Origin of the sequence: Achromobacter marplatensis (assembly GCF_049060505.1) — a bacterium.
Classification (GTDB): Bacteria; Pseudomonadota; Gammaproteobacteria; order Burkholderiales; family Burkholderiaceae_B; genus Achromobacter; species Achromobacter marplatensis_A.
The window spans coordinates 1-55994 of the sequence record NZ_JBMGRB010000017.1; the positions used below are offsets into that span (position 1 = coordinate 1).

Consider the following 55994-nt stretch of genomic DNA (forward strand, 5'->3'; position numbering starts at 1 on the left):
AAACGGCCATACCGTGATGCTAGAAGTGTTACCTATGTCTCCGAACACCTGTTACCCATGTCCCCGGTCCGTACACGGGCGGTAGGTCAGCATGGGTTGCGCGCGTGGTAGGTCAGCATTCTTCTTCGGATGATCGCGCGCTCCACCCATCCTACAACTCAACGCTATCGCTCCACCCATCCAACTCAACGCGGCGAGCTCGTAGGATGGGTGGAGCGCGAGACTTTTCCGGCCAGCACGCCGATATCAAGCGCGCGCAACCCATCAAGCCCCCATTCTGCCGCGCTCACGCTCGCATGACGTTCAGCGCGTCCGCGTCGAAACGCCTCAGGTTGGGAAACACCAGGCCCAATTCGTCGCGGCTGGCGCCGAACCAGGCGCCCAGCGATGCGCCCAACTGGTCCACCGCCAGCGTCGGCAACAATCGTCCGTTGTCGACAAACCCGGGACCGTCCAACGCGATCTCGGGATGGCTGCCGTAATAGCGGCCCCCGTTGACCGCGCCGCCCAGCACCAGATGATGCGAGCCCCAACCGTGGTCCGAGCCGTTGCCGTTGGAACCCAGCGTGCGGCCGAACTCGGATGCCGTGAACGTCGTCACCTGGTCCGCCACGCCCAGCGATGACAGCGCCTGTTGGAACACCGCCAACGACTGCCCCAGTTCGCGCAGCAGGGCGGGGTGCGTGTCGTTCAGTCCCGTATGGTTGTCGTAGCCATTCTGGGACACGAAGAACACCTGGCGGCGAGCCCCCAGCGCCTGCCTTGCCCCGATGACGCGCGCCACGATCTTCAATTGCTGCGCCAACGGCGAATTGAAATCCCCCGGCACCGCCACATCGGCCAGCGCGGCGCGCAATTGCGTGTCGGCGTTGATCGACTGCGCGGCGATGCGCGACAGCTCGCGCTCCATCAGATGCTCGCGCGGTTGCGTGATCAGCCGGCGCAACAGGGCGGTGCACGCGCTGGAGCCGTACATGTCGCGGTACAGCAGCTCGATCGGCGTCGATCCGTTGATGCCCACCCGATAGCCCGCGACCTTGCGGCCGGCCAGCAGCACGGTGCTGCCGCCGGCCGTGATGCCGGTGAACGTGCGCTGCGCATTGGCGCCGGCGAACAGATCCGTCAAGCGGCCGCCCCAACCCGATGCCGCGCCTTCGGGCGCCAGCGCCTGCCAATACGACTGCTGGTCATTATGAGAGAACAGCTTGGGCGGCAGCGGCACGCGGGCGCCGACGTAATCCGCCTTGGTCGTCGGCGCCATCAGCGGGCCCACGTTCAGCACGATCGCCATCCGGCCGTCTTCATACAGCGGTGCCAACGGCGCCAAGGCGGGCGCCAGGGCAAATTGGGCGCCGCCCGCGGCGGGCGTCTTGCCGCGCAGGGCCGTGGCGCGCAGGGCGTCGCGAGGCAGGGCGATATCCCCTCGGGCAGCGGCATAGGCGCGATACGCGGCGGTGTCGAAGGGCACCACCGTGTTGTAGGGGTCGTTGCCGCCGTACAGGAACACGCAGACCAGCGCCTTGTACGAGGGGGGCGCCGATTGCGCGGCGGCCGCGCCCAGCGCCGCCAGATTCAAGGCCAGCGGCGCGGCGGCGCCCGTGGCGCCCAGCGCGCAGGCGCGCAATAGAAAGGCTCGGCGGTCGGCATCGTGGGATCGCGTCATTTCTGCACCAGATATTCAGGGGTGGCGGCAACAAGCAGGATGGCGGCCCGCACCCGGTCGCGCGGACGGCTGGCGGGCAGGGTGGCCACCGCCTGCGCGATGGCGTCGGCCGTTTGCGCGCTGAATGCGTCGCCCGCCAGCAGCAGCGTCACGCGTGCGACCAGCGCCCGCGGATCATGCGCCAGCGCGATTTCCGGCGCGTATGTGGTCTGCAGGTCTTCCCAGCCGCGGTCGGCATAAATGGCTAGAAAATTCAGGTAGCCCGCGATGCTGGTCTCATCCGTGATTTGCAGCTCTGGCGCCACCAGGTGCCGGCGGGCCAGCTCGGTCACGGGCGGCGTATATCGAGGGCGGAAGAAGTTGAAGACGGTGGCGGACCGCATGGGGCTCTGCGCCAGCCGTATCGTGTTGTCCGTCGTGTCCGGCATGGCCCAGGCGCCGTTGGTGGACGTGGCGCCAAAGGCCCGCGCCCATCCGGAAAAGCGCAAGATGGGTTCGCGCACCTTGCCCCATCCCGGATCGTCCAGGTCGGGGTTCCGCGCTTCAGGGTCCAGCAGGATGGCGCGCACCACCGCTTTCAAGTTGCCCCGCACCCCTTGGCCATCGTCGTCGAATGCGGCGGACACGCGGCGGACATAGGCGGGGCTGGGGTTGCTGGTCACCAGCCGCTGGATCAGCTGCATGCCGATGAAGGGCCCCACGTTCGGATGCGCGCAAATGACGTCCATGGCGCGTTTTAACGACAGGTGCCCGTCGGTGCCCGGCGGGATCACCGTGCCCAAAAATCGTTTTTCCGCCATCGAGTGCAGCGCGTTGTTCAGCGCCATCGGCCGCCGGTGGAATTCCACATCGGTTTCCGGCCCATTGATGTCCCATCCCGTGAACACCTTGGCCAGCCCCTGCACGTCGGCGTTGGTGTACGTTTCGACCGGCGCGCCGTTTACCTGCCGGACCGTGCCGTCCGGCTCAAGTTGCAGCAGGCCGATGCTGAACAGCTGCATGACTTCGCGCGCGTAGTTCTCGTCGGGATGGCGTCCGGTCTTGGGGTCTTCCTTGCGATTGCCGCGATAGGTCAGCATGCAGCCCATCGACAGGTTCTTGGTGACGGCGGTCAGCAGGGCTTGATAATTGCCCAGTGCATGCTCGGCCAACAGGTCCATGAAGCCGGCGGCGCCGAACAGCGGCCAGGACGCCGTGATGGACTGCACCCCCACGACGAAGATCTCGGACAGCGCGAAAGCGACGCGCGTGCGCACCTGGTCTTCGGCGCTGATGAACTTGCGCCACAGCGTCGATTCCAGGGGCGCGTTGATGCCGTTGCCCTTGAAGGCGTCGGTGTTCTTTCGTTGTTGCAGCAACCAATCGAAATGGGTCTGCGAAGGCGGCATCGCCAATTGCGCGTCCAGCCACGCCGCGTACCCGTCGCGCACCACGGCGTCGATCTGGGGCGGCGTGGGCCCGAAGGTGGCTTGCGCAAGGAAGCGCGACGCCTGGCCTGGAGTAACCGTCATCGCAAGCCTCTCGTCCAATGCGAAAACCTACGGTACTAAAAGCGCCGGGCGGGCTTCAATACCGTCATTCGGACGAGAGGCTTAGTCCAAAAGCATGAGGCTCAGACCGAGCGCGTGATGCCCCCGTCGATGCGGATGTTCTGGCCGGTGATGTAGGACGACGCGTCGGACGCCAGGAAGGCGATCAGGTCCGCCACTTCTTCAGCGGTGCCGTAGCGGCCCATGGGGATGCGCACGCGGCGGTCATCCTTTTCGGGCAGGCTGTCGATAAAGCCGGGCAGCACGTTGTTCATCCGCACGTTGTGTTCGGCGTACTCGTCCGAGAACACCTTGGTGAAGGCCGCCAGGCCGGCGCGGAACACCCCGGACGTCGGAAACAGCGCTTCCGGCTCGAAGGTGGCGTAAGTGGAAATGTTGACGATGGCGCCCGACTTCTGCTGCTTCATCACCGGCGCGACCAGGCGCGTGATGCGCACCACGTTCAGCAGGTAGAACTCCATGCCCAGGTGCCAGTCGTCGTCGCTGATCTCCAGCAGGGGGCCTTTCGGGCCGTGGCCGGCGCTGTTGACCACGGCGTCCACGCGGCCCCATTTCTGCAGGGTGGTTTCCACCAGGCGGGCCAGGTCTTCAGGAGAACGGTTGGATCCGGTGACGCCCAGTCCGCCCAATTCCTGCGCCAGGGCCTCGCCCTTGCCCGATGAAGACAAGATGGCCACGCGATAGCCGTCGTCCGAAAGTTTGCGCGCCGCCGCCGCGCCCATGCCGCTGCCGCCCGCCGTCACGATCGCTACCTTTTCCGTGCTCATGCCCGCTCCTTTGCGTTGTCGAGGATGGGCCATTGTAGGAGGGAGGATGGCGGCGCGGGCAGGTTCCCGCGTTGGCCGCAGGGGCGTGGAGCCCGTGCAGGCAAGCGGCGGCATGCCGCCCCACAGGGGGTCAGTCGACCAGCTTCAGCGTGCCCTTCATCAGCGCGAAATGGCCGGGGAACGAGCAGAAGTAGGTGTAGTCGGTGCCAGCGGCAAGCTTGCTGACGTCGAACGTGACGGAATCCGTCTGGCCGCCGCCGATGACCTTGGTGTGGGCGATGACGCGGGCGTCGCCTTTCTTGACGTAATCGTTGTCCAGCCCGGCGGCCATGCCGTCGTTCACGGCGCCCTGCATGTCGGCCGTGGTGGTCAGGACCCAGTTATGGCCCATGACGTTCTTGGCCAGGGTGCCGGGGTGCTTAAGATTCACGGTGAACTGCTTGCAGCTCTTGCTGACCGTGATTTCCTTCTTGTCGAACTGCATCTGGTCATTGCCAGCGATATCGATCGAGCACTCGGCGGCCAGGACCGGGGCGGATGCGACAGCGAGGACCGCCGCGACGCAGAGTTTCTTGAACACCATATTCATGCCTCCAATATTTCGAGGGGAGCGGAAATTTCCGGGCCAGCGCAGCGCGCGGGAACCGGCGATACGACATTCTGGCCCTACTGTACGCCAGAATGCGCGGCGTCACTCGCGGCGGGTTTGACCGAACGCAAGCGGCGTCCATTGCGTTGCGCCGCCTGCCGAAAAACGTCACGGTTTGGGGCTGATGCGCCAGATCACATTGCCCACGTCGTCGGCCACCAACAGGTCGCCCTGGCCGTCCACGGCGACGCCCACGGGACGGCCTTGCGCCTGCCCACTTTCATTCAGGAAGCCCGTCAGCACGTCGCGTGCCTCGCCGTCGGGCGCGCCGCCCGAGAACGGCACGAAGATGACCTTGTAGCCGCTGCGCGGGTCGCGGTTCCATGAGCCATGCTGGCCCACGAACATGCCGCCCGCGTAGGGCGCGGGCAGCCTGGCATGGCCCGACCAGGCCAGCCCCAGCGACGCGGTGTGCGGGCCCAGGGCATAGTCGGGCACGATGGCGCGTGCCACCAGGTCGGGCCGGGGCGGCGTGACGCGCGTGTCGACGTGCTGTCCGAAGTAGCTGTACGGCCAACCATAGAAGCCGCCGTCGCGCACGGACGTCATGTAGTCGGGCACCAGATCGCTGCCCAGTTCGTCACGTTCATTCACGGCGGTCCACAGGGTCTTGCCGTCGGGCGCCCAGGCCATGCCGACCGGGTTGCGCAGGCCGGTGGCGTACAGGCGCTTGGCGCCGCTTGCCACGTCGATTTCCCAGATGGCGGCGCGACCCTCTTCGATCTCCATGCCGCTTTCCGCGACGTTGCTGTTGGACCCCACGGACACGTACAGCTTGCGGCCGTCGGGGCTGGCGATCAGGTTCTTGGTCCAGTGGTGATTGATGCCGGCAGGCAAGTCCGTGACTTTCACGCCCGGCGCCTGGATTTGCATTTGCCCGGATTCGTAAGGAAAGCGCAGGACGGCGTCGGCGTTGGCGACGTATAGCTGATTGCCCACCAACGCCATGCCGAAGGGCGAGTTCAAGCCCTGCAGCAACACGCTGCGGGTCTCCGCGATGCCATCGTGGTCGGCGTCGCGCAGCAAGGTGATGCGGCTGGCGCTGGGCGTGCGGGCGCCGGCGCGTTTCATGACGATGCCGGCGGCCCACGCTTTCAGTCCGCCGGAAGCGCCTTCGGGTTTGGGCGGCGCGTTGGTCTCGGCGACCAGTACGTCACCATTGGGCAGCACATGCAGCCAGCGGGGATGGTCCAGCCCGCTGGCAAACGCGTTGACCGCCAGGCCGGCCGCCGCCACGGGCTGCGCGCCCGCGATCCAGCCGACGGCCTTCGCCGTGTTGACGGTGGGGATCACGGTGGTGTTGGGAGGGGGCAGCTTCGGCGTCGGCCCCATGCCCGCTTCGACGGGCAGGGTGGCGATTTCGCCGCAGGCGCTCAAGGCGGCCAGCGTCAAGGTCAGGCTGGCTGCCGCCAGGATACGCGGGACGGGCATGGTGCGGCTCCAGGGCTATCTACGCGTTCCATCATACCCATACCGCCTGCCCGCCGCGCGCATTCAGTCGTCGAAGCGGCTGCGCGTGACGGCGCCCGATTGCGGATCGACATACAGTTTCACGCGCTGGCCTTGCGGGTCATACGCCTTGACCTCGTAGCCGTGCTTGCTGGAGCGCTCGATCTCGGAAATATTGCGGTAGCCGGCCGCTTCCATCTTGTCGTAGACCTGGCGGATCGTCAGCATCGGCGCGGCGGGCGAGACTGCGGCCGGCGCGGTGGCCGCCGGCGTTGCGGCGGGCGCGGCCTGAGCGTGGGCCGTGGTGCCCGCGACCAGGGCGGATGCGCCGATTGCCAGGGCAGCCAGGGTGTTTTGAATACGCGTCATGATGAATAACTCCTGATTTGAACGGGGGGAATGAAGCGAAAATGCAGGCCGTTGTTGCGACCTTGGGATCATTATTCGGGTTGGCGCATGAACCTTTTCTGAAGCCGCTGTTCATGCCCGGTTCATGCTCGACGCGGTATAAAAGGCGATCCATCCCCCTATTTTTTCAAGAGGCCCGGCATTGCGGCAGTTCTTTTCAACCAAGCCCAAACGCAGCGGCATCCTGTTGTCCAGCGGCGTGCTGGCGCTTGCGCTGATTGCCGGGCCGGTCAGCGGACTGGCCAGCGATAACGATCACGAGCGCGCCCGCCAGGCATTGGAAGCCGGCAAGGTATTGCCGTTGGGCGCGGTGCTGGATATTGTCGAACGCGATTTCCCCGGGCAGGTCGTCAAGGTCGAGTTCGACGAGGACGACGACGAATTCATCTACGAGATCCGGGTGCTGCAAAGCGGCGGAGGCATCCTGAAGCTGAAGATCGACGCGCGCGACGGCGCACTGCTGGCCGTGAAGGGCCGAGACATCAAATTCAAGGACAAGGACTGATGCGCATACTCGTGGTGGAAGACGAACCCACGCTGGCCGGTCAACTGGCCGATGCGCTGCGCGGGGCAGGCTATACCGTGGACCTGTCCGGCGACGGGGAGTCAGCGCGTTTCCTGGGCGACGTGGAAGCGTTCGACGCCGTGGTGCTGGACCTGGGGCTGCCCATCATGGACGGGCTGACCGTGCTTAAGCTGTGGCGCGCCGCCCAGCGCAACATGCCGGTGCTGATCCTGACGGCGCGCGACAACTGGCACGAGAAAGTGGCCGGTATCGACGCCGGCGCGGACGACTACCTGACCAAACCCTTCCACATGGAAGAACTGCTGGCGCGGGTGCGCGCGCTGTTGCGGCGCAGTACGGCGCATGCCAGCGCGCAGTGGCGTTGCGGTCCGCTGATGCTGGACACGCGTCAGGCCAAGGTCACGATCGACGGCCAAGCCCTGACCTTGACCAGCCACGAATTCAAGGTGCTGTCGGTGCTGATGCAGCGCGCGGGCAACGTCGTGTCGCGCACCGAGCTGGTTGAGCACATCTACGCGCAGGATTTCGACCGTGACTCCAACACCATCGATGTATTCATCGGACGCTTGCGCAAGAAGCTGCCGCCCGACACCATCGAAACCGTGCGCGGGCTGGGCTACCGGCTGGCGGCGCAGGGATGAAGGCGGCGCGCGCGGGCATGCTGGGTTCGCTGCGGCTGCGGCTGCTGGCCGGCACCCTGGCCTGGATCCTCGTGTCCGTGGCCTTGGCCGGCTGGGGGCTGGCCAGCCTGTTCCGCCAGCACATCACCCAGCAGCTGCAGGCCGAGCTGACCTTGCACCTGAATCAGCTGACGGCGGCGGTCAACCCCGGCGTGGATGGCCGTCCGCGGGTGGATCCGCCGCCGAACGATCCGCGGCTGGAGCAGCCGCTGTCCGGCCTGTATTGGCAAGTCGACCGGTTGGCCGACGCCGGCCGGCCGGCGCTGATCGGCGCGGCGCGCTCACGCTCGTTGTGGGACCAGACGCTCGAAACGCCGGCGGCTTTGGAACACGCCGCCACGGCCGGCGACCAGGCCTACGACATCGACGGGCCTGCCGGACGTCCGCTCCAGGCGGTGGCGCGGATCCTGAAACCCGCCGAAGAGGACGCGGCGCCGCTGCGCCTGGTGGTGGCGGCCGACCGCCGCGTGCTGGCCGAACCCATCGGCCGTTTCAACCACATGCTGGCCGTTGCCCTGGGCGCGCTTGCGGCCGGTTTGACGGCGGCCGCGGTGGTCCAGGTCGTGGTCGGCTTGCGGCCGCTGGCGCGCTTGCGGCGCCAGCTGGCAAAGCAAAACGCCGGCGGCAGCAGTCATATCGAAGGCCGTTTCCCCAGTGAAATCCAACCGCTGGTCGATGACTTCAACAAGGCGCTGGCGATGAACGCCCAGATCGTGCAGCGCGCCCGGACGCAGGCCGGCAATCTGGCCCATGCGGTCAAGACGCCCCTGACCATCCTGGCCAACGCGGCCGCCCACGAGGGCACCGTGCCGGCGGGTTTGGTAGAAGAACAGGTGGGAATGGCGAACCGGCAGATCGACTATCACCTGGCCCGTGCGCGGGCGGCGGCGGCGTCGGGCGCCGCCGACGGCCGTGCGCCGTTGCAAGACGCGGTGCAGGGGCTGGTGCGCGTCATGCAGCGCTTGTACGCGGACCGTGGACTGCGCATCGGGATCGTGGGAATTTCCCCGGACCTGGTTTTCCGGGGCCAGCAGCAAGACCTGCAAGAGATCCTGGGCAACCTGCTGGACAACGCCTGCAAATGGGCGGCAGGCGAAGTACGCATCACCGCCGAACCGGCAGAGTCGGGGCGTTTGCTGCTGCATATCGACGACGATGGCCCGGGCATCGAGGACCACGAGCGCGAACGCATTTTCCTGCGCGGCGTGCGCATGGACGAGCAATTGCCCGGTTCGGGCCTGGGCCTGGATATCGTGCGCGACCTGGCCGGCACCTACGGCGGCGAGGTCCGCGCCGGACGCTCGCCGCTGGGCGGGCTGCGGGTGTCGTTATGGCTGCCCGCCGCCTGAGCGCCGCCCTGGCGCTTTACTTCACCAGCGTGACCGGCACCTCCGCCAACTGCAGCACCTGATTGGCGACCGAGCCAATCAGGATGTTGGCCAGGGTGCCGTTGCCGCGCGTGCCCATCACGATGCGGGCGCAGCCGTGATCGCGGGCATAGCCGGCGATTTCGGTGGCGGCGTGGCCGAATGCGACATGGCTGGTGTAGTCCACGCCAGCCGCGTCCAGAAGCTGGCGCGCTTCGCTGGCGGCTTCTTGGCCTTCGCGTGCGTAGAACTCGTTGATCATGTCTTGCGTGATCAGGCGCGACAGGCCCGCGCGCCCTTGCGTGGGCGTCTGGACGTTGATCAGGTGGATGCGCGCGGCGTTGGCGCCTGCGGCGAGTTGGCGGGCGTGCAGCACGGCGCGGTTGGCATTGTCGGAGCCGTCGACGGGGACCAGGATGTTCAGCATGGATGCTCCTTGATGCGTTACTTGACCAACGTGACGGGCAATTCCGTCAGGTGCAGGACGCGGGTGGCGACGGACCCCATGAACAGCGACGACACCGAACCCAGCCCGCGTGAACCCATGTAGATTTCGTCGGCGCCGGTTTCGTCGGCGATGCGGGCGATGGTGTCGGCGGCAGCGCCGATTTCGACGCGGGCTTCGAAGGGCACGCCAGCCTTTGACAGCAAGCCGCTGGCTTCCTGCAATGCGGCGCGGCCCTCGTCCTGGTAATACGCGTCAATCTCGGCCTGCGACAGGCCACGGCCGATCTTGCCGGATTTCAGCGGAATCTGGACGCTTAGCAGATCGACCCGTTCGACCGGGTCGTAGGCGCGGGCGGCCAACATGGCTTGTACGGCATGGATGGCGGGTTGCGAGCCGTCTACGGGGATCAGGATGCGCTTCATTGTCGTCTCCTTATTGTGTGCGAGCCGCGAAAGGCGGATTGCCCTACTGTATTCCAATTATTCGCCCGTATTGGCGTCTGCGCGATGCGCGGGATCAAGCCGGTCGCGCGCGATTGCCGCGCGTGGCCGGCCAGCTGGTCAGCGCCAGCGTTCCGGCGTGGATCCCGCATCCATCGGCGCGCCCAGCAAGCGGCTGGCCAGCGTCGCCAGCGCCGGGGCGCTACCAGTGGTCTCCAGGCGTATTTCGCCCGCGCTTGCCCCGCGTAGCAGGCCGCGCTCTTGCAATTGGTGCCGAAGCCAGCGGGCCACGGGCGATCCGGTTTCCAACAGCGGCACGCCGGGGCCGGCCGCCGCCTGGATCGCGTCGCGCAGGAACGGAAAGTGGGTGCAGCCCAGCACCAGCACGTCGGCGCCGGCGGCACGCAATTCGGCCACGGGCGCGCGCACGGCGGCATCGACGCGCGGGCCGCTAAGTTCGCCTTGTTCCACCAGCCCGACCCATTCCGGGCAGGGCCGCAACAGGATGCGCACTTCGGGGGCTTCGCGCTGGACCAGCGCGGCGAACTTGGGGCTGGCCAGCGTGCCGGTGGTGGCGAACACGCCCACGACGCCGCTGTGCGTCAGGTGGGCGGCGGGCTTGATGGCGGGCTCGACGCCGATGATGATTAGGTCGGGATGGCGGCGCCGCAACTGGGCGATGGCCGCAGCGGTGGCGGTATTGCAGGCCACCACCACGGCTTTCGCCTGGCGTGAGACGAAGTAGTCCGTCAGCGCATGCGCGCGCTGTTCGACGAACGCTTGCGTCTTTTCGCCATAGGGCACATGGGCGGAGTCGGCCACGTACAGCAGCGATTCATGGGGCAAGACGTCGCGAATCGCGCGCAACACGCTCAGGCCGCCAACGCCGGAGTCATACACGCCGATAGGGGATTCGGGAAACATGGTCGAAATACGGGCGGGCTGTTTGGGTGGGCAGGGAAGTCGGAATGGACGTCGGGTACGGGCGTCGGACAACGACGTCGGGCAGTGTAGCGCCGCGCCATGGCGCCAGAGCGGGTTACGAGGCTAGCGGGGCCGCTTCGGCGCGGTGGCGGCGCACTTCCTCGATCAGCTTGCGGGTGGCGCCGGACTGGGGCGCGTCGCGCCAGATCAGGTTCAGCGGGGCACGCAGTTCAACCGGCTCTTTCACGCTGACGTACACCACGCCTTCGATGTTCACGCGGCGCAGCGAGGCGGGCACCAGCGACACGCCCAGCCCGGCCGCCACCAGGCTCAGCGTGGACAGCATGCGCGGCGCCTCCTGCGCGATGCGGGGGCTGAAGCCCGACGCGCTGCACGCCGTGATGATGGCGTCGTACAGCCCGGGGCCGCTGTGACGCCGATACAGGATCAGCGATTCCTCGGCCAGTTCGGATAGCGCGATGTGACGGCGCGTGCGGCCCTTGACCGCCGGGTGGTCGGCCGGAAACGCCGCCAGCATGGTTTCTTCCAGCACGGTTTCCTCGATCACGCCGGGGCCGGGGCCATACGCGCCCCGGATGAACGCCACGTCCACGCGGCCTTCGCTGACGGCTTCGCGCAGTTCGCCCGTGCTGCTTTCCTCAAGCACCAATCGGACGTTCGGCGCGCTTTCGCGAAAGCGCCGGATGACCGATGGCACGAAGGGATGGAACGCCGCCGATCCGGTGAAGCCGACCGTCAGCCGGCCGGCTTCGCCTTGGGATACACGGCGCACCCCGTCCACGGCCTGGTCCACCAGCGCGATGATGTTGCGCGCATCGTCGACCAGGGCGCGGCCGCTTTCGGTCAGCTCCATGCCGCGCGGCAAGCGGTGGAACAGCGTCACGCCCAACTCTTGCTCCAGCACGCGGATCTGCTGGCTAAGCGGCGGTTGGCGGATGCCCAGCCGGGCGGCGGCCTTGGTCAGGTGGGATTCCTCGGCCACGGCCAGGAAGTAGCGCAGAAGACGCAGATCGACTGATGCCATATGCAGTGAATATGATTGGTTAGGTAGTCATATATTAGACATTATCTGACGCGAAGAGTAGGCTGACATCTCGTTATTCCTCTATGGGCGCAGCGACGCGCCAGCCTTCGTCCACCGGTCGTTGACCGGCCACAACAACATGAATGCAGCACTTTCCACCCCCGAGGCCGCTGTTGCGCCTCCGCCCACTTGCGGGCAACTGTTCTACGGTTTTCTCATGCTGGGCCTGACGGCATTCGGCGGCGCGTTGCCCCTGGCGCGCCGCATGGTCGTTGAAAAGCACCGCTGGCTAAGCGGCCCGGAATTCACCGATCTGCTGGGCCTGTGCCAATTTCTGCCCGGCGGCAACATCATCAATCTGTCGGTCGCGCTGGGCATGAAGTTCCGCGGCCCGCGCGGTGCGTTCGCGGCGCTGATGGGCTTGATCCTGGCGCCGTCCGCCATCGTCATCCTGCTGGGCATGGTGTACGACCGGTTTCAGGCCGACCCGCACATTCAGCATTTGTTCGCCGGCCTGGCCGCCGCAGCGGCGGGGCTGCTGATTTCGATGGCGGTGAAGATCGGCGTGCCGGTGGTCAAGCGCCGCGACTGGCTGGCAGGCGTGGTGGCCACGGTCTGTTTCGTGGCGATCGCGGTGCTGCGCATCCCGCTGTTGCCCACGATGGCCGTCCTGACGCCATTGAGCATCCTGCTGGTCTGGAGGCAACGTCGATGATCCAGACCCTGATCTCGCTGGCCCTGATCTTCTCGCAGCTGTCCGTGCTGGCGTTCGGCGGTGGAAACACCATCCTGCCCGAAATGCAGCGTCAGGTCGTGGACGTGCACGGCTGGATGACGGCGGCTGATTTTTCCGCGCTGTTCGCTCTGGGCCAGGCGGCGCCCGGCCCCAACCTGATGGTGGTCACGCTGGTCGGCTGGCATGTGGCGGGCGGGTGGGGCGTGCTTGTCACCACCATCGCCAAGTTCGGTCCGTCCTCGCTGATCACCATCCTGGCGCTGGGCTTGTGGGAACGCTTCAAAGACCGCCCGTGGCGCGGTGTGATCCAGGCGGGCATCTTCCCGATGACCGTGGGCCTGGTCGCCGCCAGCGCCGCGCTGATCACCGAGGCCTCGGTGCACACCTGGCTGCTGGGGGCGATTACCGCCGTGGTGGCGTTGTTGGCCAGCACCACGCGCATTCATCCGCTGTGGCTGCTGTTTGGCGGCGCGCTGGTGGGTTTGCTGGCGATCGGGTAGCGCTGCGGCGCTAGCCCATCGCCGCGCGGGCGCCACTGCTGTGACGACCCGCGCGTTGCCCTTGCCGAAGATCAGGCGGCGGCGCCCAATCTCCACAAAGACGTGACTTCCTTCGAGCGCGCTGCGTACAGCGGGTCGCTCGGGTCCTTGGCGCGGGCGTGCGTCGGGCGCGTGTCGATGCGTTCAATGACGCGCAAGCCGGCGGCCTGGATCATTTCCATCAGCTGTTCACGGGTGCGCAGGCCCAGGTGTTCCGCCAAGTCCGACAGGATCAGCCAGCCTTCGCCGTTGGGCGTCAGGTGTTCGGTCAGGCCGTTGAGAAACCCGCGCAGCATGCGGCTGTCGGGGTCGTACACGGCATGCTCGACGGGCGAGCTGGGGCGGGCGGGCAGCCAGGGCGGATTGCAGACGATCAGCGACACGCGGCCTTCGGGGAACAGGTCGGCCTCGACGATATCGACCTGTTTCGCCAGGCCCAGCCGTTCCAGGTTTTCGCGGGCGCAAGCCAGGGCGCGCGGGTCCTGGTCGGTGCCGATGACGCGCTTGCCGCCACGGCGCGCGATCACGGCGGCCAGGACGCCGGTGCCGGTGCCGATATCGAAGGCGACGCCGCCACGTGGCATCGGCGTATTCGCCACCAGTTCAACATATTCGCCGCGCAGCGGCGAAAACACGCCGTAGTGCGGGTGGATGCGGTTGTTCAGGGCGGGAATCTCAACGCCCTTCTTGCGCCATTCAAAGGCGCCGATCAGGCCCAGCAATTCGCGCAGCGACGCCACGTAGGGCTCGTCGGCCGGCCCGTGGACTTCTTCGCAGGCTTGCCGGGCGTCGGGCGCGCGGCGCAGCGAAATACCGTGGCCGGCGTCGAACGGGATCAGCAGCATGCCCAGGATGCGGGCGCGCTGCGACTGGATCTGGCGGTGCTGGTTGAAGGCTTCCAGCAAGGTTTCCACGGGTTTGCGCGGACGCTTGTCCACGCGCCGGGTCATCGCTTGCAGCAGCAGGCGGGCGTTCTGGAAGTCGCCGCGCCACAACAGGCCCACGCCTTCGCAGGCCTGGCGGTACGCCATGTCCGCGGTCAGGGTGTCATCCACCACCACCACGCGCTTGGGCGGCGTCGCGCCGGTTTCAGAGCGCCAGCGGGCGGAATGGGGGACACTATTTTCTTCCCAGTGCAATTCAGGGGCGGTCAACGCGGCGCTCCGGTAGAGACGGGGGGACGGGGCAGGATCATGGGGCAGGAGATAAAAAGAAAGGGCGCGGGCTGCCAATGTAGCAGTTTCGCGCCCTGTGACGTTGCCCGGCGCCCTGGGTGGCCCAGGGCGCCGGGCGGCCGGACCGCCTTCTACTGGAACAGCACGACCGCTTTCTGCAGCGTGATCCAGATGCCCCAGGCCAGCGGGATGCCCACGCAGGCCCAGGCGAACATCACCAGCGCCGCGGGGGTGCGGAACGTGGAGGTGCCCACGCCATGGGTTTCGGCGGCAACGGCGCGTTCATGCGCCAAGGCCTTCTCATGCGCCAGTTCGGCGTCCGTCATGAAGTACTTGGGGTTGACCGGGCGGATCGCCAGGTTGCACAGGAAGCCCAGCACCAGCATGCCTGCCAGGATGTACATGGTGATGTCGTAGACCTGCGCGCGCGGCACGCCGATCGACAACTGGTATTCACGGATGTAGTTAACCAGCACCGGCCCGAAGATGCCCGCCGCCGACCACGCCGTCAGCAGGCGGCCATGGATGGCGCCCACCATCTGCGTGCCGAACAGGTCGGCCAGGTAGGCCGGCACCGTGGCAAAACCGCCTCCGTACATGGACAGGATCACGCAGAAGGCCGCCACGAACAGGGCCAATGCGCCGATATGCGCGGTCCAGGGGATGGCGGAATACAGGACGAAGCCCAGCACCAGGAAGATCAGATAGGTTGTCTTGCGGCCTAGTTTGTCGGACAGGCTGGCCCAGAAGAAGCGGCCACCGATGTTGAACAGGCTGAGCAAGCCGGTAAAGCCTGCCGCGATGGCGGCGATGGCGGCCAGCTGATCCTTGTCCAATTGGCCAAAGCCCAGTTCCGGCTTGTTGATCAGACCCCCGCCGAAGACTTCTTGCAGCAAGGGCGAGGCCATGCCCAGGATGCCGATGCCCGCCGTCACGTTTAAGCACAGAACCAGCCACACCAGCCAGAACTGCGGCACGCCCCAGACGCGCTTCACGTGGACGTGGCCCTTGGTGATCATGGCATTGTTGGCCTGCTTGGCGGGGGCGCTCCAGCCTTCGGGCTTCCAGCCCGTCGGCGGCACGCGGTAGCCCAGCGCGCCGGACATCATGAAGATGAAATACACCGCCGCCATGGTCAGGAAGGTTTGCCAGACACCCGGCGAGGTCGGCGTGGCGAAATGGCGCATCAGCAGGTCGGCCAGCGGCGCGCCGATCATCGCGCCGCCGCCGAAGCCCATGATGGCCATGCCGGTGGCCATGCCGCGGCGGTCCGGAAACCATTTGATGAGCGTGCTGACGGGCGAGATATAACCCAGCCCCAGCCCGATGCCGCCGATGACGCCGGACCCCAGCCACAGCATCCACATCTGGTGCAGGTATACGCCGATGGCCGAAATCACCAGGCCGCCGCACCAGCACAAGGCCGACACCACGCCCGCCTTGCGCGGGCCGGCGCGTTCAAGCCAGCCGCCCCATAGCGCGGCGGAACATCCCAGCAGCACGAAGAACAGGGTGTACATCCAGCCCATCGTGGAAATCTTCCAGTCGCAGCTGGTCGTGAACAGCTCGGCGGCCAGGCTCATATCGGCCGGGCAGGCCAGCGGTTTGGTCCCGCCCACCATCTTGGACAAGGGGATCCAGAACACCGAGAAGCCATAGGCCATGCCGATGCACAGGTGGATGGCCAAGGCGGCCGGCGGGACCAGCCAGCGCGAGAATCCCGGTCCGGCGATGGTGCGTTCTTTATCAAAAAACCCCGGCCTTGCGCCAGGCAGGTCCAGTGTGGCGGTGCTTTCCATGTTGTCTCCTCAGGGGTGCGGCTTTATCGAGCACGCCGACCGGAAATACAACGGTGGCGCGGCTTCTTTTTGAATCCGTCACTGCAGTACTGACTGCGGTAAAGCGGTTGCGCGCGCCTATCCCACGCGGGGCGCCGGCGTCAGGCGCTGGCGGTTCTGCGTGACCGCGTCCAGCACCAGGGGATGCAGCTGTTCTTCGCCGGCATTGCCGTCGGGGCGTTGCGCCAAAAAGCCCAGCAGCTCGTTGCGCATGCGGGGTTCCCAGAACTTGTGGATATGGTTGGCCACGCCTTCCAGCCCTTCGTGCCGGTCCGGCATGGCGTCGAAGAATTGGCCGATGCGGTTGGCCATGCGGATGAGGTTGCCGATTTCCATTGCGTGTCGGGGTCCGGTTCAGGGGATGAGGCGGTCGGGGTGGGAATAAAGCGTGGCGTCGTCGTTGCGCAGGAAGCCCACCAGGCTGACGTTGGCATCCTGCGCCAGCTGGATGGCCAAGGCGGTGGGGGCGGATACGGCTGCCAGCACGGCCACGCCGGCCGCGGCCGTTTTCTGCACCATTTCGAAGCTGGCCCGGCTGGATACCAGCACGATGCCGTCGCCGGCATTCATGGCCTGGCGCGCCAGCGCGCCCACCAGCTTGTCCAGCGCGTTGTGGCGGCCCACGTCCTCGCGCACCAGCGCGACCACGCCGTCGGCGCCCGCCCAGCCCGCCGCATGGGTCGCGCCGGTGATGTCGTGCAGTGCCTGGCGGGCGCGCATGTCGCGCATGGCCGCCAGCACGGATCGGATGCGCACGGGCGACCCGTTGGTGACCGGCGCCACCGGGCGCAGCACCTCGGGCAGCGTCTCCACGCCGCACAAGCCGCAGCCCGTGCGTCCGGCCATGGCGCGTCGCCGCGATTTCAGCCGCACTTCACAGGCGCTGGAGATCTCCAGCTGGATCACGATGCCGTCGCATTGCGGCAGCAGGTCGATGCCGCGCACGTCGCTGACGCTGTCGATGATGCCTTCGGACAGGGCGAAGCCCACGGCGAAGTCTTCCAGGTCTGCCGGCGTGGCCAGCATGGTCGCGTGGCTGATACCGTTGAATTCCAGCGCCACCGGGGTTTCCTCGGCGACGAAGTCGGTTTCGGCGGCGGCGGCGATGGCGCCGCCCCGCACGCGTTTGACCTGGGTCTGCGTGCAGTCGGGGCGGGAAGGCGGGGGCGTGGTCATGGCATCCAGGGCGGTCGTGGCCGGCAGGGGTTACTTCCCGGTCAGCGCCGCTTCGCTTTCGCGCGATCGCTCGCGCAGCAGTTTTTGCTGAATGTCGGCAAAGCGCGACCATTGGCGCTGCCATTCCGAAGGCTGGGACACACGCGTGACCTGCACGGCCGTGACCTTGTATTCGGGGCAGTTGGTCGCCCAGTCGGAGGCGTCGGTCGTGACGACGTTGGCGCCGGATTCGGGAAAGTGGAACGTGGTGTATACCACGCCCGGCTGCACCCGGTCGGTCAGCGTGGCGCGCAGCACGGTTTCGCCCGCGCGGCTTTGGATGCCGACCCAATCGCCTTCGGCCACGCCACGGTCCTCGGCGTCTTGCGGGTGCAATTCCAGCACGTCCTCGCCATGCCACATCACGTTGGGCGTGCGCCGTGTCTGCGCGCCCACGTTGTATTGGGACAGGATGCGTCCCGTCGTCAGCAGCAGCGGGAAGCGCCGCGTGCTGCGTTCATCGGTGGGCACGTACTTGGTGATCATGAACTTGCCCTTGCCGCGCACGAAGGCGTCGATGTGCATGATGGGCGTGCCTTCAGGCGCGTCGTCGTTGCACGGCCACTGCAGGCTGCCCAGCTTGTCCAGCTTGTCGTAGCTGACGCCCGAGAACGTCGGCGTCAGCCGGGCGATCTCTTCCATGATCTCGCGCGGGTGCTTGTAGTTCATGGGGTAGCCCAGGGCGTTCGATAGCGCCACCGTCACCTCCCAGTCCGACTTGCCGTTCTTGGGCTCCATCACTTTGCGCACGCGGGAAATGCGGCGTTCGGCATTGGTGAAGGTGCCGTCCTTTTCCAGGAAGGACGAACCGGGCAGGAACACGTGCGCGTACTTGGCGGTTTCGTTCAGGAACAGGTCCTGCACCACGATGCACTCCATCGCCGCCAGCGACGCCGCCACGTGCTGCGTGTTGGGGTCGGACTGCACGATGTCTTCGCCCTGGCAATACAGGCCCTTGAACGAGCCGGCCAGCGCCGCTTCGAACATGTTCGGAATGCGCAGGCCGGGTTCGGGCTGCAGCGTCACGCCCCAGTCCTTTTCGAACTGCGCGCGCACGACGTTGTCCGAAATGTGCCGGTAGCCGGGCAGTTCGTGCGGGAACGAGCCCATGTCGCACGAGCCCTGCACGTTGTTCTGGCCGCGCAGCGGATTCACGCCCACGCCCTCGCGGCCGATGTTGCCGGTGGCCATCGCCAGATTGGCGATGCCCATCACGGTGGTGGAGCCCTGGCTGTGCTCGGTCACGCCCAGGCCGTAATAGATGGAGCCGTTGCCGCCGGTGGCAAACAGGCGCGCCGCGCCACGCACGGCCTGCGCCGGCACGCCGGTGATCTCTTCCATGGCTTCCGGCGAATTCTCGGGCAGCGACACAAAGTCGCGCCATTCGTTGAACGCCTTCGTTTCGCAGCGCTCGGCCACGAAGGCTTCGTCGATCAGCCCTTCGGTGGCGATCACGTGGGCCAGCGAGGACAGCAGCGCCGTGTTGGTGCCGGGCCGCACCTGCAGATGGAAGTCGGCCTTGATGTGCGGCGAACTCACCAGTTCGATGCGGCGGGGATCGATCACGATCAGGCGCGCGCCCTGGCGCAGCCGGCGCTTCAGCCGTGAGGCGAACACCGGGTGGCCGCTGCTGGGGTTGGCGCCCATCACGATGACGACGTCGGTGTGCATGACCGAGTCGAAGGTCTGCGTGCCGGCGGATTCGCCCAGCGTTTGCTTCAGGCCGTAGCCGGTGGGCGAATGGCACACCCGCGCGCACGTATCCACGTTATTGGTGCCGAACGCCGCGCGCACCAGCTTCTGCACCAGCCAGGTCTCTTCGTTGGTGCAGCGCGACGACGTAATGCCGCCGGCCGCATCGCGGCCGTATTGGCTTTGGATGCGGCGGAATTCGGACGCGGCGTAATTGATGGCCTCGTCCCAGGACACTTCCTTCCAGGAGTCGGTGATGTGCTTGCGGATCATGGGCTTGAGCACGCGTTCCTTGTGCGTGGCGTAGCCCCAGGCGAACCGCCCCTTCACGCAGGAATGCCCGCGGTTGGCCTGGCCATCTTTCCAGGGCACCATGCGCACGACTTCCTGGCCTTTCATTTCGGCCTTGAACCCGCAGCCCACGCCGCAGTATGCGCACGTGGTCACGACCGAGTGCTCGGCCTGGCCCATCATGATGACGGTCTTTTCCTGCAGGGTAGAGGTCGGACAGGCCTGCACGCAGGCGCCGCAGGACACGCACTCGCTTTCCAGGAACGATTGGTCCTGCCCCGGCGACACGCGGGAATCGAAGCCCTTGCCCGAGATCGTCAGCGCAAAGGTGCCCTGCGTTTCTTCGCAGGCGCGCACGCAGCGGTTGCAGACGATGCACTTGGACGCGTCGTAGCTGAAGTACGGGTTGGAATCGTCGGTCTTGGCTTTCAGGTGGTTGGCGCCGTCATAGCCGTAACGCACGTTGCGCAGGCCCACCACGCCCGCCATGTCTTGCAGTTCGCAATCGCCGTTGGCGGGGCAGGTCAGGCAGTCCAGCGGGTGGTCCGAGATGTACAGCTCCATGACGCCGCGGCGCAGGTCGTGCAGCTTGGGCGTCTCGGTGTAGACGACCATGCCGTTTTCGGCCGGCGTGGTGCAAGACGCGGGATAACCGCGGCGGCCTTCGATCTGCACCAGGCAAAGCCGGCACGAGCCGAAGGGCTCGAGGCTGTCGGTGGCGCACAGCTTGGGGATGTTGATGCCGGCCTCGGCGGCGGCGCGCATCAGGGATGTGCCCTCGGCGACGCTGATTTCCTGGCCGTCGATGGTCAGGGTGACGGTTTTTTCCGAGACGCGTTCGGGCGTGCCCAGGTCGCGCTCGCGCTTGATGACGGTTTCTAGCATGTCGGTCTCTCGGGTTCAGGCCGCGTGCGCGGCAGACTGGGAGGACTCGATGCCGAAGTCCTGCGGAAAGTGGTTCAGCGCGGACAGCACCGGGTAGGGTGCCATGCCCCCCAGCGCGCACAGCGAACCGCCCATCATCGTGTCGCACAGGTCGCGCAGCAGGTGCACCTGCTGTTCGCGCTGCGACGCGTCGCCGGTTGCGATCTTGTCCAGAGTTTCGACGCCGCGCGTGGAGCCGATGCGGCAAGGCGTGCATTTGCCGCAGGATTCGATGGCACAGAATTCCATCGCGTAGCGCGCCATGCGGGCCATGTCGACGGTGTCGTCGAAGGCCACCAGTCCGCCGTGGCCGATCATGGCCGAAATCTGAATATAGGCCTCGTAGTCCAGCGGCACGTCCCATTGCGATTCCGGCAGGTAAGCGCCCAGCGGGCCGCCCACCTGCACGGCGCGCAACGGACGCCCCGAGGCGCTGCCGCCGCCGAATTCATAAAGCAGGTCGCGCAGGCTCAGGCCGAAAGCCTTTTCAACCAGGCCTCCCTGTTTCAGGTTGCCGGCCAGTTGGAACGGCAACGTGCCGTGCGAGCGGCCCACGCCGTAGTCGCGGTAGTAGGCCGCGCCCTTGGCCAGGATGATGGGCACCGTGGCCAGCGAGATCACGTTGTTGATGACGGTGGGCTTGCCGAACAGGCCGGATATCGCCGGCAGCGGCGGCTTGGCGCGCACCACGCCGCGCTTGCCCTCCAGGCTTTCAAGCAGGGAGGTTTCTTCGCCGCAGATATAGGCGCCCGCGCCCTTGCGCACTTCCAGGTCGAACACGCGGCCACTGCCGTGCACGTCGCTGCCCAGCCAGCCCACGCTGCGCGCCCGCGCAATGGCGGCTTCCAGCGTGGCGATGGCGTGCGGGTATTCGGAACGCACGTAGATGTAGCCGTAGGTCGCGCCCACCGCCAGCCCGGCGATGGTCATGCCCTCGATCAGTACATAGGGGTCGCCTTCCATCAGCAGGCGGTCGGCGAACGTGCCCGAATCGCCTTCGTCGGCGTTGCACACGATGTACTTTTGGTCGCTGGGCGACCCGGCCACCGTCTTCCATTTGATCCCGGTCGGAAAGGCCGCCCCGCCGCGGCCGCGCAGGCCCGAGGTGACCATTTCGTCGACGATCTGCGCCGGCTCCATTGCCAGCGCGCGCTTCAGGCCGGCCAGGCCGCCGTGCGCGGCGTAGTCTTGCAGGGACAGCGGGTCGATGACGCCGACGCGGGCAAACGTCAGCCGTTCCTGGTGTTTCAGGTACGGGATGTCTTCGGTCAGGCCCAGCCGCAGCGGGTGCACCCCGCCCGTCAGCCAGCCGGCGTCGAACAGCGCGGCCACGTCGTCCGGGGCGACCGGTCCATACGCCACCCGGCCGTCGGGCGTGGCGACTTCCACCAGGGGTTCCAGCCACAGCAGCCCGCGCGACCCGTTGCGCACCACTTGCACGGACAGGCCGCGTTCGTCGGCGGCGCGTTCGATGCCGCGCGCCACCGCGTCGGCGTCCATGGCCAGCGCCGCGGCGTCGCGCGGCACGTAGATGACGACGGGGGCGGTCATGACGAGGCCTCCAGCGTGCGGGTCAGCAGGCGGTCAAGCTTGTCGGGCGTAACCCGGGCATGCGGCTGGCCGTCGATCATCACGGCCGGCGACTGGGCGCACAGGCCCAGGCAATACACCGGTTCCAGCGTGAAGTTGCCGTCCGCCGTGCTGGCGTGAAAATCGCAGCCCAGCGCGGTGCGTGCGTGGGCGGCCAGATGCTCGCCGCCCATCGCCTGGCAGGATTCGGCGCGGCACACTTCCAGCGTGTGGCGCGCGGCCGGCTCGCTGCGGAAGTGGGGATAGAAGGTGATGACGCCATGGACTTCGGCGCGGGACAGGTTGAGGGCCTCGGCGATGGTCTGCACCGCGTCGGCCGGAATACAGCCCAGCTCGTGCTGCACCTCGTGCAGGACGGGAAGCAAGGGGCCGGGCAGGTCTTTCAGCCGGGCGACGATGCGTGCGGTGGCCGCGATGGCCGGGGTGGGGGACGCCTGGGCCGCGTCCAGGGCCAGTTTGCCGCCCCGGGCGCCGCCGCTGGACGCCAAGTCGGATTTTGCCTCGCGCTGATGCACGGTGGTCTCCTCCTGTGTTGCTGGGCCCCGCTGTCGGGGGCGTGGTATCGGGTGGGATCTTGGGATATTTAATATGTTTTTTAAAACATAAAAAAATCCCTTCCACCGCATTATTTGTGTACTCTAGCCCCGTAATTCATTGCCTTCAATAAGAAATAAATGACATATAAGTTCCGTATCGGCTTGCGGGCGCAATGGACCCTGGGCGGCGACGACAATTCCGATCCCGTGCCGCTGCAAGACATGCTGGCCCTGTTGGCCGCCATCGACGCCACGGGCAACATCGCGGGCGCTTGCCGGGCCTGCGGCCTGTCGTACCGGCACGCCTGGGGCGTGCTGCGCCGTTTTGAAGGCATCTTCGGCACGCAGCTATTGATCACCAACCGGCGCCAAGGCACGCAGCTGGCGCCGTTCGCGCAGCGGCTGCTGTGGGCCAACCGCCGCATCGAGGCACGGTTGATGCCCACGCTGGACAGCATGGCGTCCGAGCTGCAAGAAGAACTGGAGCGGCTGCTGCCCGAAAGCGGCCCGCACCTGCGGCTGCACGCCAGCCATGGTTTCGCGGTGGAATCGCTGATGCAGCACATGAGCGCCCGCAAGCCAGGCCTTGAATTGCGCTACCGCACGGCGATCGAAGCGCTGGCCTCGCTAGAGCGCCATGAATGCGACCTGGCGGGATTCCAGGTGCCGCTGGGCGATTTCGAATCGCCCATCATGGAGCGTTATGCGCAGTGGCTGCATGCGGACGAATACGTGCTGATCCATCTGGCCGTGCGCAACACGGGCCTGTTCGTCACCGCCGGCAACCCCAAGCAGATCCGCGGCATGGCCGACCTGGCGCGACCCGATGTGCGCTTCGTGAACCGGCAGATCGGGTCCAGCACGCGCTATCTGGTTAGCCTGATGTTGCAGCGCGCCGGCGTGTCCATCGGCGAAGTCCTGGGCTACGAAACCAACGAATTCACCCATATGGCCATCGCCGCGCACATTGCCAGCGGCATGGCGGACACGGGCGTGGGCGTCGAGACGGCCGCGTGCCGCTTCGGCCTGGATTTCATTCCTTTGGTGCGCGAGCGCTATTTCTTCGCCATCCGCAAGTCGTCGCTGGAGACGCCCGCCATGCAAGACCTGCTGTCCATCATGCGCAGCCCCGATTACGTGGGCTACGTCGGACAACTGGTCGGCTACGACGCCCGGGACACCGGGCGGTTACAAACCTTGGAAGAGGCGTTCGCGTAGGCGTGTCTTGCCTGCGCCGGTATGCCTCGCGCCGGGATATGATGGCCCCATGAGCAAAGTGATTTTCCTTGCCGACCGCCGGTCCGACCGTTCGGCCTGGCCCACGCCCGGCGAACTGCCGCCGGCAGGGCAGCCCGCGCGGGACGCGCGCGCACGCCCGTTGCGCGACCTGCGCATCTCGGTCACTGACCGCTGCAATTTCCGCTGCACGTATTGCATGCCGCGCGAAGTGTTCGACAGCAGCTATACCTTCATGCCGCATTCGGACCTGCTGTCCTTCGAAGAGATCAGCCGGCTGGCCGGCATCTTCACGCAATTGGGTGTAGAGAAGATCCGCCTGACCGGCGGCGAACCGCTGCTGCGCAAGCACATTGAAAATCTGGTGGGCCAGTTGGCCGAATTGCGCACGCCGGCCGGCCATCCGCTGGACCTGACCCTGACGACCAATGGCAGCGTGCTGGCCCGCAAGGCCGCCGCGCTGAAGGCCGCAGGACTCACGCGCGTCACCGTCAGCCTTGACGCGCTGGACGCGGCCATGTTCCAGGACATGAGCGACAGCGGCTTCACGCCCGACGACGTGCTGCGCGGCATCGACGCGGCCGCCAGCGCGGGCCTGGCGCCCGTGAAGGTCAACATGGTGGTGCGGCGCGGCTTGAATGACGGGCAGATCCTGCCCATGGCTGAACGCTTCCGCAACAGCGGCCATATCCTGCGCTTCATTGAATACATGGACGTCGGCAACAGCAACGGCTGGAATCTTGCCGAAGTGGTGCCCAGCCAGGAAGTGCTGGACCGCATTGGCGCGGTCCATCCCCTGGAACCCGTGCAAAGCAGCGAAATGGGCCGCGTGGCCGAACGCTGGCGCTACCAGGACGGCGGCGGCGAAATCGGCGTCATCTCCAGCGTCACGCACGCGTTCTGCGGCGGCTGTACGCGCGCGCGCCTGTCGCCCGAGGGCAAGCTCTTCCTGTGCCTGTTCGCGCACGAAGGGTACGATCTGCGCGCACCGCTGCGCGATGGCGCCACCGACGCCGAGCTGGCGGCCATCCTGTCGGGCATCTGGGGCGCCCGCAACGACCACTATTCAGAACTGCGCGGCCGCAACGCGGCGGCTCCCACGCCGGACCCGGGGCGCAAAGTCGAAATGAGCTATATCGGTGGCTGACACCGCATTGCCGCGCGCGCGCATCGCCGGCCTGATCCTGGCGGGCGGGCAGGGCTCCCGCATGAACCAGCAAGACAAAGGTCTGGTGCTGCTGCGCGGCCAACCGCTGGTGGCGCACGTGGCTAACCGTTTGGCGCCGCAGGTTGATCGCCTGATCGTCAGCGCCAATCGCCATCAGGATCGCTACGCGCAGTACGGGCGGGTGGTCGAAGACGGTGAACCGGCGCTGGGCGCATTCCAGGGACCCTTGCTGGGCATCGCGGCGGGGCTTGCCGCCGCCGCGCAAGAAGACTGGCTGGTGGTGGCGCCTTGCGACACGCCTTTCCTGCCCGCCGATCTGGCCGCGCGGCTGATCCATACGGCCCAATCGGCCCAGGCGCCGCTGGCCTATGCCGCGGCCAACGGCCAGCGCCATTCCGCCTGCATGGCGGTGCGCACGTCGCTGCTGCCGGATCTGCGCGCCTACCTGCTGGGGGGCGACCGCAAGGTGGGCCTGTGGCAGGCCCGCGCGGGCGGCGTCGAAACCTGTTTCGACGACACGCCCGACGCCTTCATGAACGTCAATACGCCGGAAGAACTGGCCGCGGCCGAACGCTACGCCAGCCAGTGACGAAGGTCGTAGTACGGCACGCGGTCCATGTCGTTGATCTGCACGTCGGCCGGCAGGCGCGCCAGGCCCGTCGCCCACGGCATCGAACTGATCACGCCCGACCCCTGATGGCCGTAGGCCACCAGTTCGCCGCTGCCATCCTCGGCCGCGCGGCGCTGGACGCGCAGGAATTCCTCGCGGCTGTCCCGGCGCGGGCGTTCAGTGCGCAAGGGCAACAGACTGACCGGCGGAAAGATCTCTTCGCGGCCCTGCATGCGCCGCACCAGCGGCGACACCAGCATCGCGAACACGGCATAGGCCGACACCGGATTGCCGGGCAGGCTGACGACAGGTTTGCCGCCGATCTGCGCCAATGCCACGGGCTTGCCCGGTTTCATGCGCACCTTCCATAGCGACAACTCACCGCCCAGCGTGGCCAGCGCGGGCTTGACCAGGTCGCGTTCGCCGACGGACACGCCGCCCACGCTCAACACCAGGTCGCAGTCGGCCAGCAGCGTCTTGAACGCAGCCAGCAGATCGGCTTCGGTATCGCGGGCATGCAGCACATGTACGGGCAGTGCGCCCAGGCCGCGCACCAGCGCGGCCAGCATTGGGCCATTCGAGTTGTAGATCTGTTCGGGCGCGCGGGGCATGCCGGGCGGCACCAGTTCGTCGCCGGTGGTCAGGATGCCGACGCGCAACTGGGCCACGACCGACACGCGGGCCAGGCCTTGCGACGCCAGCAATGCCACATGAGCAGCCTGCAGCACCGTGCCGGCGGGCAGCAGCGGCGCGCCGGTCATCGTGTCTTCGCCACGGCGGCGAATATGCTGGTTGGGTGCGGGCTGGCGCGTGATCTCCACAAGGTTGTCGGCTTCGACGGTGTCTTCCTGCATGACCACCGTGTCGGCGCCATCGGGAACCAGGCTGCCGGTGAACAGGCGGATCGCGTGACCGGGCTTGAGCGGTTCGGGCACGTCGCCCGCATAGCACCGCTGTTGAATGGGCAGGCGGCCGCCCGCGCGCCAATCGGCCACGCGCAAGGCGTAACCGTCCATGGCGCTGTTGTCGGCCGGGGGAATGTCCACGGTGGCGGTCAGGTCGGCCGCCAGCACGCGGCCTGCTGCGTCGTTCAGGCCGACGTCTTCATGGCGTTGCAGCGGCCCTGCGGCATTGGCCAGCAGGGTCTGGGCTTGATCGAAATCCAGCATGGGTCAGTTGTCTTCTTGTTGAGGCTTGAAATGCGAAGCGAAGTTGCAGGGCCGGTGGCTGCTGTCGAGCTGTTCGCGCAGGATCTGCGCCCAGGCGGTTTCGCAGGCATTGTTGGAGCCGGGCAGGCAGAAGATCAGCGTGTTATTGGCTGACCCGGCAAACGCGCGCGACTGGATGGTCGAGCTGCCGATCTCGGTGTAGGAAATCTGGCGGAACAGTTCGCCGAACCCGGGAATCTCGCGGTCCAGCAGCGGCAGGATGGCCTGCGGCGTGTGGTCGCGATGCGAGAAGCCCGTACCACCCGTTGTCAGGATGATCTGCACCTCGGGGTCGGCGATCCAGTCGCTGATGACGCGGCGGATCTGATAGATGTCGTCGCGCACGATGTCGCGGCGCACGCATTGGTGGCCGGCGTGCGCCAGGCTATGGGCAAGCAGGTTGCCAGAGGTGTCGTCGCCTGCGCTGCGGGTGTCGCTGACGGTCAGCACGGCGCAGGCCAGCGACACGGGGACGGGGCTTTCTTCGCTCATGGGTGTTCCTTCTTCTTGGAAGCGGAGTCTTCATCCCAGGCATCCGTGCGGTCCTGGTCGGATTGGCGTTGTTCGACCCAGAAGCTGCTGCCGCCCGAGAGCGTTTCGCGCTTCCAGAAAGGCGCGCGCGTCTTGAGCGCGTCGATGATGTATTCGCAGCCGCGGAAGGCGTCGCCCCGGTGCGCGCTGGCCGCCGCCACGAACACGATCTGGGCGTTGCGGGGCAGGGCGCCCACCCGGTGCACGATCACGGTGCCGTCCAGGTTCCAGCGCGCGCGGGCGGTTTCGGCGATGGTCTCAAGCTCGCGTTCGCACATGCCGGGGTAATGCTCGAGAAAGAGCGTGTCGGTGGGCGAATCGGGCGCGTAGTCGCGCACGTAGCCCACGAAAGTGACGATGCCGCCTACGCCCGACCCCGCGCCTTCCCGCAGCGCGGCGGTCAGCGCGGCGCCGTCGAAATCGGCTTCCTGGACGCTGATCATGGCCTTCACCCTCCGGTGACGGGTTCGAACACCGCGACCTCGTCGCCGGGCCGGATCGGCGCCGTCGGCTTGGAATGGGTCTGGTTGATGGCCAGCTTCAGGCGGCCGGCGGGCGCCAGCTGGGGATAGCGTTCGCCCAGCGCGGCCAGCAACTGCGCGCCCGTGGATTCGCCGTCCAGGGGCCAGCTTTCGCCGCGCTTGCCAACCAGTTCGGCCACGCGGGCGAAGTACAGGAGATCAATCGTTGCGCCATTCACCGCTTTTTCCTCCCGCCTTGTATTTAAGGCGTACTTGTTCGACCACGATGCCTTTGTCCGCGGCCTTGCACATGTCATAGATGGTCAGCGCGGCCACGCTGCACGCCATCATGGCTTCCATTTCAACGCCCGTCTTGTAGCTGGTGCGGCACGTGGCCAGGATGTCGATGCGGTGCGCGGCGTCGTCCAGCGAGAAATCGACGCCGACAAACGCCAGCGGCAGGCTGTGGCACAGCGGGATCAGCTCGGCGCAGCGCTTGGCGGCCAGGACGGCGGCCACGCGCGCGGTATTGAGCACTTCGCCCTTGCCCTGGCCGGGTTGCGTCAAGAGGCCGTAGGCCACGGCGTTCATGCGCACGCTGGCGGTGGCGATGGCGACGCGCTCGGAATCCGTCTTGGCGATAACGTCGACCATGCGGACCTGGCCGGCGTCATCCAGGTGGCTCAAGGTGGGGGTGGATGATGGCATGGGAATCGGGATCGAGAATTGTTAATGTTTGAAAAGAGCGGCCCCGGCTGGCCGGGGAAGGCCGCTGTTACGCCTATGATAGACGAGCGCTAACCGGGGCGCGATAATCGCCTTCAACTCGTATCAGGAGACTCGCGATGCCCTTGCGGAGCCTTAAGCTTCGGTTTACCCGGCGCGCCGGCAAGATTCTTATAGGCATCGTGGCGGTCGTGCTGGTCCTTTGCGGCATCGCCGCGTGGCAAGTCCCCAAAGTCCTGCAAAACGTCCTGACCGGCGACGTCTCCAAGATGATCGGCCGCGAGATTTCCGTCGGCAAGATCAGCTTCAATCCGTTCACCCTGACCGTGCGCGCCCATGACCTGGCGGTGGCCCAGCCCGGGTCGCAAACGCCATTGTTGTCGTTGGCCGAACTGGATGTCAGCGCCGCCTGGAGCTCTCTGTTCTGGTTCGCGCCGGTCGTCGATCGTCTGACGCTGCGGCAGCCTAACATCGCCATCGTGCGCGAAGACGTCACGCGGTTCAATTTCTCTGATATACAGCAACGAGTGGCCGAAATGACGGCCGCCAAACCCGACGAGCCGCCCAAGCCGGACGAGGGGCTGCCGCGTTTTTCCCTGAACAACATGGTGATCGAGGGCGGGTCCATCACGCTGGACGATAAAGTCACCGGCCGCAAGCAAGTGGTGGACGAACTGGGCGTCGGCGTGCCGTTCATCTCGACCTTCGGCTACGCCACCGACATCGACGTGCAGCCCCGGCTGCACCTGCGCATCAACGGCAGCCCGTTCGACCTGACCGGCGTGGCCCGCCCGTTCGACAAGGTGCCCTCGTCAACGCTGCGCGTCGCGTTCAACGGCCTGCAGCTTGAAAAGTGGGCCGACGTCTGGCCGATGCCGTTGCCGTTCAAGCTGGACAGCGCGCTGCTGGATTCCAATCTGCAAGTCGTGTTCGAGCAGCCCAAGGACGCCCCGCCAAAGATCCGCGTGGTGGGCGACCTGGGCTTGCGCCGCTTCGACCTGCGCGACACCGCGGGCGACCGCCTGGCCGCCTGGAGCGCCCTGACCGTCACCCGGCTGGAACTGGAGCCCATCGCGCGCACCGTGTACGTGGGCGAAGTCGGCCTGTGGGCGCCGCAGATTCACGTGCGCCGCTATGCCAACGAGCATCTGAACTGGCAGGATGTTGTCGCCAAGTTGAAGGCGCTGGGCGGCGTGGCGCCGGACGCGACGCCGGTGGCTGACCAGTTGAAGCGCGACATCGGCCTGAAGGTGGCGCCGAAGACGGAAGCCGCCAAGGCCGATACTCCCAAGGCCGACACTGCCAAAGCCGACACTGCCAAAGCCGACCCGCCCAAAGCCGATTCGGCCAGCCCCGGCGTTTCCTCGCCTGGCGCCGCTGCCCCGGCCGCCGCCTCGCCGCCGCCGCCGCTGGCGGCCCCGGCGGAATGGAAGGTCACCCTTGATGCCTTCAATCTGCACGAAGGCGAACTCTACGTCACCGACGCGATCAGCAAGCTGGATTACGTCATGACCGGCATGGCCGTGACTGTCGAAGGCGTCGCGATACCTGAAGTGAAGGATCAGCCCGTCAACCTGTGGCTGACCGTGGATAACAGTACTGACGGGGGCTGGATCCGCGCCAAGGGGCCGCTGGTCCTGAAGCCGTTGTCGTTGGAACTGGGCGTGCGCATGGGCAATGTGGCTTTGGCGCCCTTGGCGCCGGCTGTTCGCAGCGTGGCGCCGATTGTGCTGCTGGATGGCCGTCTGGGCGCGACCGCGCAAATCCACGTCCGGGAAAAGAATGGCGCCGTGGACGCTTCCGCCACCGCCGTCCAGGCCGACCTGACCCAGTTCAAGGCGCGGGACGAATCGCTCAAGCCCGCGCTGGACATCGCCCTGCAAACCCTGCGCGTCACCGCCGACCGGCTGGCGATGGGACCGGGCCAGAGCCAGTTCACCCTGGCGGCCGCGGGTATACAGGGCAACGGCAAGCTGGACCTGAAAGGCATGTTCACCCCACAACCGCTGACGTTGAAATCGTCGGTGGATCTGTCCGAGCTGAACGTCGCGTCCTTTGCGCCCTACGCCGCCTCAAGCCTGAACGCCACCGTGCGCGCCATTACGCTGGGCGCCAAGGGCGACGTGGATTTCACCGCCGCGGCGGGCAATGCGCCGATGAAGGTCAACTGGAAGGGCGGCGTCGAAATCACGGGCGTGGACCTGCAGGACCGCGTCAACAACGATGACTTCCTGAATTGGAAGCGGCTGGGCTTCTCGGGCATGGATATTTCGGTGGCGGGCGACAAGATCGGCGCCAAGCTGGGTGACATCGCGCTGGAAGACTTCTACGGCCGTATCCTGCTGAACGCACAGGGCCGCCTGAACGTCATGGACCTGATCGCAGCGCCGGGCCAGGCTGGGGGCTCGATCACGCAGGATACGCAGACGCCGGGCAGGCAAGCCGCGCCGCCGGCGCCGACACCCGCCGCCGCCCAGCGCGGCGCAAGCGCGGGCATGCCGGATATCTCGGTCAACAGTGTCACGCTGTCGCGGGGCCGCATGACGTTCACCGACCGCTTCGTCAAACCCAATTACGTGGCTGAAGTGTCCGCTATCGATGGCGCGATCACGGCGGTCTCGTCCACCAATCCGCAGCCCGCCAAGGTCAAGGTGACGGGCCGCGTCTACACCACCGCCCCGTTGTCCATCAGCGGCATCGTGCAGCCGTTCGCCAAGTTCCTGACACTGGATCTCAAGGTCTCGGCCAAGGGCGTCGACCTGCCGCGCTTCAATACCTATTCCGCCAAGTACGTGGGCTACCCGATCAAGCGGGGCAAGCTGTCGGTGGACCTGGAATACAAGATCAAGGACCGCGCGCTGCAGGCGTCCAACCACGTGGTGCTGAACCAGCTGACCTTCGGCGACAAGACCAACAGCCCGGACGCGACCAAGCTGCCGGTGTTGCTGGCCGTGGCGTTGCTGAAGGACTCGCGCGGCAATATCGACATCAACCTGCCGATTTCGGGGTCGCTGGACGACCCGGAATTCTCGGTGGGCGGCATCGTGGTCCGCGTGGTGATGAACCTGGTGGTCAAGGCCGTGACGTCGCCGTTCAGCCTGCTGGCTTCGGCCTTTGGCGGGGGCGAAGAGCTGTCCTACGTGGAATTCACGCCGGGCAGCGCCGTGCTGACGGAAGATTCGCAGCAGCGTATCGATACGCTGATCAAGGCACTGACGGACCGGCCGGCGCTGAAGATGGACATCAGCGGCCGCGCCGATCCCAAGACCGACATGGAAGGCCTGCGCCAGGCCTGGGTCGACGGCCAGATCCGCGCCGCCAAGGCCGCCGACACGGCGCCGCGCGGCAAGAAGCCGAACCCGGCCGGGGTACAGGTGTCGGCCGCCGAACGCACCAAGTATCTGGAAGAGGTCTACGACGACGCCGACATCAAGGACAAGCCGCGCAATTTCATCGGCATGGCCAAGTCGGTGCCGACGGATGAGATGGAAGCCATGTTGCGCGGCGTGGCGCCGGTGGGCGACGAGCAGCTACGCCAACTGGCCGATGCGCGCGCGCAAGCGGTTTATGAGAAGTTGCTAGCCCAGGAAGGACTCGCGGACCGTGTATTCATCGTTGCGCCGCAGCTGGACGCGGACGGCATCAAGGACGAGGGGCAACCCTCGCGCGTGGACTTCTCCCTGAAGTGAACCCAGCCGGCCATCAGGGGTACGCCTGCCGTCCCCGGCCGCGCTTTTGCCAGGAGATTCTTCATGAAAGACCAGGACGCGCACTTCGACAGCCTGCTACCGCCTCTGCGGCTGGATCGGCGGGGCTTCATCGCCACGACGGTGGCCGCGGGCTTTTCCCTGGCTGCGGGGCCAGCGGTGGCCCAGACGGCCATCGCTACCGACACCAAGGGGCTGACGGCGGGCAAGATCGATATCCCGACGACGGACGGCAAGATGCCCGCCTATCGCGCGGCGCCGCAAGGCAAGAAGAATCTGCCGACCGTGATCGTGGTGTCCGAGATATTCGGCGTGCACGAGTACATCCAGGACGTCTGCCGCCGGTTGGCCCATCTGGGCTATCTGGCGATCGCGCCTGAACTGTTCGCGCGTCAGGGCGACCCGTCCAAGTACACCGAGATCCCCAAGCTGCAAGCCGAGATTATTGGCAAAGTGCCGGACGCACAGGTCCAGCGCGACCTGGACGCGACGGCGAAGTGGGCGGCGGCCAATGGCGGCGACGCGGATAAGCTGGGTATCGTCGGCTTCTGCTGGGGCGGGCGCCAAGTCTGGCTGTACGCCGCCCACAATCCGAAGCTGAAGGCGGGCGCGGCGTTCTATGGCCAATTGGCGGGCGAACCCAGCGAGCTGAAACCGAAGTCGGTGCTGAGCCTGGTGAACGAACTGAAGGCGCCGGTGCTTGGCGCCTATGGCGGCAAGGATGCCGGCATTCCGCAGACGGACGTGGACCGGATGCGGATCGAACTGGCGAAGGGCCCGGCGGCAGCGAAAGCCTCCCGGATCGACGTGTATCCGGACGCGCCGCACGCGTTCCATGCGGATTACCGGCCGTCTTATCGGAAGGCAGAAGCCGAGCAAGCGTGGACGCGGATGCTGGATTGGTTCAAGCAAAACGGCTTGGGGTAACGGGTAGCGTCCGGGCGGCGCGCATTCGGCATGCGTGGAGAAAGCTATTGCGCCTTTTCTCCAGGCAATCCGTCGCTGACCTCGGCCAGCGCGTTCTTCATGTCCTTGTAACTGATCGCGCGTTCGTTCTGGAAGCTGCCCAGTACGCCACGGCATCCGTCCACGCCGGACCGTTTCATGTCTTCCATCATGGACTTGCCTTCCCCCAGTCCCTTCTGAAAGAGCGCCTCGTAGCTGTTCGAGGCAAACCCGTATTCCTGGGCGTACTGCATCAGGTTCTTCTTGGCGGTGGCCTGGTGCTGGGCCAGATCGGGTTCCGAGGCGCCGCAGGCGCGGGCGGCGCCGTTGGAGGCGCCGGCGGCGATCACGAAAGAGTCGTATTGGGCCTGTTCGCTGGCGTCCGGGGCGGCCCAGGCCGGGGCGGCGGCGGCGGCCAGCGTCCAGGCCAGGCCAGTCAAGATCTTGCGCATCGGTGAATCTCCGCTGGGTGCCTGCCGGCCGGTCAACACGGGCGCGGCGGGCGTGGATCACTACTGCATTATGGCAAGCAGCCGTTTCCATGCGGTGAGGCGGGGGTGTGGAGTCGTTTCAGACTGTGCGGTTTTTTTTCCCGGACGCGCACGCGCAGCAGGCTCGTCGCGCAGGAACTATGATGGAGGCCGTGAGGCGCTCCTGCCTCAATGCAACACCCCCAACATCCTGGAGATCTACATGACGATCAAAGTCGGCGACCGCGTGCCGGATGGCACCCTGACCGAATTCATCGAAACCGAAACCGCCGGCTGCTCGCTGGGCCCCAACGCGTTCCAGGTTGCCGACCTGACCCGCGGCAAGACCATTGCGCTCTTCGCGGTTCCGGGCGCCTTCACCCCCACCTGCTCGGCCAAGCATCTGCCGGGCTACGTCGAGCAAGCCGCCGCGCTGAAGGCCAAGGGCGTGGATGAAATCTGGTGCGTGTCCGTCAACGACGCGTTCGTCATGGGCGCCTGGGGCCGCGAGCAAAAGACCGACGGCAAGGTCCGCATGCTGGCGGACGGCTCGGCGCTGTGGACCAAGGAACTTGGCCTGGAACTGGACCTGATCGCACGCGGCATGGGCGTGCGTTCGCAACGCTATTCGGCCCTGATCGTCGACGGCGTGGTCAAGCAACTGAACGTGGAAGCGCCTGGCAAGTTCGAAGTCAGCGATGCCGCCACGATGTTGTCGCAAGCCTGATCTAACGTAGTTCCTGTTTTACCGCTCAACGCGGCGGGCCGCCTTTGCAGCCCGCCGTGCTAATGCCAGCAGCGGTTGCCAACGCCATGCTCGCCACCCTCTCTTCTTTCTCGTCGCTCTACTTCGCGACCTTGCTGATGCTTATCGGCACGGGTCTGTTCAACACCTACATGGGCTTGCGCCTGACCGCGCAGTCGGTCAGCGAGGTGTGGATCGGCGTGCTGATCGCCGGCTACTACCTGGGGCTGGTATGCGGCGCGCGGCTGGGGCACCGGCTTATTATCCGCGTGGGCCATATCCGGGCGTTCGTCGCCTGTGCGGCCATTGCCACCAGCATGATCCTGGCGCAGACGCTGGTCGACTCCATGCCGCTGTGGCTCGTGTTCCGCATTATCTCCGGCGTGGTGATGGTGACCGAATTCATGGTCATCGAAAGCTGGCTGAACGAGCAAACTGAAAACCATCAGCGCGGCCGGGTATTTTCGGTCTATATGGTGGTGTCCGGGCTGGGTACGGTGTTGGGGCAATTGGCGCTGACCGCCTACGCCACGCTGGACTTGCGTCCGCTGACGCTGGTTGCGATGTGCCTGGTGCTGTGCCTGGTGCCTATCGCCGTCACGGCGCGTTCGCACCCGCCCACGCCGTTGCCTGCGCCGCTGGACATCCGTTTCTTCATGCGCCGCGTGCCGCTGTCGATGACGGTGTTGTTCGTGGCCGGCAACCTGTCCGGAGCCTTCTATGGCCTGGCTGCCGTCTACGGCGCCAAGCACGGGTTGTCCACCTCCCAGGCTGCGATTTTCGTGGCGGCCGCCGTCACCGCCGGCCTGTTGTCGCAATGGCCGATGGGCTGGCTGTCCGACCGCATCAACCGCGCGGGCTTGATCCGCTTCAATGCCTTGCTGCTGGTGGTGCTGCCCACGGTGATGTGGGGATGGCTGGTATTGCCCTACTGGGCGATGGTGGCGTTGTCGTGCGTCTTTGGCGTGTTGCAATTCACGCTGTATCCGCTGGGCGCCGCGTTCGCTAACGACCACGTGGAATCCGAGCGCCGCGTCAGCCTGTCCGCCGTGCTGCTGATGACCTATGGCGTGGGCGCGTGCATCGGCCCCATGGTCGCCGGCTTGCTGATGTCGCTGGCCGGACCCAGCATGTACTACGTCTTCATTTCGGCCTGCGCCTTGATCCTGGTGTGGCAGGTACGCCCCACGCGCGTGACCGGCGCGCACCAGGTGGACGAAGCGCCCACGCACTTCGTGCCCATGCCCGACACGCTGCAAAGCTCGCCCGCGGCGGCGGTGCTGGATCCCCGCGTGGATCCCGAAAACGATATCGCGATGGAGATGGTGCAACCGGACCCGTCGGCCGCGCCCACGCCGGCGGTCGTTGAACCGTCCGCGGCGGATACCGCGGCAGCCGGTGCTGCGGCAGCCGGTGCTGCGGCAGCCGGTGCTGCGGCAGCCGACGCTGCGGCGGTCGATACCGCGGCGGTCGATACCCCAGCAGCCGACCCCTCGGCGGCCAGCACCCCGGCGCCTGGCGCGTCGCCCGCCGATGTCTCTTCGCCAGCCGAAGACGCCGACAAACGCGAGCGCCGCACCGGAACCTGAACCGGCGCGGCTACCAGGGCGCCATCAGCACGATGGCGGCCAGTGCCAGGGCGATGCCCGAGAGGTTCAAGCGTGTCAGCGGTTCGCGGAAGGCCAGTGCGCCGACCAGCGTGCCCAGCGTGATCACGCCCATGTTCATCGACGCGAACACCAGCGCCGGATGCTCGGGCAGCGACTGGTGCGCCCGTATGTAGGTCAGGATATTGCCGAAGTTGGCCAAGCCCAGGGCGACGCCCGCGGCCAGATGGCGGCGTTCCCAACGCACCCGCCGGCATAGCAGATACGCCAGCATCAGCGCGCCCGCCAGCATAAAGGCCAGCAGCAAGCCGCCCGCGAAGGCAGTGCCGGCGCGCGCCACTTGCTTGAACAGGATGTCGATCACCCCGTAGCCCGCCCACACCGCCAAGGGCCAGAGCCAGGCGGCGCGGCTGTCGGCAGGCATCCGCGCGGCGGCGGGGCGGCGCAACAGGCAGGCCAGCGCGCTGAACGCCAGCAGGATCGCTGCCAGCTTGCGGCCGCTGACGGGTTCGCCGAACAGCACGAACGCCGCCAGCAACGGAATCAAAAGCGACAGGCGCTGCGCGGCGTCGCTGCGCACGATGCCTGCGTGGCGCACCGCCGCGGCCATCGCCAGGAATACGCTGGGCAACAGCAGGCCCAGCGCCGCCAGGACGGTCCAGGGCGTCTGCGGTGTCACCAGCGTGGACGGATCCGGGCGCAGCACCGCCCAGCAGAGCAGGGCGGCCACCGCGTAATTCACGGTGATGGCTTGACGCACATCCACGTCGTACCGGCGGGCCAGCTTCAACAGCACCGCGACGGTGACGCTGCACGCGACGCTGGCCAGCAGATACAGGACGCCAGGCGTCAGCGGCACGTTGCGCCTTCGGCGTGCTGATGGTGCTGCTGCGACGCGTCGACCCGCATCCCCAAGCGTTGCAGCAGACGCTGGTCGGCCTCCATCTGCGGGTTGGCGGTGGTCAGCAGCGCGTCGCCGTAGAACATGGAGTTGGCGCCCGCCATGAAGCACAGCGCCTGCAACGCATCGTCCATGGTTTCGCGGCCCGCCGACAGGCGCACGGCGGCATTTGGCATGGTGATGCGGGCGACGGCGATGGTGCGGACGAATTCGAACGGATCCAGGGCTTCGACGTTGGCCAGTGGCGTGCCCTCGACCTGCACCAGGTTGTTGATCGGCACGGATTCGGGGTAAGGCTCCATGCTGGCCAACTGCGCGATCAAGCCGGCGCGTTCTTGCCGCGATTCGCCCATGCCCACAATGCCGCCGCAACACACGTTGATGCCGGCATCGCGCACGCGGTCCAGCGTGTCCAGGCGGTCCTGGTAGGTTCGGGTGGAAATGATCTTGCCGTAGAACTCGGGCGACGTGTCCAGATTGTGGTTGTAGTAGTCCAGGCCGGCCTCTTTCAGCTGTTCGGCCTGGCCGTCGCGCAGCATGCCCAGCGTCACGCAGGTTTCCAGGCCCAACGCCTTCACGGCGGTCACCATCTCGGCCACGGCTTCAAGGTGATGCGGCTTCGGGCTGCGCCATGCGGCGCCCATGCAAAAGCGCTGAGCGCCGCCCGCCTGGGCTGCGCGGGCGGCCGCGACGACGTCTGCCAGAGGCATCAGCTTGTCGGCGTCCAGGCCGGTGTCGTAATGCGAGGACTGCGGGCAATAGGCGCAGTCTTCAGGACAGCCGCCGGTCTTGATCGACAGCAGGCTGGACAGCTGGATGGTGTTCGGATCGAAGTGGGCGCGGTGGACTTGCTGGGCGCGGTGCACCAGGTCCATGAAGGGCAGCTCGTAAAGCGCCATGACGTCGGCGGCGCTCCAGGCGGGCGCGGGCAAGTGCTTGGACGTCGTCGGGACGGGGATGTAGGCGGTCTGCATGGACGGGGCTCCTGTCGGTCTTACGGAAATCGCGCCTGCCGGAAAGCAAGGACGGGATCGGCGGATCGTAAGAACCTGCGCAGGGTTTGCGCAATGCAGGCCGCACGGTGATAAATGCGGGGGAATTGGGGGGCGATTCGCGGAAATTCAAAGCATTTGAGGGTCGCCGGGGATTAACGCGGCGTCATCTTCGTTGACGCCGCACCCCTGGATATTTTGATTCAAATTGTAATTTTCAGGCCGCGAGCCTATTCCGCGCCCGGTTTGGTCCGCCCCCGGGCGGATTCGTGACCGGTGATGCCGCGGTCGCGCGCCCAGACGATCGCCGCACTGCGCCGGTGCACGCCAATCTTGCTGTAGATCGTGGCTACATGGTTGCGGACGGTGTTGCGCGACAACTTCAGGTTCTTGGCGATGCCATCGTCGTCGTGGCCCTGGCACAGCAGGCCCAGCACTTCGCGTTCGCGCGTCGTCAACTGCGCCAGTTCGGCCACATCGCGGGTGGCGGGCGTGGGCTGGCGCAATTGCGCCAGCTTTTCGATGATGCCGCGGCTGAACCAGGACGTGTCCTGCATCACGGCTTCGATCGCCGCCAGCAATTCGGTTTCGGAGCGTTTGCGCTCGGTGATGTCCTGCATCACGAGCAGCAATCGATGCTGGCCGCCAATCATTACCGGCTCGGCGGACACCAGGCAGTCCAGTTTGCCGCCGTCCTGCGTGCTCAAGGTGGCTTCGCGGTTGCGCGCGCTTTCCCCGCGCTTCAGGCTGGCGACCATTCCCTCGTAGGGCTGCAGCCCCAAATCGGTCAGCGCTTTGCCAGCGGCGGTGTCTGGCGCCGCGCCGGTGGCGGCCGCGAACGCGTCGTTGATGTCCAGCACAAGCAACGCGTCGCCTTCGCACACGGCCATCGGCACGGGCGCCAGCCGGAACGCCTTCGAAAAGCGTTCTTCGCTTTCGCGCAGCGCAAGCTCGGTGCGTTTGCGCGCTTCCAGGTCGATGAACGTGAACAGCATGCAGGGTTCGTCCTGCATGTCGATCGGTTGGCCCGCCACCAACACGAACTTCGCTTCTCCGTTCGCGACCTTCACCGTGCCTTCGCGTTGCGGGATCGTTTGGCCTTCGTTCAACCTGGCAACTGCGGCTTCCTTGTCTTCACCGCCGTCCAACACGTCCAGTTCATAGGCCGACTTGCCCAGCACCGCCTCCCGCGTGTAGCCGGTCATTTCCAGGAAGCCCTGGTTCACCTTGACGTAGCGCAGATCGGATAGCCGGCAGATCAGCGCGGGCGCGGGGTTCGCGCCGAAGGTCCGTTCAAAACGCTGCTCGGCGTTCAATTGCTCGGTCTGGTCATGCAGGATCAGAACGCGGTATTCCACGCCGTTGTCGTTACCCAGGTTCAGTCCGCGCGCGCGCACGTTACGCAGGAATTCCTCGTCGTCCTTGCGGCGCAGGTCCAGCAGCAGATCATCGAAGGGTTCGTCGGCGGCCAGGCGGTCCAGCGGAAACTGGCGGGCGGGCACGCGGTGGCGGTTGCGGTAGGTCAGCGTATAGCGCTTGCGGTAGCCAGCGGGCGTGCCGCCCAGTTCTTCAAGCGTCTCGACGCCGTGTAATTCAAGCGCGCTGTCGTTGGCCCACGCGATGGCGCCATCCGGTTCCAGCACGATGATGCCTTCATTCAAGCCCGCGATGATGTTCTGCAGGTGCTGGCGATGCGCTTGGGGTGCGGCGGCGTTTGTTGTCACGTAAGCCTCTTCGGTTCGCATGCATGAACGCACAGGATGCAGGCGCATGGCGGCGCTGTCCAGAGAGCAAAACGGACGAGTCTTCGAGGCGGGGGGAGGGTAGAGACGGGAGGGTAGAGGACGCAGCGGACGCAGAAAAGCAAAAAGCTCCGGAATCCGGAGCTTCAGCGATAGGCAGCCATGCGATCAAGCACAAAGTGCTTGGCGGAGCGGACGGGGCTCGAACCCGCGACCCCCGGCGTGACAGGCCGGTATTCTAACCAACTGAACTACCGCTCCGCAGCGGTTTACTTAGACTTCATCACCACACTGCGGTGTCAAGGCAGCTTGGTATTACGTGCCAGAAAAACTGGCGTCCCCTAGGGGATTCGAACCCCTGTACTCACCGTGAAAGGGTGATGTCCTAGGCCTCTAGACGAAGGGGACCTGAACTGAACAGAACTGCAAAATAACTTTACTACGGTACTACGGTACTGCGGTACTGGTGGAGGTAAGCGGGATCGAACCGCTGACCTCTTGCATGCCATGCAAGCGCTCTCCCAGCTGAGCTATACCCCCAGGGCGCCTTTGATGTCCCAAACCACAGACAACAAGGTCTCACACTCTATAAAAGCAAAAAGCCCCGAAGACGGAGCTCTTGAAAGACCCAGAGCGAGAGAGCTTTTGGCGGAGCGGACGGGGCTCGAACCCGCGACCCCCGGCGTGACAGGCCGGTATTCTAACCAACTGAACTACCGCTCCGCAGCGGTTTACTTAGACTTCATCACCACACTGCGGTGTCAAGGCAGCTTGGTATTACGTGCCAGAAAAACTGGCGTCCCCTAGGGGATTCGAACCCCTGTACTCACCGTGAAAGGGTGATGTCCTAGGCCTCTAGACGAAGGGGACCTGGACTTGCAAACTACGTTCTTCGCTGTTGACTGGTGGAGGTAAGCGGGATCGAACCGCTGACCTCTTGCATGCCATGCAAGCGCTCTCCCAGCTGAGCTATACCCCCGTTCTTCTAATCAATTCCTGCTACGTTTTACGACTTGAACACACGTTTTATGGTGCGTTTTTCGTAGTTCGTTGCCGGTTTTGTTTAGTGCCGTTGGCGAAGAAACGAGATTATGCACGAACAAAATCGGGTGTGCAAGTCGCTTTGCGGCAAAAAGCGTAAAACAGGCAAAAAAAATGGGGATGGATGCCATTTTTTGCGCATTTTGTGCGCGATGAGGCACGGTCACCGCGGTGGGGCATTGGTGCAGATTCCAGAAAAATCAAAGACTTGTGCGGATGCTATGGTGGGGGTGAAATTTTTTATTCATCATGTGACTTTCGCGTGAAAAAAATGCGGTCGCATTCACACGGGCAATCCTGGCATGAGCACACAGACATCGTTTCCCACCCGGCCATTGGGGCGCACCGGCATGGCCATTACCCGTATTGGCCTGGGCGCCTGGGCGATCGGGGGCAATGGGTGGGCGGTGGGCTGGGGGCCGCAGGACGACACCGATTCCATCGCCGCCATCCGCCTGGCGGTAGACCGCGGCATTAATTGGATCGACACCGCAGCGGTATACGGGCTGGGCCATTCCGAAGAAATCGTGCGCCGCGCGCTGGCGCAGATGGCGCCCGGCGACCGCCCCTATGTCTTTACCAAGTGCGGGTTGACATGGTCGGCCAACAACCCGATGGCCACGCCGCGGCGCACGGGCGCGCCTGCCAGTATCCGCCGCGAGATCGAAGATTCGTTGCGGCGGCTGGGGGTGGAACGCATTGACCTCTACCAGATGCACTGGCCAGCGGGCGACGGCACGCCGATCGAAACCTACTGGCAGGAACTGCTGGACCTTAAGCAGGCAGGCAAGGTTCGCGCCATTGGTTTGTCGAACCATAACCTGGCCCAATTGCAGGATGCGCAGGCGCTGGGCGCCGTGGATTCGCTGCAGCCGCCGTTCTCGGCGATCCAACGCGCAGCGGGGGCGGACTTGATTCCGTGGTGCGCCGCGCACGACATCGGCGTGATCGTCTACAGCCCGATGCAGTCGGGCTTGTTGACCGGCGGATTTTCAGCCGAGCGCGCGCGCGCCTTGCCGGCGGACGACTGGCGCGCGCGGCATGCGGAGTTCATGCCGCCCAACCTGGCGCGGAACCTGGCGTTAGCCGATGCGTTTAAACCCATCGCCGAACGCCATGGCACGACGGTGGCGGCGGTTGCCGCTGCATGGACGCTGGCGTGGCCCGGCGTCACGGGCGCGATCGTCGGCGCGCGCAGCGCTGCCCAAGTCAATGGACTGCTGGGCGCGGCAGAACTGGAGTTGGACAGCGACGATCTGGATGCCGTCGCGGAGGCGATTGAATTGACGGGCGCGGGGGCTGGGCCCCTGCGCCCGCCGGAGGACAGCGCCAAGCTGCCCTCCAACCTGTTCGCCTGAGGCGGATTCAGCCGCGCCGCGTCTTGCGGCTGCTGCCGAACGCGCCGATCAGTGCCAGGCCCACCAGCGCCAGCGCGATTTTGTCGCCAAAGCGCGCATAGGGCGTCAGGCCCGTCATGCCTTGAACCGACACGGGCAGTACACCCGCCTGCAACGGCGCCAGTTGAGCCGCGACGCGGCCCTTGGCATCGATGGCGGCGGTGATGCCGGTGTTGGTGGACGTCAGCATCGGACGGGCGGTTTCCATGGTGCGCAGCCGGCCGATTTGCAAATGCTGACGCAAAGCCCAGGAATTGCCGAACCATCCCAGGTTGCTGACGTTGACCAGGATGGTCGCGCCCGGTTCGCCGTTGGGGCCGGGCAGCAGCGCCGGCAGCAGATCGGGGCCAAACAGGTCTTCGTAGCAGATGTTGAACGCGATGTGTTGGCCGCCTATCGCAAAGGGGGTCTGGCGTTGCGCGCCCCGGTCGAAATCGCCCAGCGGGATGTTCAGCATGTCCACGAACCAGTGGAAGCCCGGCGGCACATATTCGCCCCAAGGCACCAGGTGGCGCTTGTCATAGCGCATGGCGGTGCTGCCGGTGACCAGTTGCTCGAGCGGCGTATTGCCGTCGAAACCCATCACGCTGTTGGTGTAGCGGTCGCGGCCATCGATACGGTCGTGCAGCGGCACGCCCATGGCGATGGTCATGTTGCCCCGGGCGGCGACGCCGCGCCAGGCGTCCCACGCACGCGGATCCAGCTGGTCCTGGAAAATCGGCAGCACGGTTTCGGGCAGGATCACCAGTTGCGGCGCGGGCACGCCCGCGGCCGGCGGCAATGCCGTCAGCTCCAGATGGCGCACCAGGCTTTGTTCAAGCAGGGCCGGATCGAACTTTTGCGATTGCTCGATGTTGCCCTGGACCAGCCGCACGTTCAGCGGGTCGCCGCTGGGCGAAGACCAATCCATGCGCGACAAGGGCCAGCCCGCGGCGGCCAGCGCGACAGCGATACCGGCGGCCAATGCCTGGCGCGAGTCCATGGATTTCTTGCGGGACGGCTGCCACAGGCTGGCGATCGCGGCCGCGACGAACGCGGCGACGAACGCCATGCCATGCACACCCACGATTGGCGCCCAGCCGGCGATGGGGCTGTCCACTTGCGCGTAACCGATGTTCAGCCATGGGAACCCGGTCAGCAGCACGGCGCGCAGCCATTCGAAACCCGCCCACAGCGCGGCCCAGGCCAGCGTGGCCGACAGGATGCGGGAAGGCGCGGCGTCGTGGGTCAGCGGCGTGAAGCGGCGTGCCAGCGCGCTGGCGGTGGCCGGAAACAGCGCCAGGAACGCCGACAGCGCCAACACCCCGGCCACGGCCAACGGCGCGGCCAGGCCGCCGTAGCGATGCATGCTGATGAAAAGCCAGTACAGGCCCACCGCATAGGTGACGAAGGCAAACAGCCAGCCGCGTCCCCATGCCTGTTTGGCAGAGGGGGCCGTGAGCGTGACGCGCGCGGCCACGGCCAGCGCCAGGATCTGCGTAAGGGCAAGCGCCCAGTCCGGCAAGGGACCGGGGGCGAAAGTCAGGGCGTGCACGGCGCCCGCCAGCGTCAAGCCGGCGGCGCCGCGCAGGAGTCGGCTGCGCGGGGTACGGCTCATGCGTCGTCGGTGGGGCGGGAGATTGAGTCGGGGTTGTTGCGCTTGACGCGCAGCCAGATGGCGCGGCGGGCGTCGCCGCGCGCCACTTCCATCCGAAGACCGTCGAATTCGGCGATGTCGCCGCGGCGCGGAATGCGGCCCAATTGCCCGCCCATCCATCCGCCGACGCTGTCGTATTCGTTGTCGGGCAAGTTGCAGCCGAACACCTCGTTGAAGTGCGAGATATCGGTCGCCGCCAGCACGCGCCACTGGTTTTCGCCTTCCGGGAAGATCGAGTCTTCTTCGGTTTCATCGAATTCGTCTTCGATGTCGCCGACGATCTGTTCCAACACGTCTTCCATGGTGACCAGGCCGGAAATGCCGCCGTGCTCATCGATGACGATGGCCTGGTGGTTGCGGCTGGCGCGGAACTCGTGCAGCAGCACGTTCAGGCGCTTGGATTCCGGGATGAACACGGCCGGGCGGACCAGCGTGCGGACTTCGATGCCGGGTTCCAGCATGCAGCGCAGCAGATCCTTGGCCAGCAGGATGCCGATGATGTTGTCGCGGTCGCCTTCATAGACCGGAAAACGCGAATGCGCGGTTTCGATCACGGTGGCCACGAGGTACGGGATGGGCTGCGTGACGTCCAGCAGGTCCATGCGCGAACGCGGAACCATGATGTCGCCGACAGTGCCTTCGGACACGGCAAGCGCGCCCTTGATCATCTTGTAGGATTCCGCGTCGAGCAGCTTGCGGTCGTGCGCGGCTTCTAGGATGGCCTTGATGCCTTCGCGGTCCTCGGGCTCTCGGCGCACAAGGGAAAGCAGGCGGTCTAGAAGGGATTTGGTGGCGGGTTTGGCTGAGCGAGCAGAGGTCGCTTCGGGAGCAGGGTAAGGGTCAGACATCGTCCGGGAGGACAAGTTATGGAGGGGCCAGCATAACCGAAACTGGCCTCTCGTTTGTAACGGGGGCCATGAAAATGGGGCCAAACGCCGTCATCTGCGCGTTGCTTGGCGCCATTTTCCGTGAATTTCTAGGGGTAGACCCGAACTGCACGAACGGCCTGTGGCTAGTCGGCGGCCTGGTACGGGTCGGCGATCCCCATTTTTGCCAGCGTGGCGGTTTCCAGCGCTTCCATGCGCTTGGCGTCCCGGGCCTTGATGTGGTCGTAGCCCAGCGAATGCAGCACGCCGTGCAGGGTCAGGTGGGCGGCGTGGTCCAGCAGCGCCTTGCGCTGCTCCCGGGCCTCGCGCACGAGCACGGGCACGCACATGACGATGTCGCCGCGCGCCACGCCCAAGGGGTCGACGCCGTACTCGAAGGTCAGCACATTGGTGGCGTAATCGCGTTCGCGGAAATCGCGGTTCAGGCGCCGGCCTTCAGCCGTGCCGACCAGGCGCAGGCTGAGTTCGGCGGCCGAAAAGGCGACCAGGCCGTCTTCCGCCGCCGCTGCCAGGGCGCGTTCCGCCCACCGGCGCAGGCGCCAACGGGGCAGACGGGCCTCTTCAACCCCGTATTGGATGGACAGGGACAGCTCAGGCTTCATTTTCGGAGGCGCGGTCGTAGGCGTCGACGATGCGGGCGACCAGGGGGTGGCGCACGACATCGCGGCTGGTAAAACGGGTGGTTGCGATGCCTTGGACGTCTTCCAGCACCTTGACCGCATGGGCCAGGCCGCTGTCCTGGCCGCGCGGCAGGTCTACCTGCGACGGGTCGCCGGTGATGACGGCCTTGCTGCCGAAGCCGATCCGCGTCAGGAACATCTTCATCTGTTCCGGCGTGGTGTTCTGCGCTTCGTCCAGGATGACGAACGCATGATTCAGCGTGCGGCCGCGCATGTAGGCCAGCGGGGCGATCTCGATGGTCTGCTTTTCGAACAGGCGCTGCACCTTCTCGAAGCCCATCAGATCGTAGAGCGCGTCATACAGCGGGCGCAGGTAGGGGTCGACCTTCTGGGCCAGGTCGCCGGGCAGGAAGCCCAGGCGCTCGCCGGCTTCGACGGCGGGGCGGGTCAGCACCAGACGCTGCACGGTGTCGCGTTCCATCGCGTCGATGGCGCAGGCGACCGCCAGCCAGGTCTTGCCGGTGCCGGCAGGCCCCACCCCGAACGTGATGTCGTGCTTAAGGATGTTGTTCAGGTAATCACGCTGGCGCGGTGTGCGCGGACGCAGGTCGCTGCGCTTGGTGCGCAGCGCGATACCGTCGCTTTCGTCATCCAGGGCAGGCAGCGGATCCGGTTCGCGCGCCGGCGTTTCCTTCAGCTTCTCTTCCTGGCGCCCCACGCCGATTTCGACCAGGCCAAGCTGGATGTCGTCGACCGACAGGGCGCGGTGCACCGCCTGTTCGTGGAAGCGCCGAAGCACCCGTCCGGCCAGTTCGGCCTGTTCGCCTTCAATGGTGACGCGATTGCCGCGGCGCGAGAGCTTGACGCCCATGCCGTCGGCGAGTTGGCGCAGGTTTTCGTCCAGCGGGCCGCACAAATTGGCCAGGTGGGTGTTGTCGCCGTCCAGGTTGACGACGGCGGGCATGCTGCGACGGGCGCGGGAACGGGGAGTGGTCATTCGGCCTCTGGGGGAACGCGGTCCACATCGGCCACCCGGGCGCGCAACGAATTGGTGTGCGCTTCGGTGATGATGACGTCGACCATTTGTCCGATGAGCCGCGCGGGCGCGGCGAAATTCACGATGCGGTTGTTCTCGGTGCGGCCCATCAGTTCGTTGGGGTCGCGGCGCGAGGGGCCTTCCACCAGCAGGCGCTGGCGCGTGCCGACCATGTTGCGGGCGATGGCCGCGGCCTGATCATTGATCAGGGCCTGCAGGCGCTGCAGACGGCGCAGCTTCACGTCCTGCGGCGTGTCGTCGGCCAGGTCGGCCGCGGGCGTGCCCGGGCGGCGCGAATAGACAAACGAGAACGAGGTGTCGAACCCGACGTCTTCGATCAGCTTCATCGTTTTTTCGAAGTCTTCTTCGGTTTCACCGGGAAAACCCACGATGAAGTCGGACGACAAGGTCAGGTCGGGGCGGGCGGCGCGCAGGCGGCGGACCACCGACTTGAATTCCAGCGTGGTGTAGCCGCGCTTCATCCCGGCCAGCACCCGGTCGCTGCCGGCTTGCACGGGCAGGTGCAAGAACGACACCAACTTGGGCAGGCGGGCGTAGGCGTCGACCATGCGCTGGGTCATTTCCTTGGGGTGCGAGGTCGTGTAGCGGATGCGTTCGATGCCGGGGATTTCATGCACGTACTCCAGCAACATGGCGAAGTCGGCGATGTCGTCCGTGCCTTCCATCTTGCCGCGGTAGGCGTTTACGTTCTGGCCCAGCAGCGTCACTTCCTTCACGCCCTGGTCGGCCAGGTCGGCCACTTCGACGAGCACGTCTTCGAAGGGGCGCGAGACTTCTTCGCCACGCGTGTAAGGCACGACGCAGAAGCTGCAGTACTTGCTACAGCCTTCCATGATGGACACGAACGCCGTGGCCCCATCGACGCGCGGCGGCGGCATGTTGTCGAATTTCTCGATCTCGGGGAAGCTGATGTCCACCTGCGAACGGCCTTCGGCGCGGCGGCGCGCGATCAAGTCGGGCAGCCGGTGCAGCGTCTGCGGGCCGAACACCACGTCCACGTAGGGCGCGCGCTTGACGATGGCCGCGCCTTCCTGGCTGGCCACGCATCCGCCGACGCCGATCACGAGGTTCGGGTTCGTTTTCTTCAGGTGTTGCACCCGGCCGAGGTCCGAGAAGACTTTTTCCTGCGCCTTCTCGCGCACCGAACAGGTGTTGAACAGGATGACGTCGGCTTCTTCCGGGTTGTCGGTAAGCTCCAGGCCCTGATCACCGCGCAGGACGTCGGCCATCTTGTCCGAGTCGTACTCGTTCATTTGGCAGCCGAAGGTGCGGATATACAGTTTGCGGGGAGCGCCGGCGCCGGTGTCCACAGGGGGCGTTGCGGGGGCGTCTGCGAGGGGGGCAGCGGCGTTGCCGCCGTCGCGCGCGTTGTCGCGCTTCAGGGAGGTTGCTTGCATGATGGTCGCCGTGACGGGTGTAGATCCCGGGGGCTGATAGGCTGGAAAGGCCGAATTTTAACCCTTGCGCGAAAATTGTTTCTTGGTCTGGCAGGCGGCGGCCGTTACGATATCGGTCCGCCCCGCATTCAGCGGGCGGTAATATTTCTCATTTTCCTTGAGCGGTACCGATGATTCCCAATCCCGTGACGCCTCCGGCCGTTGCTTCCGTGGTGCCCGCCGCGGCTGGCGTGCCCGTGCCCGACGAAGTGCGTAACCCGTTCTCGTTGGCCGTCTGGCTGTCGCTGGGCGCCGCGCTGGCGGCGGTGGCTGCCGCCTGCGCGCTTTGGGTAGACCTGCCGTTGGCCATCTGGATCAAGCAATCGGTGTCCGACGGCGTGGACGAGTCCTTCGAATGGATCGGAGAGCTGGGCGAAAGCGGTCCGTATATTGGCGTTGCGCTGGCCTTTTATGTGGTCGGCCTGGTCGGCCTGGCGCGTGGTTGGCGCAACCCCTTGCGCATGAGCTACGCCAGCATGGCCCGCGGCAGCCTCCTGATGCTGTCCACGATGGCGGTGGGCGGGTTGGTCGTGCTGGTGCTGAAGCGTTCGGTGGCGCGGGCGCGTCCCGAACTGTTCTTCGAAAAAGGCATCTACGGCCTGGGCGAATCGTTCTCGCGCGTGCAGCAGTTCAACTCCTTTCCGTCCAGCCACAGCTACGCCGCGTTTGCAGTGGCCGTCGTGCTGGGCATCCTGGCCCCGCGCTGGCGGGTGGTCTTCTGGTTGTTGGCGGCGCTGGTGGCCATGAGCCGTCTGGTGAATCTGGACCACTACCTGTCCGACGTGATGACCGCGGCCGGCATCGCCGTGCTGGTCGGCCACGTGCTGGCCCCCCGCGTGCTGGGCAGCAAGTACCAATGGCCGCTGCGGGCGCCTTGGCGTTGGTGGCAAAAGGGGTGAACCCTTGCATGGAATAAAAAGGGGCCGCGATTTTTATCGCGGCCCCTTTTTTTAGTGCCGAACGCCTTGGGAAGCGGTCAGGCGAAGCCGACGACGACGCGCCGGTTGGTGCGGCTTTTCTTTTCGATCTTGGTGACGGCAATGGCGCCGATCTCTGCCGTGTTGCGCACGTGCGTGCCGCCGCAGGGCTGGCGGTCCACGCCAGGGATGTCGATGATGCGGATCTTGGCGGTGCCGGCGGGCGGCGCCGCGCCCACGGTGCGGACCAGGTCGGGTTGCGCGGCCAGCTCTTCCGGCGTGATGCCATTGACCGCGACGTCGAGGCTGCGGTTGATCAGCGCATTCAGGCGCTCTGTCAGGTCCGTTTTTTCCAGCGTGGATTCGGGCAGGTCGAAATCGATGCGCGCCGAATCGGGCGAGATGCTGCACCCCGTGACCGGCGCGGGCACCAGCGAACCCAGCAAGTGCAGACACGTGTGCAGGCGCATCAGGCGGTGGCGGCGCGGCCAATCGATGGCGACCGTGACGCGGTCGCCGACTTGAGGCGCCGTATCGCCGTCCAGCACATGCAGGATGCGCTGGCGGTCATCGGCATAGACGGTGTCGGCCAGCGTCAGCACGCGGCCGTCCGCAAGCGTCAGCGTGCCGCTATCGCCTGCCTGGCCGCCGCTGCGCGCGTAGCAGACGGTCTCGTCCAGTTCGATGCCCTCGGGATTGACGGCGATGACGGTGGCCTGGCATTGGCCCAGATAGGGCTCGTCGTCGAATCGTTTGCGGGTGGCGGACATGGGGGGCTCCGTTTTGGGATGTCGTGTTGTTGTTGTGGGGAATTCACGCCAGGGTCTTCAGGCCCTGGGGCGTCTCGATCAGCGCCCGCAGGCGCGGCGCCCCGGCGGATTGTTCCAGGTCGATCAGGGTATCGGCACCCATCCAGGTCAGCCCCTGGCGCAGCAGGCCGGCTTCCGGATGGCTGCCGGTCAGGCGCACCAGCTTCAGCGGCTGGCGCGGCAGGCTGACGCCGGGGTAGGCGTCCACATCCCACTGGATCAGCGTGGGCAGCAGGCCGTCGCCCGCGGCATGGCCGGCTTCGCGCCAGACGGGCAGGCTGCCATCGTCCGGCACGGTCAAGCGCCAGCGCAGGTCGCCCCGCGTCATGGGAATCACGGGCGCGATGCGCTCGGGATGTTCGGCTTGCATGCGGGTCAGGTCCATCGGCGCTTCCACGCGCGCTGCCCAATGCGCCAGAAAGGGGCCTTGTTCGAGCCGTGCGCGGACATCGCCGTGGTCCAGGCCAAACCAGCGCGGACGCTCGGGCGGCGGCGCATCGGGATCGATGGCGATCACTTCCAGGTAGATGCCGTCCGCCAGGCCCAGCACGCGGTTGTGCGTGCCCATGCGCGGGTGGACGCCACCGCCTTGGGGCGCGACGCCCAATAGGCCGGCGACAAATTCCGTGCCGCTGGCAAGGTCCGCCGCGGCGATGACAAGATGATCGATGGATAGTTTCATGGTGCGCCTATGGTAGCGAATCCTGGAGGATCCGTACCCGTACACCGTGGCAGGGTCGGGCGGTACAGTGACAGGACGGAAAACAAAAAACCCGCCAATCAGTTCAGATTGGCGGGTTTTGTTTGTAGCGGCAGGCGGATCAGGCGACTTCGCCTTCTTCGCCGTCTTTCTTGACCGGCTTGATCAGGTCTTCGCGCTTCACGCCCAGCCACATGGCCAGGGCGGCGGCGACGAACACCGACGAATAAATGCCGAACCAGATGCCGATGGTCAGGGCCATGGCGAAGTAGTGCAGGGTGGGGCCGCCGAAGAACAGCATGGCCAGCACCATCATCTGCGTGGAACCGTGGGTGATGATGGTCCGCGAGATGGTCTGGGTGATGGCGCTGTTGATGACTTCCTGCACGTCCGCCTTGCGGTACTTGCGGAAGTTCTCGCGGATCCGGTCCATGATGACCACGGATTCGTTCACCGAGTAGCCCAGCACCGCCAGCACGCCCGCCAGCACCGACAGCGAGAATTCCCACTGGAAGAAGGCGAAGAAGCCCAGGATGATCACCACGTCGTGCAGGTTGGCGATCACGCCGGCGACGGCGAACTTCCATTCGAAGCGGAAGCCCAGGTAGACCATGATGCCGATGACCACGACCAACAGGGCCATCAGGCCGTTGTGCAGCAGCTCTTGGCCCACCTGCGGCCCCACGAATTCGACGCGGCGCAATTCGACGCCCGAGTCGGCTGCCTTAAGCGCGGCCATGACGGTTTCGCTCTGGGTCGCGGACGTTTGGCCTTCTTGCAGCGGCAACCGGATCATTACGTCGTGCGAGGTGCCGAAGTTCTGCACCTGGAAGTCGGTGTAGCCCAGTTTGGACACCACGCCGCGCACGTTTTCAAGCTGCGCCGTCTGGGCGTAGTTGACTTCCATGACCGTGCCGCCGGTGAACTCGATCGACAGGTGGAAGCCGCGGGTGGCGATGAAGAAGACCGCCAGGATGAACGTGACGAGACTGATGATGTTCAGCACCAACGCGTGGCGCATGAACGGGATAGTGCGGTGAATCCGGAAAAATTCCATTTTTCGCCTTCGGTTCTTTGCTGTGGCGGACGGCTTGCGCCGCCCGCCTTATGTTCAGTTTGCCTTCGGTTTCCAGATTTCGCCGATGGAGATCGTGGTGAGCTTTTTCTTGCGGCCGTAGTACAGGTTTGCCAGGGCGCGCACGCCGACCACCGACGAGAACATCGAGGTCAGGATGCCCAGGCAGTGCACCACCGCGAAGCCCCGGATGGGGCCCGAACCGAATGCCAGCAGCGCCAGACCGACGATGAGCGTCGTGAGGTTCGAGTCGAGAATCGTGCCCCAGGCGCGTTCGAACCCCTGGTGAATCGCCTGTTGCGGCGTAGCGCCCGCCCGCAGCTCTTCCCGTATCCGTTCGTTGATCAGCACGTTGGAGTCAATGGCCATGCCTAGCGTCAGCGCGATAGCCGCGATGCCCGGCAGGGTGAGCGTGGCTTGCAGCATGGACAACAGCGCCAGCAGCAGCAGCACGTTCAGGGTCAGGCCGACCGTGGAGAACACGCCGAACAGGTGGTAGTACAGGATGATGAAGACGGCGATGGCCAGGAAACCGTACAGCGTCGAATGGAAGCCCTTCGAGATGTTGTCGGCGCCCAGGCTTGGGCCAATGGTGCGTTCTTCGATGATGGACATCGGCGCGGCCAGCGCGCCGGCGCGCAGCAGCAGCGCGGTGTCGGCGGCTTCTTCCGAGCTCATGCTGCCCGAGATCTGCACCTGGCCGCCCGCAATTTCGCTGCGGATGACCGGCGCCGTGACCACTTCGCCCTTGCCGTTCTCGAACAGCAGGATGGCCATGCGCTTGCCGATGTTGTCGCGGGTGACGTCGCGGAAGATGCGGGCGCCCTTGGAGTCCAGCGTCAGGTGGACGGCGGCTTGCTGGGTCTGGGAATCGCGGCCCGGCTGGGCGTCTTGCAGGTTTTCACCCGTCAGGACGACCTGGCGGCGGACCAGGATCGGGCGGCCGTCGCGGTCGTTGTAGCGTTCCAGGCCGAAGGGCACGGTGCCGCCCAGCAGCGCGGCTTGCGCGGTGGGGGTGTCGTCGACCATGCGGATTTCCAGCGTGGCGGTACGGCCGAGCAGCTCCTTGGCCTTGGCCACGTCTTGCACGCCCGGTAACTGCACCACGATGCGGTCCGAACCTTGCTGCTGGATGACCGGTTCGGCCACGCCCAGTTCGTTGATCCGGTTATGCAGGGTGTTGATGTTCTGCTTCAGGGCGGAATCCTGCACGCGCTGGACGGCGGCCGGATTCAGGGCGCCCAGCAGCAGTTGCTTGCCGTTTTCTTCGCGCTCGGCGAATTCCAGGTCGGGCAGGCGGGTGCGCAGGGTGGCGATGGCGCGGTCGCGGTCGTCCGTGTTGGCGAAGGTGGCGGCAATGCCCATGCCCGACCGTTCGACGCCGGCCACGTTGACCTTCTGGTCGCGCAGCACCGAGCGCACGTCGGCGGCCAGCGAATCGTAGCGGGCAGTCAAGGCGCCCTGCATGTCGACTTGCAGCAGGAAGTGCACGCCGCCGCGCAAGTCCAGGCCCAGGTACATGGGCTTGGGGGCGAACCAGCCCATCGCGCGCATCCAGGCGGGCGATGCGGGCAGCAGGTTCAGCGCCACGGTGTAGTGGGGATCGCCGGCGACGGTATTGAGGGATTTGTCGATCAGGTCGCGGGCCTGCAATTGCAGGTCGGTCGACGTGAAGCGGGCGCGCACGGTGCCGAGCGTGCCGTTCGTTTCGAAGAAGACCCCTTCGTTGGGGATCTTGGCGTCCGTCAGGATCTGCTCGACCCGGCTCAGCATGGCCGGATCCACCTTGATGGTGGCCTTGGCGCTGGAAACCTGGACGGCAGGCGATTCGCCGTAGAAATTGGGAAGCGTGTACAGCAGGCCAATGATGACCGCGATCAGGACCGTAATGTACTTCCAGAGGGGATAGCGGTTCATTGCCGGCTACTTCATGTAAGAGTGATGAAAGGGCCGCCCGAGCGGCAAGCGCAGCGGGCGGCGGAGGCGCCATCGGACAAAAGAGCCCGACGGGGCTCTATGGGACGCTTACAGGGCCTTGATGGTTCCCTTGGGCAGAACCGTCGACACCGACGACTTCTGCATGATCACTTCAACCGGCTTGTCGGCCAGTTCGGAGACTTCAACGGTCACGTAGCTGTCGTTGACCTTGGTGACCTTGCCAAGCATGCCGCCGGCGGTAACCACTTCGTCGCCCTTGGCCAGGGCGGCGATCAGGTTACGGTGCTCTTTCTGGCGCTTCATCTGGGGACGGATCATCAGGAAGTAGAGGATCACGAACATCAGGATGATGGGCAGCATGCCCATCAGCGCATTGCCTTCAGGGGCGGCGGCTTGGGCCACGACGAGGCTGGCGGTATCGATAACGGACATTGAATTCTCCTGCGTTTAAGTCTGTTTGGGTTGTATGTTGCTACGGCTGACAATGCCCGGGTTTTCTGTGTAACCGTGGGTCAGCGTCAAACCTCTTAGCTGTGTTGTTATGCGCCCATCCCCGCGCGAGCCATGGATAGGGCAAGCCGACTATTGTATCTATCTTATTGCCGGCCTTTCACTGGGGGGGATCCCAATCTATGGGGGCGAACTCCCAATAGAAAAGACCCCCGGGGAAAAAGGCCGGTTTACTCGATGCCGCGCGCCCGGTCGGCGGCGAACTGCGCGCGCCATGCGTCAAAGCGCCCTTCGGCGATCGCTTCGCGCATTTCCTTCATGATAGTCAGATAGAAATGCAAATTGTGCAGCGTGTTCAGGCGCGCGCCGGTGATCTCGTTCGCCCGCTGCAAATGATGCAGATAAGCGCGCGAAAAATTCCCGCAAGTGTGGCACGAGCAGCTGGGGTCCAGCGGGCGGGTGTCGTCGCGGTACTTGGCGTTGCGGATCTTGACGTCGCCAAAGCGGGTGAACAGCCATCCGTTGCGGGCATTGCGGGTGGGCATGACGCAGTCGAACATGTCCACGCCGCGCGAGACGCCTTCCACCAGGTCTTCCGGGGTACCCACGCCCATCAGGTAGCGGGGCGCCTGGGCCGGCAGCTTGGGCGTCACGTGCGCCAGGATGCGCATCATGTCTTCTTTGGGCTCGCCCACTGACAAGCCCCCGATGGCGTAGCCGTGGAATCCGATGTCCTGCAGGCCGGCCAGGGATTCATCGCGCAGCGATTCGTACATACCGCCCTGGACGATGCCGAACAGGGCATTGGGATTGCCCAACCGGTCGAATTCCTCGCGCGAACGGCGCGCCCAGCGCAACGACATGCGCATCGAGCGGGCGGCTTCCTCTACCGTGGCGGGGCGGCCTTCGATCTCGTAAGGCGTGCATTCGTCGAACACCATGACGATGTCGGAATTCAGCGACCGCTGGATGCGCATGGACTCTTCGGGCGTCAGGAACAGGCGCGCGCCGTCGATCGGGGAGGCGAATTTCACGCCTTCCTCGGTGATCTTGCGCATGCCTTGCAGGCTGAACACCTGGAAACCGCCGGAATCGGTCAGGATCGGCTTGTCCCATTGCATGAAACCGTGCAGGCCGCCGTGCTTTTCCATGATGTCCGTGCCCGGGCGCAGCCACAGGTGGAACGTGTTGCCCAGCACGATTTGCGAGCCGATCTCTTTCAGCTCGTGCGGCATCATGGCCTTGACGCTGCCATAGGTGCCGACGGGCATGAAGATGGGGGTCTCGACCACGCCGTGGTTCAGCGTGATGCGGCCGCGGCGGGCGCCGCCGTCAGTGGCGAGCAGTTCGAAGTTCAGTCCGGTCATGGGGCAGGGGATTCGATGAACATGGCGTCGCCATAGCTGAAGAAGCGGTAGCGCTGGGCCACCGCATGGGCGTAGGCGCGGCGGATCGGCTCGACGCCGGCCAGCGCCGACACCAGCATCAGCAGGGTCGACTGGGGAAGGTGGAAGTTGGTGACCAGGGCGTCCACGACGCGGTACTGGTAGCCAGGGGTGATGAACAGGCGGGTGTCGCCCTGGGCGGCGGCCAGCGGTACCCCTGGCGCCGTGCGGCCTTCGGTCTGGGCGGCGGCGGATTCCAGGGCGCGCACGCTGGTGGTGCCCACGGCGATCACGCGGGCGCCTCGGGCGCGGGTGGCAGTGATGGCGTCCACCGTGGCCTGGGGCACGGTGAACCATTCAGCGTGCATGACGTGGTCGGCCAGGTTGTCCACGCGCACCGGCTGGAACGTGCCCGCGCCGACGTGCAGTGTAACGAAGGCGCGCTCCACGCCCAGGCCGGCCAAGCGGTCTAGCGTGGGTTGGTCGAAGTGCAGGCCGGCGGTAGGCGCCGCCACCGCGCCGGGTTCACGGGCGTAGACCGTCTGGTAGCGGTCATCGTCGCCGGCGTCGGCCGCGTGCGTGATGTAGGGCGGAAGCGGGGTGGCGCCGTGGGCGTCCAGCAGCTCCAGCACGGGGCCGGGGAAGCGGATGTCGAATAGTTCGCCCTCACGGCCCAGCACCGTCGCGTCGAAGGCGTCGGCCAGGCGCAGCACCATGCCCGGGCCGGGCGACTTGCTGGCGCGCACATGGGCCAGCACGCGGTCGGTCTCGGTGATGCGTTCGACCAGGACTTCGATCTTGCCGCCGGTAATCTTTTGGCCGGGCAGGCGCGCCTTGATGACGCGGGTGTCGTTGAAGACGAGCAGGTCGCCCGCGCGCAGCAGGCCGGCCAGATCGGCGAACTGGCGGTCATGCAGCTGGCTGGCGCCGTCCAGGTGCAGCAGACGGCTGCCGGTGCGTTCGGCGGCGGGCGTCTGCGCGATGAGTTCGGGCGGCAGCTCGTAATTGAAATCGGAAACGGTCAGGGACTGGGTCACGCGGGTATCTGTCTGTCAGAGGGGAGCGGCCCGGCAAAAACCGCGGGCCGCGCCGGCCGGGCTGGCTCGGGGCAACCCAATATTGTAAAGGGGACCGCTAATAGGGGC

The 55994-nt window shown here is 65.9% G+C and carries 52 protein-coding genes and 6 tRNA genes; 14 read left to right on the forward strand and 44 right to left on the reverse strand.

Going from position 1 to position 55994, the window contains the following annotated elements; translation table 11 throughout:
• Positions 1-286: 286 nt before the first annotated feature.
• The 6 genes from ACI0FO_RS28460 to ACI0FO_RS28485 all read right to left on the reverse strand — a co-directional run bounded on the left by ACI0FO_RS28460 (position 287) and on the right by ACI0FO_RS28485 (position 6447).
• Entirely contained in the window at positions 287-1663 is a 1377-nt protein-coding gene (locus ACI0FO_RS28460) for a DUF1501 domain-containing protein (protein ID WP_416031943.1), read from the reverse strand.
• Positions 1660-3174, reverse strand: coding sequence for a DUF1800 domain-containing protein (locus tag ACI0FO_RS28465; RefSeq protein ID WP_416031944.1), 1515 nt, complete (start codon positions 3172-3174; stop codon positions 1660-1662). The genes ACI0FO_RS28460 and ACI0FO_RS28465 overlap by 4 nt, the downstream gene beginning before the upstream one ends.
• A gap of 101 nt (positions 3175-3275) precedes the next feature.
• Complete coding sequence (locus ACI0FO_RS28470) at positions 3276-3980, reverse strand: SDR family oxidoreductase (RefSeq protein WP_416031945.1); 705 nt, start codon at positions 3978-3980, stop codon at positions 3276-3278.
• A gap of 130 nt (positions 3981-4110) precedes the next feature.
• Entirely contained in the window at positions 4111-4563 is a 453-nt protein-coding gene (gene azu / locus ACI0FO_RS28475) for an azurin (protein ID WP_416031946.1), read from the reverse strand.
• Positions 4564-4737: 174 nt separating this feature from the next.
• The gene (locus tag ACI0FO_RS28480) at positions 4738-6060 is read right to left on the reverse strand and encodes a PQQ-dependent sugar dehydrogenase (RefSeq protein ID WP_416031947.1); all 1323 of its coding nucleotides are present in this window, start codon (positions 6058-6060) and stop codon (positions 4738-4740) included.
• A gap of 63 nt (positions 6061-6123) precedes the next feature.
• Complete coding sequence (locus tag ACI0FO_RS28485; protein WP_416031948.1) at positions 6124-6447, reverse strand: PepSY domain-containing protein; 324 nt, start codon at positions 6445-6447, stop codon at positions 6124-6126.
• Between the two features lie 181 nt (positions 6448-6628).
• On the opposite strand from ACI0FO_RS28485, the gene ACI0FO_RS28490 reads away from it, so the two are divergent.
• From ACI0FO_RS28490 to ACI0FO_RS28500, 3 genes are read left to right on the forward strand one after another with little or no spacing between them, the layout of a single operon-like run.
• Positions 6629-6991: a PepSY domain-containing protein gene (locus ACI0FO_RS28490; protein ID WP_416031949.1), complete on the forward strand. Its 363-nt coding sequence runs from the start codon at positions 6629-6631 to the stop codon at positions 6989-6991.
• A complete protein-coding gene (locus tag ACI0FO_RS28495; RefSeq protein ID WP_416031950.1) occupies positions 6991-7653 on the forward strand; it encodes a response regulator transcription factor in 663 nt (220 codons plus the stop codon). The genes ACI0FO_RS28490 and ACI0FO_RS28495 overlap by 1 nt, the downstream gene beginning before the upstream one ends.
• On the forward strand, positions 7650-9041 hold the full coding sequence (locus tag ACI0FO_RS28500; RefSeq protein WP_416031951.1) for a sensor histidine kinase: 1392 nt from the start codon (positions 7650-7652) through the stop codon (positions 9039-9041). Before ACI0FO_RS28495 ends, ACI0FO_RS28500 begins: the two co-directional genes overlap by 4 nt.
• 16 nt (positions 9042-9057) lie before the next feature.
• Here the strand turns inward: ACI0FO_RS28500 and ACI0FO_RS28505 are convergent, their stop codons facing one another.
• From ACI0FO_RS28505 to ACI0FO_RS28520, 4 genes are all read right to left on the reverse strand, one after another.
• The gene (locus ACI0FO_RS28505) at positions 9058-9486 is read right to left on the reverse strand and encodes a universal stress protein (RefSeq protein WP_416031952.1); all 429 of its coding nucleotides are present in this window, start codon (positions 9484-9486) and stop codon (positions 9058-9060) included.
• Positions 9487-9503: 17 nt separating this feature from the next.
• Positions 9504-9929 carry a universal stress protein gene (locus ACI0FO_RS28510; protein ID WP_105558367.1) on the reverse strand — a complete coding sequence of 142 codons (426 nt, stop codon included), beginning with the start codon at positions 9927-9929 and terminating at the stop codon, positions 9504-9506.
• A gap of 138 nt (positions 9930-10067) precedes the next feature.
• Positions 10068-10871 (reverse strand): glutamate racemase, encoded by an 804-nt coding sequence (murI, locus tag ACI0FO_RS28515; protein WP_416031953.1) that lies wholly within the window; start codon positions 10869-10871, stop codon positions 10068-10070.
• Between the two features lie 115 nt (positions 10872-10986).
• Entirely contained in the window at positions 10987-11916 is a 930-nt protein-coding gene (locus ACI0FO_RS28520; protein ID WP_416031954.1) for a LysR family transcriptional regulator, read from the reverse strand.
• Between the two features lie 139 nt (positions 11917-12055).
• Here ACI0FO_RS28520 and ACI0FO_RS28525 point away from each other — a divergent pair, with 139 nt between their 5' ends.
• Together ACI0FO_RS28525 and ACI0FO_RS28530 are read left to right on the forward strand one after the other, a co-directional pair.
• Positions 12056-12631 carry a chromate transporter gene (locus ACI0FO_RS28525; RefSeq protein WP_416031955.1) on the forward strand — a complete coding sequence of 192 codons (576 nt, stop codon included), beginning with the start codon at positions 12056-12058 and terminating at the stop codon, positions 12629-12631.
• Positions 12628-13152 (forward strand): chromate transporter, encoded by a 525-nt coding sequence (locus ACI0FO_RS28530; RefSeq protein ID WP_310031031.1) that lies wholly within the window; start codon positions 12628-12630, stop codon positions 13150-13152. Before ACI0FO_RS28525 ends, ACI0FO_RS28530 begins: the two co-directional genes overlap by 4 nt.
• A 71-nt stretch (positions 13153-13223) precedes the next feature.
• On the opposite strand, the gene ACI0FO_RS28535 is transcribed toward ACI0FO_RS28530, so the two are convergent.
• The 7 genes from ACI0FO_RS28535 to ACI0FO_RS28565 form a co-directional block, all read right to left on the reverse strand.
• The gene (locus tag ACI0FO_RS28535) at positions 13224-14345 is read right to left on the reverse strand and encodes a methyltransferase (RefSeq protein ID WP_105558371.1); all 1122 of its coding nucleotides are present in this window, start codon (positions 14343-14345) and stop codon (positions 13224-13226) included.
• A 152-nt stretch (positions 14346-14497) separates the two neighbouring features.
• Entirely contained in the window at positions 14498-16165 is a 1668-nt protein-coding gene (locus tag ACI0FO_RS28540; protein WP_416031956.1) for an OFA family MFS transporter, read from the reverse strand.
• A 117-nt stretch (positions 16166-16282) separates the two neighbouring features.
• On the reverse strand, positions 16283-16540 hold the full coding sequence (locus ACI0FO_RS28545; RefSeq protein WP_416031957.1) for a formate dehydrogenase subunit delta: 258 nt from the start codon (positions 16538-16540) through the stop codon (positions 16283-16285).
• A gap of 18 nt (positions 16541-16558) precedes the next feature.
• Positions 16559-17380 (reverse strand): formate dehydrogenase accessory sulfurtransferase FdhD, encoded by an 822-nt coding sequence (gene fdhD / locus ACI0FO_RS28550; protein WP_416031958.1) that lies wholly within the window; start codon positions 17378-17380, stop codon positions 16559-16561.
• 30 nt (positions 17381-17410) lie between these two features.
• Positions 17411-20287 (reverse strand): formate dehydrogenase subunit alpha, encoded by a 2877-nt coding sequence (gene fdhF, locus ACI0FO_RS28555; RefSeq protein ID WP_416031959.1) that lies wholly within the window; start codon positions 20285-20287, stop codon positions 17411-17413.
• A gap of 15 nt (positions 20288-20302) precedes the next feature.
• Complete coding sequence (locus tag ACI0FO_RS28560; RefSeq protein ID WP_416031960.1) at positions 20303-21877, reverse strand: formate dehydrogenase beta subunit; 1575 nt, start codon at positions 21875-21877, stop codon at positions 20303-20305.
• On the reverse strand, positions 21874-22431 hold the full coding sequence (locus ACI0FO_RS28565) for a formate dehydrogenase subunit gamma (protein WP_416031961.1): 558 nt from the start codon (positions 22429-22431) through the stop codon (positions 21874-21876). The genes ACI0FO_RS28560 and ACI0FO_RS28565 overlap by 4 nt, the downstream gene beginning before the upstream one ends.
• A gap of 159 nt (positions 22432-22590) precedes the next feature.
• Between ACI0FO_RS28565 and ACI0FO_RS28570 the strand changes: the two genes are divergently transcribed.
• The 3 genes from ACI0FO_RS28570 to mobA all read left to right on the forward strand — a co-directional run bounded on the left by ACI0FO_RS28570 (position 22591) and on the right by mobA (position 25445).
• Positions 22591-23670: a substrate-binding domain-containing protein gene (locus tag ACI0FO_RS28570; RefSeq protein ID WP_105558378.1), complete on the forward strand. Its 1080-nt coding sequence runs from the start codon at positions 22591-22593 to the stop codon at positions 23668-23670.
• Between the two features lie 49 nt (positions 23671-23719).
• On the forward strand, positions 23720-24835 hold the full coding sequence (gene moaA / locus ACI0FO_RS28575; protein ID WP_416031962.1) for a GTP 3',8-cyclase MoaA: 1116 nt from the start codon (positions 23720-23722) through the stop codon (positions 24833-24835).
• A gap of 61 nt (positions 24836-24896) precedes the next feature.
• Positions 24897-25445 carry a molybdenum cofactor guanylyltransferase MobA gene (gene mobA, locus ACI0FO_RS28580; protein ID WP_416031995.1) on the forward strand — a complete coding sequence of 183 codons (549 nt, stop codon included), beginning with the start codon at positions 24897-24899 and terminating at the stop codon, positions 25443-25445.
• Here mobA and glp read toward each other — a convergent pair.
• The 5 genes from glp to moaC are packed head-to-tail and all read right to left on the reverse strand — an operon-like array spanning position 25430 to position 28374.
• Positions 25430-26635 carry a gephyrin-like molybdotransferase Glp gene (gene glp, locus ACI0FO_RS28585; RefSeq protein WP_332007874.1) on the reverse strand — a complete coding sequence of 402 codons (1206 nt, stop codon included), beginning with the start codon at positions 26633-26635 and terminating at the stop codon, positions 25430-25432. The genes mobA and glp overlap by 16 nt on opposite strands.
• A gap of 3 nt (positions 26636-26638) precedes the next feature.
• The gene (gene moaB, locus ACI0FO_RS28590; RefSeq protein WP_416031963.1) at positions 26639-27166 is read right to left on the reverse strand and encodes a molybdenum cofactor biosynthesis protein B; all 528 of its coding nucleotides are present in this window, start codon (positions 27164-27166) and stop codon (positions 26639-26641) included.
• Complete coding sequence (locus tag ACI0FO_RS28595; RefSeq protein ID WP_416031964.1) at positions 27163-27648, reverse strand: molybdenum cofactor biosynthesis protein MoaE; 486 nt, start codon at positions 27646-27648, stop codon at positions 27163-27165. The genes moaB and ACI0FO_RS28595 overlap by 4 nt, the downstream gene beginning before the upstream one ends.
• A gap of 5 nt (positions 27649-27653) precedes the next feature.
• The gene (locus ACI0FO_RS28600) at positions 27654-27905 is read right to left on the reverse strand and encodes a MoaD/ThiS family protein (RefSeq protein ID WP_169273798.1); all 252 of its coding nucleotides are present in this window, start codon (positions 27903-27905) and stop codon (positions 27654-27656) included.
• On the reverse strand, positions 27886-28374 hold the full coding sequence (gene moaC / locus ACI0FO_RS28605) for a cyclic pyranopterin monophosphate synthase MoaC (RefSeq protein ID WP_105558384.1): 489 nt from the start codon (positions 28372-28374) through the stop codon (positions 27886-27888). Before moaC ends, ACI0FO_RS28600 begins: the two co-directional genes overlap by 20 nt.
• 137 nt (positions 28375-28511) lie before the next feature.
• Here moaC and ACI0FO_RS28610 point away from each other — a divergent pair, with 137 nt between their 5' ends.
• Both ACI0FO_RS28610 and ACI0FO_RS28615 read left to right on the forward strand, forming a co-directional pair.
• Positions 28512-32081 carry a DUF748 domain-containing protein gene (locus tag ACI0FO_RS28610; RefSeq protein WP_416031965.1) on the forward strand — a complete coding sequence of 1190 codons (3570 nt, stop codon included), beginning with the start codon at positions 28512-28514 and terminating at the stop codon, positions 32079-32081.
• 63 nt (positions 32082-32144) lie between these two features.
• The gene (locus ACI0FO_RS28615; protein WP_416031966.1) at positions 32145-33026 is read left to right on the forward strand and encodes a dienelactone hydrolase family protein; all 882 of its coding nucleotides are present in this window, start codon (positions 32145-32147) and stop codon (positions 33024-33026) included.
• Positions 33027-33070: 44 nt separating this feature from the next.
• Here the strand turns inward: ACI0FO_RS28615 and ACI0FO_RS28620 are convergent, their stop codons facing one another.
• Positions 33071-33496, reverse strand: coding sequence for a hypothetical protein (locus ACI0FO_RS28620; protein ID WP_416031967.1), 426 nt, complete (start codon positions 33494-33496; stop codon positions 33071-33073).
• A gap of 241 nt (positions 33497-33737) precedes the next feature.
• Between ACI0FO_RS28620 and ACI0FO_RS28625 the strand changes: the two genes are divergently transcribed.
• Positions 33738-34241 carry a peroxiredoxin gene (locus ACI0FO_RS28625; RefSeq protein ID WP_105558388.1) on the forward strand — a complete coding sequence of 168 codons (504 nt, stop codon included), beginning with the start codon at positions 33738-33740 and terminating at the stop codon, positions 34239-34241.
• 86 nt (positions 34242-34327) lie between these two features.
• Positions 34328-35848 (forward strand): MFS transporter, encoded by a 1521-nt coding sequence (locus tag ACI0FO_RS28630; RefSeq protein WP_416031968.1) that lies wholly within the window; start codon positions 34328-34330, stop codon positions 35846-35848.
• A 10-nt stretch (positions 35849-35858) separates the two neighbouring features.
• On the opposite strand, the gene ACI0FO_RS28635 is transcribed toward ACI0FO_RS28630, so the two are convergent.
• The 9 genes from ACI0FO_RS28635 to ACI0FO_RS28675 form a co-directional block, all read right to left on the reverse strand.
• On the reverse strand, positions 35859-36719 hold the full coding sequence (locus ACI0FO_RS28635; RefSeq protein ID WP_416031996.1) for an EamA family transporter: 861 nt from the start codon (positions 36717-36719) through the stop codon (positions 35859-35861).
• Positions 36716-37741, reverse strand: coding sequence for a biotin synthase BioB (bioB, locus tag ACI0FO_RS28640; RefSeq protein ID WP_416031969.1), 1026 nt, complete (start codon positions 37739-37741; stop codon positions 36716-36718). The genes ACI0FO_RS28635 and bioB overlap by 4 nt, the downstream gene beginning before the upstream one ends.
• Positions 37742-37989: 248 nt before the next feature.
• A complete protein-coding gene (locus ACI0FO_RS28645; RefSeq protein WP_416031997.1) occupies positions 37990-39504 on the reverse strand; it encodes a PAS domain S-box protein in 1515 nt (504 codons plus the stop codon).
• 181 nt (positions 39505-39685) lie between these two features.
• Positions 39686-39762 (reverse strand) — tRNA-Asp (locus ACI0FO_RS28650).
• 71 nt (positions 39763-39833) lie between these two features.
• Positions 39834-39909: transfer RNA gene (locus ACI0FO_RS28655), tRNA-Glu, on the reverse strand.
• 56 nt (positions 39910-39965) lie between these two features.
• Positions 39966-40041 (reverse strand) — tRNA-Ala (locus tag ACI0FO_RS28660).
• A 106-nt stretch (positions 40042-40147) separates the two neighbouring features.
• Positions 40148-40224, reverse strand: a tRNA-Asp gene (locus ACI0FO_RS28665).
• A 71-nt stretch (positions 40225-40295) separates the two neighbouring features.
• Positions 40296-40371 (reverse strand) — tRNA-Glu (locus ACI0FO_RS28670).
• A gap of 33 nt (positions 40372-40404) precedes the next feature.
• Positions 40405-40480 (reverse strand) — tRNA-Ala (locus tag ACI0FO_RS28675).
• Between the two features lie 364 nt (positions 40481-40844).
• On the opposite strand from ACI0FO_RS28675, the gene ACI0FO_RS28680 reads away from it, so the two are divergent.
• Positions 40845-41900, forward strand: a complete 1056-nt coding sequence (locus ACI0FO_RS28680) for an aldo/keto reductase (protein WP_416031970.1) — start codon at positions 40845-40847, stop codon at positions 41898-41900.
• A 7-nt stretch (positions 41901-41907) separates the two neighbouring features.
• Here the strand turns inward: ACI0FO_RS28680 and lnt are convergent, their stop codons facing one another.
• From lnt to miaB, 5 genes are all read right to left on the reverse strand, one after another.
• Positions 41908-43536: an apolipoprotein N-acyltransferase gene (lnt, locus tag ACI0FO_RS28685; protein ID WP_416031971.1), complete on the reverse strand. Its 1629-nt coding sequence runs from the start codon at positions 43534-43536 to the stop codon at positions 41908-41910.
• Positions 43533-44423 carry an HlyC/CorC family transporter gene (locus tag ACI0FO_RS28690; protein WP_416031972.1) on the reverse strand — a complete coding sequence of 297 codons (891 nt, stop codon included), beginning with the start codon at positions 44421-44423 and terminating at the stop codon, positions 43533-43535. Before ACI0FO_RS28690 ends, lnt begins: the two co-directional genes overlap by 4 nt.
• Positions 44424-44587: 164 nt before the next feature.
• Positions 44588-45064, reverse strand: a complete 477-nt coding sequence (ybeY, locus tag ACI0FO_RS28695) for an rRNA maturation RNase YbeY (protein WP_416031973.1) — start codon at positions 45062-45064, stop codon at positions 44588-44590.
• Positions 45054-46079, reverse strand: coding sequence for a PhoH family protein (locus tag ACI0FO_RS28700; protein WP_416031974.1), 1026 nt, complete (start codon positions 46077-46079; stop codon positions 45054-45056). Before ACI0FO_RS28700 ends, ybeY begins: the two co-directional genes overlap by 11 nt.
• A complete protein-coding gene (gene miaB, locus ACI0FO_RS28705; protein WP_416031975.1) occupies positions 46076-47536 on the reverse strand; it encodes a tRNA (N6-isopentenyl adenosine(37)-C2)-methylthiotransferase MiaB in 1461 nt (486 codons plus the stop codon). The genes ACI0FO_RS28700 and miaB overlap by 4 nt, the downstream gene beginning before the upstream one ends.
• 170 nt (positions 47537-47706) lie before the next feature.
• Here miaB and ACI0FO_RS28710 point away from each other — a divergent pair, with 170 nt between their 5' ends.
• The gene (locus tag ACI0FO_RS28710) at positions 47707-48474 is read left to right on the forward strand and encodes a phosphatase PAP2 family protein (RefSeq protein WP_416031976.1); all 768 of its coding nucleotides are present in this window, start codon (positions 47707-47709) and stop codon (positions 48472-48474) included.
• A 77-nt stretch (positions 48475-48551) separates the two neighbouring features.
• Here the strand turns inward: ACI0FO_RS28710 and ACI0FO_RS28715 are convergent, their stop codons facing one another.
• The 7 genes from ACI0FO_RS28715 to queA form a co-directional block, all read right to left on the reverse strand.
• A complete protein-coding gene (locus ACI0FO_RS28715; protein ID WP_416031977.1) occupies positions 48552-49262 on the reverse strand; it encodes an alanyl-tRNA editing protein in 711 nt (236 codons plus the stop codon).
• 43 nt (positions 49263-49305) lie between these two features.
• Complete coding sequence (locus tag ACI0FO_RS28720; RefSeq protein ID WP_416031978.1) at positions 49306-49983, reverse strand: VOC family protein; 678 nt, start codon at positions 49981-49983, stop codon at positions 49306-49308.
• A 139-nt stretch (positions 49984-50122) separates the two neighbouring features.
• Positions 50123-51058 (reverse strand): protein translocase subunit SecF, encoded by a 936-nt coding sequence (gene secF, locus ACI0FO_RS28725; protein WP_105558402.1) that lies wholly within the window; start codon positions 51056-51058, stop codon positions 50123-50125.
• Positions 51059-51112: 54 nt separating this feature from the next.
• Positions 51113-52993, reverse strand: a complete 1881-nt coding sequence (gene secD / locus ACI0FO_RS28730; protein ID WP_416031979.1) for a protein translocase subunit SecD — start codon at positions 52991-52993, stop codon at positions 51113-51115.
• A gap of 108 nt (positions 52994-53101) precedes the next feature.
• Complete coding sequence (yajC, locus tag ACI0FO_RS28735) at positions 53102-53446, reverse strand: preprotein translocase subunit YajC (protein ID WP_054451553.1); 345 nt, start codon at positions 53444-53446, stop codon at positions 53102-53104.
• Between the two features lie 248 nt (positions 53447-53694).
• Positions 53695-54831, reverse strand: coding sequence for a tRNA guanosine(34) transglycosylase Tgt (gene tgt / locus ACI0FO_RS28740; protein ID WP_416031980.1), 1137 nt, complete (start codon positions 54829-54831; stop codon positions 53695-53697).
• Positions 54828-55886, reverse strand: a complete 1059-nt coding sequence (gene queA, locus ACI0FO_RS28745; RefSeq protein ID WP_416031981.1) for a tRNA preQ1(34) S-adenosylmethionine ribosyltransferase-isomerase QueA — start codon at positions 55884-55886, stop codon at positions 54828-54830. Before queA ends, tgt begins: the two co-directional genes overlap by 4 nt.
• Positions 55887-55994: the final 108 nt, after the last annotated feature.

Coding starts and splice junctions, on each gene's coding strand:
- ACI0FO_RS28615 (WP_416031966.1), top strand. CDS start 32,145: ATGAAAGACCAGGACGCGCACTTCGACAGCCTGCTACCGCCTCTGCGG.
- ACI0FO_RS28610 (WP_416031965.1), top strand. CDS start 28,512: ATGCCCTTGCGGAGCCTTAAGCTTCGGTTTACCCGGCGCGCCGGCAAG.
- fdhF (WP_416031959.1), bottom strand. CDS start 20,287: ATGCTAGAAACCGTCATCAAGCGCGAGCGCGACCTGGGCACGCCCGAA.
- mobA (WP_416031995.1), top strand. CDS start 24,897: ATGAACCAGCAAGACAAAGGTCTGGTGCTGCTGCGCGGCCAACCGCTG.
- moaA (WP_416031962.1), top strand. CDS start 23,720: ATGAGCAAAGTGATTTTCCTTGCCGACCGCCGGTCCGACCGTTCGGCC.
- ACI0FO_RS28470 (WP_416031945.1), bottom strand. CDS start 3,980: ATGAGCACGGAAAAGGTAGCGATCGTGACGGCGGGCGGCAGCGGCATG.
- moaB (WP_416031963.1), bottom strand. CDS start 27,166: ATGAGCGAAGAAAGCCCCGTCCCCGTGTCGCTGGCCTGCGCCGTGCTG.
- ACI0FO_RS28715 (WP_416031977.1), bottom strand. CDS start 49,262: ATGTCCGCCACCCGCAAACGATTCGACGACGAGCCCTATCTGGGCCAA.
- ACI0FO_RS28540 (WP_416031956.1), bottom strand. CDS start 16,165: ATGGAAAGCACCGCCACACTGGACCTGCCTGGCGCAAGGCCGGGGTTT.
- ACI0FO_RS28710 (WP_416031976.1), top strand. CDS start 47,707: ATGATTCCCAATCCCGTGACGCCTCCGGCCGTTGCTTCCGTGGTGCCC.
- lnt (WP_416031971.1), bottom strand. CDS start 43,536: ATGAGCCGTACCCCGCGCAGCCGACTCCTGCGCGGCGCCGCCGGCTTG.
- murI (WP_416031953.1), bottom strand. CDS start 10,871: ATGTTTCCCGAATCCCCTATCGGCGTGTATGACTCCGGCGTTGGCGGC.
- ACI0FO_RS28510 (WP_105558367.1), bottom strand. CDS start 9,929: ATGAAGCGCATCCTGATCCCCGTAGACGGCTCGCAACCCGCCATCCAT.
- ACI0FO_RS28620 (WP_416031967.1), bottom strand. CDS start 33,496: ATGCGCAAGATCTTGACTGGCCTGGCCTGGACGCTGGCCGCCGCCGCC.
- ACI0FO_RS28690 (WP_416031972.1), bottom strand. CDS start 44,423: ATGTCTGACCCTTACCCTGCTCCCGAAGCGACCTCTGCTCGCTCAGCC.
- yajC (WP_054451553.1), bottom strand. CDS start 53,446: ATGTCCGTTATCGATACCGCCAGCCTCGTCGTGGCCCAAGCCGCCGCC.
- ACI0FO_RS28500 (WP_416031951.1), top strand. CDS start 7,650: ATGAAGGCGGCGCGCGCGGGCATGCTGGGTTCGCTGCGGCTGCGGCTG.
- moaC (WP_105558384.1), bottom strand. CDS start 28,374: ATGCCATCATCCACCCCCACCTTGAGCCACCTGGATGACGCCGGCCAG.
- ACI0FO_RS28630 (WP_416031968.1), top strand. CDS start 34,328: ATGCTCGCCACCCTCTCTTCTTTCTCGTCGCTCTACTTCGCGACCTTG.
- glp (WP_332007874.1), bottom strand. CDS start 26,635: ATGCTGGATTTCGATCAAGCCCAGACCCTGCTGGCCAATGCCGCAGGG.
- ACI0FO_RS28480 (WP_416031947.1), bottom strand. CDS start 6,060: ATGCCCGTCCCGCGTATCCTGGCGGCAGCCAGCCTGACCTTGACGCTG.
- fdhD (WP_416031958.1), bottom strand. CDS start 17,380: ATGACCACGCCCCCGCCTTCCCGCCCCGACTGCACGCAGACCCAGGTC.
- ACI0FO_RS28700 (WP_416031974.1), bottom strand. CDS start 46,079: ATGACCACTCCCCGTTCCCGCGCCCGTCGCAGCATGCCCGCCGTCGTC.
- bioB (WP_416031969.1), bottom strand. CDS start 37,741: ATGCAGACCGCCTACATCCCCGTCCCGACGACGTCCAAGCACTTGCCC.
- secF (WP_105558402.1), bottom strand. CDS start 51,058: ATGGAATTTTTCCGGATTCACCGCACTATCCCGTTCATGCGCCACGCG.
- ybeY (WP_416031973.1), bottom strand. CDS start 45,064: ATGAAGCCTGAGCTGTCCCTGTCCATCCAATACGGGGTTGAAGAGGCC.
- ACI0FO_RS28560 (WP_416031960.1), bottom strand. CDS start 21,877: ATGACCGCCCCCGTCGTCATCTACGTGCCGCGCGACGCCGCGGCGCTG.
- ACI0FO_RS28625 (WP_105558388.1), top strand. CDS start 33,738: ATGACGATCAAAGTCGGCGACCGCGTGCCGGATGGCACCCTGACCGAA.
- ACI0FO_RS28720 (WP_416031978.1), bottom strand. CDS start 49,983: ATGAAACTATCCATCGATCATCTTGTCATCGCCGCGGCGGACCTTGCC.
- ACI0FO_RS28465 (WP_416031944.1), bottom strand. CDS start 3,174: ATGACGGTTACTCCAGGCCAGGCGTCGCGCTTCCTTGCGCAAGCCACC.
- ACI0FO_RS28460 (WP_416031943.1), bottom strand. CDS start 1,663: ATGACGCGATCCCACGATGCCGACCGCCGAGCCTTTCTATTGCGCGCC.
- ACI0FO_RS28530 (WP_310031031.1), top strand. CDS start 12,628: ATGATCCAGACCCTGATCTCGCTGGCCCTGATCTTCTCGCAGCTGTCC.
- ACI0FO_RS28525 (WP_416031955.1), top strand. CDS start 12,056: ATGAATGCAGCACTTTCCACCCCCGAGGCCGCTGTTGCGCCTCCGCCC.
- ACI0FO_RS28595 (WP_416031964.1), bottom strand. CDS start 27,648: ATGATCAGCGTCCAGGAAGCCGATTTCGACGGCGCCGCGCTGACCGCC.
- ACI0FO_RS28545 (WP_416031957.1), bottom strand. CDS start 16,540: ATGGAAATCGGCAACCTCATCCGCATGGCCAACCGCATCGGCCAATTC.
- azu (WP_416031946.1), bottom strand. CDS start 4,563: ATGGTGTTCAAGAAACTCTGCGTCGCGGCGGTCCTCGCTGTCGCATCC.
- tgt (WP_416031980.1), bottom strand. CDS start 54,831: ATGACCGGACTGAACTTCGAACTGCTCGCCACTGACGGCGGCGCCCGC.
- ACI0FO_RS28680 (WP_416031970.1), top strand. CDS start 40,845: ATGAGCACACAGACATCGTTTCCCACCCGGCCATTGGGGCGCACCGGC.
- miaB (WP_416031975.1), bottom strand. CDS start 47,536: ATGCAAGCAACCTCCCTGAAGCGCGACAACGCGCGCGACGGCGGCAAC.
- ACI0FO_RS28505 (WP_416031952.1), bottom strand. CDS start 9,486: ATGCTGAACATCCTGGTCCCCGTCGACGGCTCCGACAATGCCAACCGC.
- ACI0FO_RS28520 (WP_416031954.1), bottom strand. CDS start 11,916: ATGGCATCAGTCGATCTGCGTCTTCTGCGCTACTTCCTGGCCGTGGCC.
- secD (WP_416031979.1), bottom strand. CDS start 52,993: ATGAACCGCTATCCCCTCTGGAAGTACATTACGGTCCTGATCGCGGTC.
- ACI0FO_RS28495 (WP_416031950.1), top strand. CDS start 6,991: ATGCGCATACTCGTGGTGGAAGACGAACCCACGCTGGCCGGTCAACTG.
- ACI0FO_RS28570 (WP_105558378.1), top strand. CDS start 22,591: ATGACATATAAGTTCCGTATCGGCTTGCGGGCGCAATGGACCCTGGGC.
- ACI0FO_RS28485 (WP_416031948.1), bottom strand. CDS start 6,447: ATGACGCGTATTCAAAACACCCTGGCTGCCCTGGCAATCGGCGCATCC.
- ACI0FO_RS28645 (WP_416031997.1), bottom strand. CDS start 39,504: ATGCGAACCGAAGAGGCTTACGTGACAACAAACGCCGCCGCACCCCAA.